This is a genomic window from Paraburkholderia sp. RL17-368-BIF-A, from assembly GCF_046054045.1.
In the GTDB taxonomy this organism is placed as follows: Bacteria; Pseudomonadota; Gammaproteobacteria; order Burkholderiales; family Burkholderiaceae; genus Paraburkholderia; species Paraburkholderia graminis.
Genome location: NZ_JARESN010000007.1, coordinates 1 through 56,261 on the forward strand (window position 1 = coordinate 1; position 56,261 = coordinate 56,261).

Annotated in this window: 53 protein-coding genes, 1 other RNA gene and 1 riboswitch (1 of these 55 running past the window's edge); of the genes, 29 read left to right on the plus strand and 25 right to left on the minus strand. The window is 63.8% G+C overall.

Annotated elements, in window-relative coordinates; translation table 11 throughout:
• Both P0D87_RS13805 and P0D87_RS13810 read left to right on the plus strand, forming a co-directional pair.
• Window positions 1–2,740: YadA family autotransporter adhesin (locus P0D87_RS13805; RefSeq protein ID WP_408636852.1), on the plus strand; the 2,740-nt coding region annotated here is incomplete at its 5' end.
• A 125-nt stretch (window positions 2,741–2,865) separates the two neighbouring features.
• Window positions 2,866–3,612 carry an OmpA family protein gene (locus P0D87_RS13810; protein ID WP_053858729.1) on the plus strand — a complete coding sequence of 249 codons (747 nt, stop codon included), beginning with the start codon at window positions 2,866–2,868 and terminating at the stop codon, window positions 3,610–3,612.
• Between the two features lie 79 nt (window positions 3,613–3,691).
• Here P0D87_RS13810 and P0D87_RS13815 read toward each other — a convergent pair whose 3' ends face one another.
• Entirely contained in the window at window positions 3,692–4,537 is an 846-nt protein-coding gene (locus P0D87_RS13815; RefSeq protein ID WP_006051911.1) for a MurR/RpiR family transcriptional regulator, read from the minus strand.
• Window positions 4,538–4,827: 290 nt separating this feature from the next.
• Between P0D87_RS13815 and edd the strand changes: the two genes are divergently transcribed.
• From edd to P0D87_RS13835, 4 genes are all read left to right on the plus strand, one after another.
• Complete coding sequence (gene edd / locus P0D87_RS13820) at window positions 4,828–6,756, plus strand: phosphogluconate dehydratase (RefSeq protein WP_053858728.1); 1,929 nt, start codon at window positions 4,828–4,830, stop codon at window positions 6,754–6,756.
• Between the two features lie 119 nt (window positions 6,757–6,875).
• Window positions 6,876–7,517 carry a bifunctional 4-hydroxy-2-oxoglutarate aldolase/2-dehydro-3-deoxy-phosphogluconate aldolase gene (eda, locus tag P0D87_RS13825; protein WP_006051913.1) on the plus strand — a complete coding sequence of 214 codons (642 nt, stop codon included), beginning with the start codon at window positions 6,876–6,878 and terminating at the stop codon, window positions 7,515–7,517.
• A 270-nt stretch (window positions 7,518–7,787) separates the two neighbouring features.
• Window positions 7,788–9,182 carry a GntT/GntP/DsdX family permease gene (locus tag P0D87_RS13830; protein ID WP_006051914.1) on the plus strand — a complete coding sequence of 465 codons (1,395 nt, stop codon included), beginning with the start codon at window positions 7,788–7,790 and terminating at the stop codon, window positions 9,180–9,182.
• 10 nt (window positions 9,183–9,192) lie between these two features.
• On the plus strand, window positions 9,193–9,687 hold the full coding sequence (locus P0D87_RS13835) for a gluconokinase (protein ID WP_053858727.1): 495 nt from the start codon (window positions 9,193–9,195) through the stop codon (window positions 9,685–9,687).
• A 96-nt stretch (window positions 9,688–9,783) separates the two neighbouring features.
• Here the strand turns inward: P0D87_RS13835 and purB are convergent, their stop codons facing one another.
• Window positions 9,784–11,172 carry an adenylosuccinate lyase gene (purB, locus tag P0D87_RS13840; RefSeq protein WP_006051916.1) on the minus strand — a complete coding sequence of 463 codons (1,389 nt, stop codon included), beginning with the start codon at window positions 11,170–11,172 and terminating at the stop codon, window positions 9,784–9,786.
• Between the two features lie 234 nt (window positions 11,173–11,406).
• Between purB and P0D87_RS13845 the strand changes: the two genes are divergently transcribed.
• The 6 genes from P0D87_RS13845 to P0D87_RS13870 all read left to right on the plus strand — a co-directional run bounded on the left by P0D87_RS13845 (window position 11,407) and on the right by P0D87_RS13870 (window position 17,235).
• Window positions 11,407–12,363 carry a LysR family transcriptional regulator gene (locus P0D87_RS13845; protein ID WP_053858726.1) on the plus strand — a complete coding sequence of 319 codons (957 nt, stop codon included), beginning with the start codon at window positions 11,407–11,409 and terminating at the stop codon, window positions 12,361–12,363.
• 150 nt (window positions 12,364–12,513) lie between these two features.
• The gene (locus tag P0D87_RS13850; protein ID WP_006051918.1) at window positions 12,514–13,836 is read left to right on the plus strand and encodes a Glu/Leu/Phe/Val family dehydrogenase; all 1,323 of its coding nucleotides are present in this window, start codon (window positions 12,514–12,516) and stop codon (window positions 13,834–13,836) included.
• Between the two features lie 283 nt (window positions 13,837–14,119).
• Entirely contained in the window at window positions 14,120–15,013 is an 894-nt protein-coding gene (locus tag P0D87_RS13855; protein ID WP_006051919.1) for a glutamate/aspartate ABC transporter substrate-binding protein, read from the plus strand.
• Between the two features lie 82 nt (window positions 15,014–15,095).
• On the plus strand, window positions 15,096–15,836 hold the full coding sequence (locus P0D87_RS13860) for an amino acid ABC transporter permease (protein WP_006051920.1): 741 nt from the start codon (window positions 15,096–15,098) through the stop codon (window positions 15,834–15,836).
• Complete coding sequence (gene gltK, locus P0D87_RS13865; RefSeq protein WP_029968252.1) at window positions 15,836–16,513, plus strand: glutamate/aspartate ABC transporter permease GltK; 678 nt, start codon at window positions 15,836–15,838, stop codon at window positions 16,511–16,513. The genes P0D87_RS13860 and gltK overlap by 1 nt, the downstream gene beginning before the upstream one ends.
• Entirely contained in the window at window positions 16,510–17,235 is a 726-nt protein-coding gene (locus P0D87_RS13870; protein ID WP_006051922.1) for an amino acid ABC transporter ATP-binding protein, read from the plus strand. Before gltK ends, P0D87_RS13870 begins: the two co-directional genes overlap by 4 nt.
• Before the next feature lie 102 nt (window positions 17,236–17,337).
• Here the strand turns inward: P0D87_RS13870 and P0D87_RS13875 are convergent, their stop codons facing one another.
• Window positions 17,338–18,276: a class II glutamine amidotransferase gene (locus tag P0D87_RS13875; RefSeq protein ID WP_029968250.1), complete on the minus strand. Its 939-nt coding sequence runs from the start codon at window positions 18,274–18,276 to the stop codon at window positions 17,338–17,340.
• A gap of 251 nt (window positions 18,277–18,527) precedes the next feature.
• Between P0D87_RS13875 and pyrC the strand changes: the two genes are divergently transcribed.
• From pyrC to rnpB, 3 genes are all read left to right on the plus strand, one after another.
• Complete coding sequence (pyrC, locus tag P0D87_RS13880) at window positions 18,528–19,598, plus strand: dihydroorotase (RefSeq protein WP_053858725.1); 1,071 nt, start codon at window positions 18,528–18,530, stop codon at window positions 19,596–19,598.
• 18 nt (window positions 19,599–19,616) lie between these two features.
• Window positions 19,617–20,582: a DUF3025 domain-containing protein gene (locus tag P0D87_RS13885; protein WP_408636854.1), complete on the plus strand. Its 966-nt coding sequence runs from the start codon at window positions 19,617–19,619 to the stop codon at window positions 20,580–20,582.
• Window positions 20,571–20,984, plus strand: an RNA gene (gene rnpB / locus P0D87_RS13890) — RNase P RNA component class A. Before P0D87_RS13885 ends, rnpB begins: the two co-directional genes overlap by 12 nt.
• Window positions 20,985–21,071: 87 nt before the next feature.
• Here the strand turns inward: rnpB and P0D87_RS13895 are convergent.
• On the minus strand, window positions 21,072–21,494 hold the full coding sequence (locus tag P0D87_RS13895; RefSeq protein WP_006053300.1) for an OsmC family protein: 423 nt from the start codon (window positions 21,492–21,494) through the stop codon (window positions 21,072–21,074).
• A gap of 643 nt (window positions 21,495–22,137) precedes the next feature.
• On the opposite strand from P0D87_RS13895, the gene rplM reads away from it, so the two are divergent.
• The 3 genes from rplM (at window position 22,138) to erpA (ending at window position 23,513) form a co-directional block, all read left to right on the plus strand.
• Window positions 22,138–22,566, plus strand: a complete 429-nt coding sequence (rplM, locus tag P0D87_RS13900; protein WP_020069304.1) for a 50S ribosomal protein L13 — start codon at window positions 22,138–22,140, stop codon at window positions 22,564–22,566.
• Window positions 22,567–22,577: 11 nt separating this feature from the next.
• A complete protein-coding gene (gene rpsI, locus P0D87_RS13905; protein WP_007180423.1) occupies window positions 22,578–22,970 on the plus strand; it encodes a 30S ribosomal protein S9 in 393 nt (130 codons plus the stop codon).
• Between the two features lie 177 nt (window positions 22,971–23,147).
• Complete coding sequence (gene erpA / locus P0D87_RS13910) at window positions 23,148–23,513, plus strand: iron-sulfur cluster insertion protein ErpA (protein ID WP_029968241.1); 366 nt, start codon at window positions 23,148–23,150, stop codon at window positions 23,511–23,513.
• Between the two features lie 100 nt (window positions 23,514–23,613).
• Here erpA and P0D87_RS13915 read toward each other — a convergent pair whose 3' ends face one another.
• Complete coding sequence (locus P0D87_RS13915) at window positions 23,614–24,744, minus strand: anhydro-N-acetylmuramic acid kinase (RefSeq protein WP_053859091.1); 1,131 nt, start codon at window positions 24,742–24,744, stop codon at window positions 23,614–23,616.
• A gap of 251 nt (window positions 24,745–24,995) precedes the next feature.
• Here P0D87_RS13915 and tyrS point away from each other — a divergent pair, with 251 nt between their 5' ends.
• The 3 genes from tyrS (at window position 24,996) to P0D87_RS13930 (ending at window position 27,507) form a co-directional block, all read left to right on the plus strand.
• Window positions 24,996–26,249: a tyrosine--tRNA ligase gene (gene tyrS / locus P0D87_RS13920; RefSeq protein WP_006049907.1), complete on the plus strand. Its 1,254-nt coding sequence runs from the start codon at window positions 24,996–24,998 to the stop codon at window positions 26,247–26,249.
• A gap of 49 nt (window positions 26,250–26,298) precedes the next feature.
• On the plus strand, window positions 26,299–26,769 hold the full coding sequence (gene dtd, locus P0D87_RS13925) for a D-aminoacyl-tRNA deacylase (RefSeq protein ID WP_053858724.1): 471 nt from the start codon (window positions 26,299–26,301) through the stop codon (window positions 26,767–26,769).
• 66 nt (window positions 26,770–26,835) lie between these two features.
• Window positions 26,836–27,507 carry a histidine phosphatase family protein gene (locus P0D87_RS13930; RefSeq protein ID WP_029968237.1) on the plus strand — a complete coding sequence of 224 codons (672 nt, stop codon included), beginning with the start codon at window positions 26,836–26,838 and terminating at the stop codon, window positions 27,505–27,507.
• A 130-nt stretch (window positions 27,508–27,637) separates the two neighbouring features.
• On the opposite strand, the gene ruvB is transcribed toward P0D87_RS13930, so the two are convergent.
• From ruvB to ruvC, 3 genes are all read right to left on the minus strand, one after another.
• Complete coding sequence (gene ruvB / locus P0D87_RS13935) at window positions 27,638–28,702, minus strand: Holliday junction branch migration DNA helicase RuvB (protein WP_053858723.1); 1,065 nt, start codon at window positions 28,700–28,702, stop codon at window positions 27,638–27,640.
• Window positions 28,703–28,823: 121 nt separating this feature from the next.
• Window positions 28,824–29,405, minus strand: coding sequence for a Holliday junction branch migration protein RuvA (gene ruvA, locus P0D87_RS13940; protein ID WP_029968236.1), 582 nt, complete (start codon window positions 29,403–29,405; stop codon window positions 28,824–28,826).
• 54 nt (window positions 29,406–29,459) lie between these two features.
• Window positions 29,460–30,002 (minus strand): crossover junction endodeoxyribonuclease RuvC, encoded by a 543-nt coding sequence (ruvC, locus tag P0D87_RS13945; protein ID WP_007180437.1) that lies wholly within the window; start codon window positions 30,000–30,002, stop codon window positions 29,460–29,462.
• 128 nt (window positions 30,003–30,130) lie between these two features.
• Here ruvC and P0D87_RS13950 point away from each other — a divergent pair, with 128 nt between their 5' ends.
• Window positions 30,131–30,370 carry a hypothetical protein gene (locus P0D87_RS13950; protein WP_006049913.1) on the plus strand — a complete coding sequence of 80 codons (240 nt, stop codon included), beginning with the start codon at window positions 30,131–30,133 and terminating at the stop codon, window positions 30,368–30,370.
• Between the two features lie 145 nt (window positions 30,371–30,515).
• Here P0D87_RS13950 and purH read toward each other — a convergent pair whose 3' ends face one another.
• From purH to P0D87_RS13975, 5 genes are all read right to left on the minus strand, one after another.
• Window positions 30,516–32,081: a bifunctional phosphoribosylaminoimidazolecarboxamide formyltransferase/IMP cyclohydrolase gene (purH, locus tag P0D87_RS13955; protein WP_053858722.1), complete on the minus strand. Its 1,566-nt coding sequence runs from the start codon at window positions 32,079–32,081 to the stop codon at window positions 30,516–30,518.
• Window positions 32,082–32,137: 56 nt separating this feature from the next.
• Entirely contained in the window at window positions 32,138–32,371 is a 234-nt protein-coding gene (locus tag P0D87_RS13960) for a Fis family transcriptional regulator (protein ID WP_006049915.1), read from the minus strand.
• The gene (dusB, locus tag P0D87_RS13965; protein ID WP_053858721.1) at window positions 32,368–33,444 is read right to left on the minus strand and encodes a tRNA dihydrouridine synthase DusB; all 1,077 of its coding nucleotides are present in this window, start codon (window positions 33,442–33,444) and stop codon (window positions 32,368–32,370) included. Before dusB ends, P0D87_RS13960 begins: the two co-directional genes overlap by 4 nt.
• A 218-nt stretch (window positions 33,445–33,662) precedes the next feature.
• Window positions 33,663–34,937, minus strand: a complete 1,275-nt coding sequence (locus P0D87_RS13970; RefSeq protein ID WP_053858720.1) for a UbiH/UbiF/VisC/COQ6 family ubiquinone biosynthesis hydroxylase — start codon at window positions 34,935–34,937, stop codon at window positions 33,663–33,665.
• 6 nt (window positions 34,938–34,943) lie between these two features.
• Window positions 34,944–36,350 (minus strand): aminopeptidase P N-terminal domain-containing protein, encoded by a 1,407-nt coding sequence (locus P0D87_RS13975; RefSeq protein WP_053858719.1) that lies wholly within the window; start codon window positions 36,348–36,350, stop codon window positions 34,944–34,946.
• A 256-nt stretch (window positions 36,351–36,606) separates the two neighbouring features.
• Between P0D87_RS13975 and P0D87_RS13980 the strand changes: the two genes are divergently transcribed.
• Both P0D87_RS13980 and loiP read left to right on the plus strand, forming a co-directional pair.
• A complete protein-coding gene (locus tag P0D87_RS13980; protein ID WP_006049919.1) occupies window positions 36,607–37,221 on the plus strand; it encodes a glutathione S-transferase C-terminal domain-containing protein in 615 nt (204 codons plus the stop codon).
• Window positions 37,222–37,478: 257 nt separating this feature from the next.
• Window positions 37,479–38,237, plus strand: a complete 759-nt coding sequence (gene loiP, locus P0D87_RS13985; protein ID WP_006049920.1) for a metalloprotease LoiP — start codon at window positions 37,479–37,481, stop codon at window positions 38,235–38,237.
• Between the two features lie 91 nt (window positions 38,238–38,328).
• Here loiP and lnt read toward each other — a convergent pair whose 3' ends face one another.
• From lnt to P0D87_RS14020, 7 genes are all read right to left on the minus strand, one after another.
• A complete protein-coding gene (lnt, locus tag P0D87_RS13990) occupies window positions 38,329–40,053 on the minus strand; it encodes an apolipoprotein N-acyltransferase (protein WP_053858718.1) in 1,725 nt (574 codons plus the stop codon).
• Between the two features lie 79 nt (window positions 40,054–40,132).
• Window positions 40,133–41,026: a CorC family transporter gene (locus P0D87_RS13995; protein WP_006049922.1), complete on the minus strand. Its 894-nt coding sequence runs from the start codon at window positions 41,024–41,026 to the stop codon at window positions 40,133–40,135.
• Between the two features lie 384 nt (window positions 41,027–41,410).
• The gene (locus P0D87_RS14000; protein ID WP_053858717.1) at window positions 41,411–42,154 is read right to left on the minus strand and encodes a gamma-glutamylcyclotransferase; all 744 of its coding nucleotides are present in this window, start codon (window positions 42,152–42,154) and stop codon (window positions 41,411–41,413) included.
• Between the two features lie 61 nt (window positions 42,155–42,215).
• A complete protein-coding gene (gene ybeY, locus P0D87_RS14005; protein WP_053858716.1) occupies window positions 42,216–42,677 on the minus strand; it encodes an rRNA maturation RNase YbeY in 462 nt (153 codons plus the stop codon).
• Between the two features lie 58 nt (window positions 42,678–42,735).
• Complete coding sequence (locus P0D87_RS14010) at window positions 42,736–43,809, minus strand: PhoH family protein (protein ID WP_006049925.1); 1,074 nt, start codon at window positions 43,807–43,809, stop codon at window positions 42,736–42,738.
• A 109-nt stretch (window positions 43,810–43,918) separates the two neighbouring features.
• Complete coding sequence (miaB, locus tag P0D87_RS14015; protein WP_029968214.1) at window positions 43,919–45,304, minus strand: tRNA (N6-isopentenyl adenosine(37)-C2)-methylthiotransferase MiaB; 1,386 nt, start codon at window positions 45,302–45,304, stop codon at window positions 43,919–43,921.
• A gap of 153 nt (window positions 45,305–45,457) precedes the next feature.
• Window positions 45,458–46,450, minus strand: coding sequence for a LysR family transcriptional regulator (locus P0D87_RS14020; protein WP_053858715.1), 993 nt, complete (start codon window positions 46,448–46,450; stop codon window positions 45,458–45,460).
• Window positions 46,451–46,569: 119 nt separating this feature from the next.
• On the opposite strand from P0D87_RS14020, the gene P0D87_RS14025 reads away from it, so the two are divergent.
• From P0D87_RS14025 to ribB, 4 genes are all read left to right on the plus strand, one after another.
• Window positions 46,570–46,968 (plus strand): VOC family protein, encoded by a 399-nt coding sequence (locus P0D87_RS14025; protein ID WP_053858714.1) that lies wholly within the window; start codon window positions 46,570–46,572, stop codon window positions 46,966–46,968.
• Window positions 46,969–47,010: 42 nt separating this feature from the next.
• Window positions 47,011–48,198 carry an MFS transporter gene (locus P0D87_RS14030; RefSeq protein ID WP_006049929.1) on the plus strand — a complete coding sequence of 396 codons (1,188 nt, stop codon included), beginning with the start codon at window positions 47,011–47,013 and terminating at the stop codon, window positions 48,196–48,198.
• A 256-nt stretch (window positions 48,199–48,454) separates the two neighbouring features.
• Window positions 48,455–49,144 (plus strand): helix-turn-helix domain-containing protein, encoded by a 690-nt coding sequence (locus P0D87_RS14035; protein WP_029968205.1) that lies wholly within the window; start codon window positions 48,455–48,457, stop codon window positions 49,142–49,144.
• Between the two features lie 115 nt (window positions 49,145–49,259).
• Window positions 49,260–49,444, plus strand: a riboswitch (FMN riboswitch).
• A gap of 154 nt (window positions 49,445–49,598) precedes the next feature.
• Window positions 49,599–50,315 carry a 3,4-dihydroxy-2-butanone-4-phosphate synthase gene (gene ribB / locus P0D87_RS14040; protein WP_053858713.1) on the plus strand — a complete coding sequence of 239 codons (717 nt, stop codon included), beginning with the start codon at window positions 49,599–49,601 and terminating at the stop codon, window positions 50,313–50,315.
• A gap of 62 nt (window positions 50,316–50,377) precedes the next feature.
• Here the strand turns inward: ribB and P0D87_RS14045 are convergent, their stop codons facing one another.
• The 4 genes from P0D87_RS14045 to glpD form a co-directional block, all read right to left on the minus strand.
• Entirely contained in the window at window positions 50,378–51,064 is a 687-nt protein-coding gene (locus P0D87_RS14045) for an HAD family hydrolase (RefSeq protein WP_053859090.1), read from the minus strand.
• Between the two features lie 152 nt (window positions 51,065–51,216).
• Window positions 51,217–51,930: an MIP/aquaporin family protein gene (locus tag P0D87_RS14050; protein ID WP_006049934.1), complete on the minus strand. Its 714-nt coding sequence runs from the start codon at window positions 51,928–51,930 to the stop codon at window positions 51,217–51,219.
• Window positions 51,931–52,052: 122 nt separating this feature from the next.
• Window positions 52,053–53,561: a glycerol kinase GlpK gene (glpK, locus tag P0D87_RS14055; protein WP_053858712.1), complete on the minus strand. Its 1,509-nt coding sequence runs from the start codon at window positions 53,559–53,561 to the stop codon at window positions 52,053–52,055.
• A gap of 202 nt (window positions 53,562–53,763) precedes the next feature.
• Complete coding sequence (glpD, locus tag P0D87_RS14060) at window positions 53,764–55,293, minus strand: glycerol-3-phosphate dehydrogenase (RefSeq protein ID WP_053858711.1); 1,530 nt, start codon at window positions 55,291–55,293, stop codon at window positions 53,764–53,766.
• Between the two features lie 200 nt (window positions 55,294–55,493).
• Between glpD and P0D87_RS14065 the strand changes: the two genes are divergently transcribed.
• Window positions 55,494–55,868 (plus strand): hypothetical protein, encoded by a 375-nt coding sequence (locus P0D87_RS14065; protein WP_029968199.1) that lies wholly within the window; start codon window positions 55,494–55,496, stop codon window positions 55,866–55,868.
• 244 nt (window positions 55,869–56,112) lie between these two features.
• Here the strand turns inward: P0D87_RS14065 and P0D87_RS14070 are convergent, their stop codons facing one another.
• On the minus strand, window positions 56,113–56,261 hold the 3' portion of the coding sequence (locus P0D87_RS14070; RefSeq protein ID WP_006049938.1) for a hypothetical protein. Its footprint extends 49 nt past the window's final position; the window shows 149 of its 198 coding nt (coding positions 50–198); the start codon falls outside the window, past its right edge — the gene reads right to left on this strand; its stop codon occupies window positions 56,113–56,115.

The following is a 56,261-nucleotide window of genomic DNA, read 5'->3' on the forward strand; positions in this document are numbered from 1 at the left end:
GAACACCGCGCTGGCGGATTCGTCGGCAGTGGGTACGAACGCAGTGGCGATCGGCGGCAACGCGCAAGCGACGACGGCGAACTCGGTGGCACTTGGCTCGAACTCGGTGGCCAACTCGAGCACGCTGGCGACGGCAGGCTTCAACCCGGGCGGCAGCGCGATCTCGGCAGCCACGGCAGCCGGTGAAGTGTCGGTGGGCGCAGCAGGTGCAGAGCGTCGTATCACGAACGTGGCAGCAGGTCTGAACGCCACGGACGCGGTGAACGTCAGCCAGCTGATGTCGGAAGACGCGAAGGTGAACCAGGTCGGCGCGAGCACGGCCTCGTCGCTGGGCGGTGGTTCGACCTACGATTCGACGACGGGCGCAATCACGGCTCCGACGTACTCGGTCGACGGCACGACGGTCCACACGGTGGGTGACGCGATCACCAACCTGGATGACCGCACAACGCAGAACACGACGAACATCGACAACCTGACGCAAAACATCGCCAACGGTTCGGTCGGTCTGGTGCAGCAAGACCCGACGTCGCGCAACATCACGGTGGCGAAGGATACCGACGGCACGGTGGTCGACTTCACGGGTACGGCAGGCACGCGTACGCTGACTGGTGTAACGGCTGGTGATCTGAGCGCATCGAGCACGGACGCAGTGAACGGCTCGCAGCTGTACGCGACGAACATGAACGTGTCGAACGTCGCGAACAACCTGTCGAACACCAATAACAACGTCGCAAACCTGGCAGGCAATGTCACCAACATCAACAACACGGTGAACAACATCGTGAATGGTGGCGGCATCAAGTACTTCCACGCCAACTCGACGCTGGCGGATTCGTCGGCAACGGGTACGGATGCGGTGGCGATCGGCGGCAACGCACAGGCTACGACGGCGAACTCGGTAGCACTGGGCTCGAACTCGGTGGCCAACTCGACCACGCTGACGACGGCAGGCTTCAACCCGGGCGGCAGCGCTATCTCTGCAGCCACGGCAGCCGGTGAAGTGTCGGTGGGTGCAGCAGGTGCTGAGCGTCGCATCACGAATGTGGCAGCAGGTCTGAACGCCACGGACGCGGTGAACGTGAGCCAGCTGATGTCGGAAGATGCGAAGGTGAGCCAGATCGGCACGAGCACGGCCTCGTCGCTGGGTGGCGGTTCGACCTACGACTCGACGACGGGCGCAATCACGGCTCCGACGTACTCGGTGGGCGGCACGACGGTGAACACGGTGGGTGACGCAATCACCAACATCGACGGTCGTACGACGCAGAACACGACGAACATCGACAACCTGACGCAAAACATCGCCAACGGTTCCGTCGGTCTGGTGCAGCAGGACCCGACGTCGCGCAACATCACGGTGGCGAAGGATACCGACGGCACGGTGGTTGACCTTACGGGTACGGCAGGTTCGCGTACGTTGACTGGTGTGGCCGCAGGCGCGGTCAACGCCACGAGCGTGGATGCAGTGAACGGTTCGCAGTTGTATGGCGTGAGCCAGTCGGCGGCAGATGCCCTCGGCGGCGGCTCGACGGTGAACAGCGATGGCACGATCTCGGCCCCGACGTACTCGGTGGGCGGTACGACCGTGAACAGCGTGGGTGACGCGATCACCAACATCGACGGCCGTGTGACGCAGAACACGTCGGACATCACCAACATCAACAACACGCTGAACAACATCACCAGCGGTGGCACCGGTATCAAGTACTTCCACGCCAACTCGACGTTGCCGGATTCACAGGCAACGGGCGCGGAATCGGTGGCGATCGGCGGTAATGCGCAGTCTCTGGCGACGAACTCGGTTGCACTGGGTTCGAACTCGGTGGCTGACCGTGCGAACACGGTGTCGGTGGGCTCGGCGGGCAACGAACGCCAGATCACCAACGTCGCAGCCGGTACGGCCGACACGGACGCAGTGAACGTCGCTCAGTTGAAGGCGTCGGGCATCATCAACCCGAACGGCACGACCAACGCGGCAGTCACGTACGACCACAACGCCGACGGTACGACCAACTACAGCAGCATTACGATGGGTAATGGTGCTGCGGGCGGCACGACGATCCACAACGTGGCAGCAGGCACGTCCGGTGACGACGCAGTCAACGTCGACCAGATGAACTCGGCGATCTCGACGGTGACGAACATTGCGCACGCGGCCAACAACCCGATGTTCGCAGCAGACGGCAACCGCGATACGGAAGCAGCAGTTGCAAGCGGTACGCATTCGACCGCAATGGGTGCGAACGCAAGCGCAACCGCGGCGAACTCGGTGGCACTGGGTGCGAACTCGGTGGCTGATCGTGCGAACTCGGTGTCGGTGGGCTCGGCAGGTAACGAACGCCAGGTCACCAACGTCGCGGCCGGTACGGCAACGACCGACGCGGTCAACGTGGGTCAGTTGAACGACGCCATCGGCTCGGCGGTCGGCAATCTGCCGGCTGGCATGACCTCGAAGGCCTACACCGATCAGCAGATCAACTCGGTGCAGAACAGCGTGAGCCAGGTCGCCAAGAACGCGTACGCCGGTGTCGCAGCCGCTACGGCGCTGACGATGATCCCGGACGTCGATCAAGGCAAGACGATCGCGGTCGGTATCGGTGGCGGTTCGTATAAGGGTTCGCAGGCTGTCGCGCTCGGCGTCTCGGCGCGTATCACCGAGAACCTGAAGATGAAGGCCGGCGCGGGCACCAGCTCGCAAGGCACGGCGATCGGCATCGGTGCTTCGTACCAGTGGTAAGCGCCGTGATGGATCGGACGCAAGTCCGGTCCATCAACCGGAGCTGTCTTGACTAGAACTGTAAGCGCGCTCTTGTCCGCAGGACACGGGGCAAGGGCGCCGCTTCAATCACTGCATTCGTGAAAATGAACACTTCTCTTTTTAAATATCTCCGCGCGTTGGTCTCAGGCGCGTCTTTGGCGATCTTTGCAGCGTGCAGTACGCAATCTGGACCGTCCTACACGCTGCGTACGATCAGTCCGCCGAACCAAACCGTACCGACTTATTGGGTTAGCTGCCTCGGACTTCTCGACAGCTCGCAAACCTGCGTGCGCGTGGCCGAAGAAACCTGCCAGGCCAAGCCGATTACGTGGCTCGGCGCGGTCGACGGCGTGAGCAACAACCAGCCGGTGAAAGATGCGCGTGAAATGACGTTCATGTGCGGCGCGCCCGTCGCACAGCAGCCGGTCGCACAACAGCCGGTGCCGCAACAGCCGGTTCAGCAGCAAGAGGCTGCGCAGCCGCAAGCAAAGCCGGCCGCGCCGCAGGCTCGGCTGCTGCTGCAAGGCAACGCCAACTTTGCAACGGACAGCGCGACGCTCAGCCCGATCGCGAAGGAAAACCTGGATCACTTCATGGCCGCCAACAAGGGCGCGAATCTGCGCCGCGTGACGGTGACGGGCTACACCGACAAGACGGGTTCCGAAGCACACAACCTGGCGCTGTCGAAGGCTCGTGCCGAAGCGGTCGTGCAATATCTGCGCGATGGCGGTCTCGAGGGTGAGCAGTTCGTCGCACAAGGCCTCGGCAGCGCCGATCCGGTTGCGTCGAATGCAACGGCCGAAGGTCGTTCGCAGAACCGCCGCGTCGATGTTCGCGTGGTCGCCGAGTAACTGGCCGCGTGCATCGTTTGACCTGAGTTTGACCTGAAAAAGGCCTGCCATCGAGCAGGCCTTTTTCATTTGCGCCTCTTCAGCTTTCGCCGTCGATTCTCAGCCGGCCGATCACTTCTTTCGCCTTACCCATCCGCTCGACAAGCTCAGGCCCGCGCTTGAGCGCGACGCCGACGGCGAGAATGTCGCCGATGGCGAGATGCGACATGCGCGACGTCATCGGCGAAAACACATCGCTTTCCTCGACGACATTTGAGAAGAGACAAATCGACGCGAGCTTCGCAAGCGGCGACGATCCATGTGTAATCGCAATCACTTTCGCGCCGCGATTGAGCGCGGAATGTGTCGCTTCGATGATGTCCCGGGTTCGACCGGTATTCGATACCGTCACGATCACATCGCCGGGGCCGAGCAGTGCGGCCGACATCGAGTAGGTGTGCGGATCGGAGTAGGCGACGCTCGGCATGCCGAGCCGGAAGAACTTGTGCTGGATGTCCTGCGCCGCAATACCTGAACCGCCCGCTCCATAGAACTCGATGCGCGCCGCGTTCGCCAGCAGGTCGACGGCTGCTTCGACACTATGCGGCGACAAGCTGTTGCGCACCTGGATCAGCGTGCCGATGGTCCGGTCGAAGACCTTGGCGATCAGACCCGGCGTACCCTCGTCCGGCCGCACATCCCGATAAACCGCCGGCACTTCAGTAGCGATGCCTTGGGCCAGCCGGATCTTGAACTCGCGAAACCCCGAAAAACCCAGCGCATGACAGAACCGCGCGATAGTCGGCTGACTCACACCCGCGCGCGCGGCGACTTCCGTCATGGAAAGGTCTAGCACCTCGCGCGGCGCCTCGATCACGTAGTCGGCGAGCTTGCGCTCCGACGGGCGCAACTGCTCGCGCATCTCTTCGACCTGGGACAGCATCATTGGAAAACTCGCACTATGCTGAAGAATGCGTGGACTATAGCTTGATTGGCCGAAAGGTACAAAAACTACATTATCGCCGTAGGTGTTATCCCTAGGTTCAGGTGTTATTCGTCCGATGCGCCGCCAGTAAAGGGCTTCGCGGAGTTTCGCCAAACTGCACTGCAGCAAGATTTCCAATTGCGGCCATGTAGTTTTTCTACTAAGATTCCTTTCGCCGGTCTCTCCGGCGACCCCGCGATACCCACCTGGCATAGCGCGCCCAATCTGCCGCCAGCGACGAAGGAGCTCCGATGGTTTCCCCGCATTCGCAATTGTTGAAAGTCACGCAGCGCGTGATCGAACGCAGCAAGCCCACTCGTGAGGCGTATCTCTCCCGCATTCATCAGGCGCAGGGCCGGTTCCCGGCGCGCGGCGCGCTTTCCTGCGCGAATCTGGCGCACGGGTTCGCGGGCCTCGAAGGCAACGACAAGCTCGTCATCAAGCAGATTCGCGAGCCGAACATCGGCATCGTTTCGTCGTACAACGAGATGTTGTCGGCGCACGCGCCGTACAAAAACTACCCGGACATCATCAAGCAGGCCGCGCGTGAGAACGGCGGCGTCGCGCAATTCGCGGGCGGCGTGCCGGCCATGTGCGACGGCATCACCCAGGGCAACGCGGGCATGGAGCTGTCGCTGTTCTCGCGCGAAGTGATCGCGATGAGCACGGCAGTCGCGCTCACGCACAACATGTTCGACGCGGCGTTGTGCCTCGGCATCTGCGACAAGATCGTGCCGGGCCTTCTGATCGGCGCGCTGCAGTTCGGCCATCTGCCGACCATCTTCGTGCCGGCCGGCCCGATGACGAGCGGCCTGTCGAACGACGACAAAGCCAAAACCCGCCAGCAGTTCGCAACCGGCCAATGCGGCCGCGACGCGCTGCTCGAAGCGGAAGCCGCTGCGTATCACGGCCACGGCACCTGCACGTTCTACGGGACGGCGAACAGCAATCAGATGCTGATGGAAATCATGGGCCTGCATCTGCCGGGCTCGGCTTTCGTGCATCCGCATACGCCGTTGCGCGACGCGCTGACCGCGCAGGCCGCGCGCCGCGTGCTGGATCTGACGGTCGAGCGCGGCAATTACACGCCGATCGGCCACGTGATCGACGAAAAGGCGATCGTCAACGGCATCGTCGCTTTGCTCGCGACGGGCGGCTCCACCAATCACACGCTGCACCTCGTCGCCATTGCGCGCGCGGCGGGCATCGTGATCGACTGGGACGATTTCGACACGCTGTCGCAAGCCGTGCCGCTGCTCGCCAAGATTTACCCGAACGGCAAGGCCGACGTGAACCATTTCCACGCGGCCGGCGGCGTCGCGTTCCTCGTGCGCAATCTGCTGGAAGGCGGTTTGCTGCACGAAGACGTCAACACGGTCGTCGGCGAGGGGCTGCATCGCTACACGGAAGAGCCGAAGCTGATCGACGGCAAGCTGCAATGGGTGCCGGGCGTGGAAACCAGCGCGGACACAGCGGTGCTGCGCGGCATCAAGGAGCCGTTCCAAGCGGACGGCGGCTTGCGTCTGATGCAGGGCAAGCTCGGCCGCGGCGTGATCAAGATTTCGGCGGTTGCGGCGCAGCATCGCAAGGTGAAGGCGCCGGCCATCGTGTTCGATTCGCAGGAAGCCGTGCAGGAGGCATTCGACAAAGGCGAGCTCAAGCGCGACTTTGTCGCCGTCGTGCGCTTCCAGGGCGCGCGGGCGAACGGCATGCCGGAACTGCATCGTTTGACGCCGCTGCTCGGCGTGTTGCAGGATCAGGGTTTCCATGTCGCACTCGTCACGGACGGCCGCATGTCGGGCGCGTCGGGTAAAGTGCCCGCGGTCATTCATCTGTCGCCGGAAGCGTTGCTGCAAGGGCCGATCGGCAAGGTGCACACGGGCGACATGCTGGTGATCGACGCCGAAGCCGGCGTGCTCGACGTCGAGATCGACGCCGCCGAATGGGCCGCGCGACCTAACGCCGCGCCGCTCAATCAGGCGGAAAACGAAGTGGGTTTCGGCCGCGAACTGTTCGGCGTATTCCGCGCGGCGGCGGCGCCGGCGGAGCAGGGCGCGTCGGTGTTCGGTCCGATGGTGGGCGAGCGTCCGGCAGCGCACGGCGAGCACGCGGCGTCTGCTGCGCAGCACGCCGCAGCACAGCACGGCGAAACGCGTACCAGCACCACTCAGGCAGGCTAGCAGTCTTCGCAAACAAGCCAACGGACAGTCGAACCAGGTCCAACGAAGTCCAACCGGGCAGCCCGCCAAAGCCCGCCCGGCGACGCAACAGACGGTTGGCAGAAACAAGGAGTTTCACTATGACGTCGAAAACAGTAAGCGAGATCGTCCGCCTGGGTCCGGTGATTCCGGTGCTCGCGTTCGATTCGGTCGAGCAGGGCGAACACGTGTCGCGCGCGCTGCATGCGGGCGGCGTGAAGGTGCTGGAAATCACGCTGCGCACGGCGGCGGGGATTGCCGCGATCGAGCGCGCGAGCCAGTTGGCCGAAGACATCGTGGTGGGCGTCGGCACGATCACGAAGCCCGAGCATTGCGCGCAGGCGAAGAAAGCGGGCGCGCAGTTCGGCGTGTCGCCGGGACTCACGAAAGACATGCACAAGGCCGCGCAGGATGCCGGCCTGCCGCTTTTGCCGGGCGTGATGACGCCGAGCGACATCATCACCGCGCTCGAACTCGGCTATGAAATCGTGAAGTTTTTCCCGGCGCAGCAAGCGGGCGGCGTGCCGATGCTGCAAGCTTTTCATGGTCCGTTTCCGACGCTGAAGTTCTGCCCGACCGGTGGCATTACGGCCGAAACCGCCACGCATTTCCTGTCGCTGCCGAACGTGGTCTGCGTGGGCGGCTCCTGGCTCACGCCGAAAGCCGCGGTCGCCGCGCAAAACTGGGACGAAGTCACGCGCCTCGCGCGCGCGGCGAGCCAATTGGCCGCGCCCGCTCACTAGTCGATAACCGCCGCGTTCTGGCGAACACAGACGCGGACGCAGACGCAGACACAGCAAGCTCTCAACCGGAGCCTCGCCGATACAGCCGCTTCAGGCTGTCGCAGCGAGGCTTCGTTGCAAAGATGCTGCGGGTTTCGCGGGCTTTTCAAGACAACAGACAGTAAAATTCAGCGACCGCGCGGTTTGCCGTCCTCGAGGCGCAGCGGTCGCCATGAGACGAGGTGGCTGCCGTCTTCGCACCCACAATCAATAACGCAAAGGAGGAGCTTCATGGAAGCTGTTCACGGCAGCATGCTGCTGGTTTACGGGGTGATCGCCATCGCCCTGCTGATCTTGTTGATCACGCGCTACAAGGTCTATCCGTTCCTCGTCCTGATCATCGTGTCGCTGCTGCTGGGGCTTGCCTCCGGCATGCCGATGGCGACCATCGTCAAGTCGTTCGAAACGGGCAACGGCAACACGCTCGGGCACATCGCGGTGGTGGTGGGTCTCGGCACGATGCTCGGCAAGATGATGGCCGAATCGGGCGGCGCGGAACGCATCGCCACGACGCTCATCGACTGGTTCGGCGAGAAGAATATTCACTGGGCGATGATGGTCGTCGCGATCATCGTCGGCTTGCCGGTGTTCTTCGAGGTCGGCTTTGTGCTGCTGATTCCGATCGCGTTCAACGTCGCCAAGCGCACCAACAAATCGCTGCTGCTCGTCGGCCTGCCGATGGTCGCGGGCCTGTCCGTCGTGCACGGGCTGATTCCGCCGCACCCGGCCGCGATGCTCGCCGTGCAGCAGTACCACGCGGACATCGGCAAGACGATTGCGTATGGTCTGATCGTCGGCGTGCCGACGGCTATCGTCGCCGGTCCGCTGTTTGCGCTGATGATCAACCGCTACATCAAGCTGCCGCAAGAGAACGCGCTCGCCGCGCAGTTTCTGAACAGGGACGACGTCGCCCTCTCCGGCACGCCGGGCGGCGCGAACGCAGCGCCGAAGCGCGAACTGCCGAGCTTCGGCATTACGCTCTTCACGGTGTTGCTGCCGGTGATCCTGATGCTGGTGGGCAGCTGGGCCGACCTCGTGTTCACGCCGAAGACCTTGCCGAACGACCTGCTGCACTTCGTCGGCAATTCGGACGTCGCGCTGCTGATCGCGGTGCTGGTGAGCTTCTGGACCTTTGGTGCGAGCCGCGGTTTCAATCGCGACCAGATCCAGAAATTCTGCGGCGAATGTCTGGCGCCGATCGCGGGCATTACGCTGATTGTCGGCGCGGGCGGCGGTTTCGGACGCGTGCTGATGGATAGCGGCATTTCGAAGGAAATCGTGGCTGCTGCGACCTCCGCGCATTTGTCGCCGCTGCTGTTCGGCTGGCTCGTCGCCGCGCTGATCCGTCTCGCGACGGGTTCGGCGACGGTCGCAATGACCACCGCCTGCGGCATCGTTGCACCGATCGCGGCGGCCAGCGCGATCCAGGTGAAGCCGGAACTGCTGGTGCTGGCAACCGGCTCGGGCTCGCTGATCTTCTCGCACGTGAACGACGGCGGTTTCTGGCTGATCAAGGAATACTTCGGTATGACGGTGGGGCAGACCTTCAAGACATGGTCGCTCCTCGAGACCATCATTTCGTTGATGGGTTTGCTGTTGACCTTCGCGCTCGCGGCGGTCCTGTAAGGAGTTTTTGATGATTTTGATCGCAATGGGCGTGTCGGGCGCCGGCAAAACGAGAATTGGCGAGATGCTGGCGGAGCGCCTGCACTGCGCGTTCACCGACGGCGACGCGTTTCATAGCGCCGCGAACAAGGAGAAGATGCACCACGGCATTCCGCTTACCGACGAAGACCGGTGGCCGTGGCTCAAGACTATCCGCGCCGCGATCGAAGAAAAGCAGAAGGCGGGCGAGACGGCCGTGTTCACCTGTTCGTCGCTGAAGCGTTCGTATCGCGACATTTTGCGCGACGGCGACAAGGACGTCTGCTTCGTGTACCTGAAGGGTTCGCGCGAGGTGCTGCAAGAGCGTTTGACCACGCGCACGGGCCATTTTTTCGACCCGTCGCTGCTGCAAAGCCAGCTCGACACGCTCGAGGAACCGGGCGCGGACGAGGCGGTCACGGTGAGCATCGAACTGTCGCCGGAACAGATCGTCGACGATGTGTTGAAGCAGGTCGAGAAGCGTTAATCCGCCATCCTGAACTAACCGTTCAGACGAAGAAAAGCCGCTCCGGGGAGCGGCTTTTCTTTTGCTCGACGAGCAGAGCAGCGGATGAATCGGGCTTTAGCCGATGCGCTTCGCCAACTCGACTGCCTTGCCGATGTATGAACCCGGCGTCATCGCGAGCAAACGGTCTTTCGCGTCCTGCGGAATCGCAAGCCCGCCGACGAACGCCTGCAGCGCCTCACGCGTGATGCCCTTGCCGCGCGTCAGTTCCTTCAACTGCTCGTACGGATTTTCGATGCCGTAGCGGCGCATCACGGTTTGCACCGGCTCGGCCAGCACTTCCCAGCAGTTGTCGAGGTCTTCGTTCAGACGCTGCGCATTCACTTCGAGCTTGTCCAGACCGCGGATCAGCGAGTCGTACGCGAGCAGCGAATAACCAAACGCGACGCCCATGTTGCGCAGCACCGTCGAATCGGTCAGGTCGCGCTGCCAGCGCGACACCGGCAGCTTGTCGGCGAGGTGGCGCAGCGTTGCGTTCGCGAGGCCGAGATTGCCTTCCGAGTTTTCGAAGTCGATCGGGTTGACCTTGTGCGGCATCGTCGACGAACCGATCTCGCCGGCCTTCGTGCGCTGCTTGAAATAGCCGACCGAGATGTAGCCCCACACGTCGCGGTCGAGATCCAGCAGGATCGTGTTGGCGCGCGCGACGGCGTCGAACAGCTCGGCCATGTAATCGTGCGGCTCGATCTGGATCGTGTACGGATTGAACGTGAGCTTCAGGCGCTGCTCGACCACTTCGCGCGAGAACGCTTCCCAGTCGAACTCCGGATACGCCGACAGATGCGCATTGAAGTTGCCGACCGCGCCGTTCATCTTGCCGAGCAGTTCGACCTTCGCGATGCGCTCGATCGCGCGTTCGAGACGCGCGGCGACATTGGCGATTTCCTTGCCGAGCGTTGTCGGGCTGGCCGGCTGGCCGTGCGTGCGCGAGAGCATCGGCTGTTCCGCGTGCGCGTGAGCGAGCGCGACGAGTTTCTGATGCACCGTGCGCAGCGCCGGCAAAATGACGTGCTCGCGCGCGCCCGCAAGCATCAGGCCGTGCGACGTGTTGTTGATGTCTTCCGACGTGCACGCGAAATGGATGAACTCGCTTGCGCGCTCCAGTTCTTCCTGACCCTTGACCGATTCCTTCAGCCAGTATTCGACCGCCTTCACGTCGTGATTCGTCACGCGCTCGATGTCCTTGATGCGCGCGGCGTCATGCGCGGTGAAGCGCTCGGCCAGTTGCAGCAGGAATTGTTCGGCGGCGTCCGAAAAGCGCGGCACTTCGGCGAAACCGGCGCGGGAGAGCGCGATCAGCCAATGAATTTCGACCGTCACGCGATTGCGCATGAACGCGGCTTCCGAGAGCCAGTCGCGCAGGGCTTCGGTTTTCGACGCATAGCGGCCGTCGAGCGGGGAGAGCGCATTCAGCGCGAACAGAGTGTCGGGGCGGGTGTCGGACATGATGGCGGCTGGTCTAGGCGTTGAGCGCTCGCTGCAGTCACAGCGAGCGGATCGGAACGGAGGGAACCGCGAATTTTACCACCAGAGGCGGATTCGGCCGGAATAGGCCGGACGCGCGTGAGCCGCAGCGGACGATGCGAAGGCAAAGTCGGCTGCCGGGTGGAGCGTGAGCATTCGCATCGGCAGAGCCACTAGAATGCTGACTTCCTCTCTCTCGCCGGCAGCAGGCTTCGCATGGAACTGAAATGGCTCGAAGACTTCGTTTCGCTCGCGGAAACGCGCAGTTTCAGCCGCTCGGCTGAACTGCGTCACGTCACGCAGCCGGCGTTCTCGCGGCGCATCCAGGCGCTCGAGGCGTGGCTCGGCACGGAGCTCATCGACCGCTCGGTGTATCCGACGCGTCTCACGCCGGCGGGCCAGGTGTTCAACGAGCAGGCGCTCGCGATGCTTTCGCAGTTCCACGAGGCCCGCGCGCTGTTGCGCGGCCACACGGCGACGCCGCAAGCGACGATCGAGTTCGCGGTGCCGCACACGCTGTCGCTCACGTACTTTCCGCGCTGGCTGCAACGCATCGAAGCGCAGATGGGCCCGATTCATACGCGGCTGCGCGCGCTTAACGTGCACGACGCGGCGCTCTCTCTGGTGGAAGGCGGCTGCGATCTGATGATGGGCTATCACCATCCGAGTCATCCGGTCGCGCTCGACCCGGCCCGCTACGACATGCTGACGCTCGGCAACGAGCCGATCAGTCCGTTCTCGGCGCCGGGGCGCGCCGGTCGGCCGCGTCATACGCTGCCGGGCACTGCTGAAGCGCCCACGCCCTATCTGTCGTACACGCCGAATGCGTATCTGGGCCGCATGACCGAGGTGATTCTCGCCAACGCCCCGGAGCGTCTCAATCTGGACCGGCTCTACGAAACCGACATGGCCGAAGGTCTGAAGGCGATGGCGCTCGCCGGCCACGGCATCGCTTTTCTGCCGCACAGCGCTGTGGAAGACGCGGTCGCGGACGGCAAGCTGATTCGTCTGGACCGGGCGACGCGCGGCACGCCCGAAGGCCAGCTTACGCTCACGATGGAGATACGCCTCTACCGTGACAAGCTGGCCGCCAAAAGCGACGACGCGCGGCAGATTCTCGTGCGGCAGTTGTGGGACGTGGTGTCGGAAGAACTGGCGCAGCGCGGCGCGTAAGAGAGCCTCGCCAAACCTGCGCGCCCGCGACGCGAATTTGCGGCTTCCGAAGGGTTATGCAAAAAAGACATAATCGGATAAGGAAACGGCATTGGATTTCAAAACGGCCTTTTTCGACAATGCTGCTACTCGATCAACGCCGGAGCGTTCATGTCTTCCCAGCAGCAAGCCGCCCAATCTGCCCAATCAGCATTAACGTCGCAGTCCGTCCCCTCCTACCTGAATAGCGAAGACCTCGGCCCGTGGGGCAACTACCTGCGCCAGGTCGATCGCGTCGCGCCGTACCTCGGCTCGCTGTCGCGCTGGCTCGAAACCCTGAAGCGCCCGAAGCGGATTCTGATCGTTGACGTGCCTATCGAACTCGATAACGGCACGGTCGCGCACTTCGAGGGCTACCGCGTGCAGCACAACGTGTCGCGCGGTCCGGGCAAGGGCGGCGTGCGTTATCACCAGGACGTGACGCTGTCGGAAGTGATGGCGCTGTCCGCGTGGATGTCGGTGAAAAACGCTGCGGTGAACGTTCCTTACGGCGGCGCGAAGGGCGGCATCCGCCTCGATCCGCGCAAGCTGTCGCGTGGTGAACTCGAGCGCGTCACGCGCCGCTACACCAGCGAAATCGGGATCATCATCGGACCGAACACCGACATTCCCGCGCCGGACGTGAACACGAACGAGCAGATCATGGCGTGGATGATGGACACGTACTCCATGAACCAGGGCCAAACGGCGACCGGCGTCGTGACCGGCAAGCCGATCACGCTCGGCGGTTCGCTCGGCCGCCGCGAAGCGACGGGCCGCGGCGTGTTTGTGGTGGGCTGCGAAGCGGCACGCCGCATCGGCTTCGATATCGAAGGCGCGCGCATTGCAGTGCAAGGTTTCGGCAACGTCGGCGGCATCGCGGCGCGTCTGTTCCAGGAAGCGGGTGCGAAGGTCGTCGCGGTGCAGGATCACACCGGCTCGCTGTACAAGTCGACCGGTATCGACGCCGTCGCGTTGCTGGAACATGTGGCGAAGACGGGCGGCGTGGGCGGTTTCGCCGAAGCCGACTCGGTGACGAACGAAGAGTTCTGGACCGTGGAATCGGACATCCTGATCCCGGCTGCGCTCGAAAACCAGATCACTGAAAAGAACGCCGGCAAGATCAAGACGAAGATCGTCGTGGAAGGCGCGAACGGCCCGACCACCACGGCCGCCGACGACATCCTGCACGACCGCGGCATCCTCGTGATTCCGGACGTGGTGGCTAACGCGGGCGGCGTGACGGTGTCGTACTTCGAATGGGTGCAGGATTTCTCGAGCTTCTTCTGGACCGAAGACGAGATCAACCAGCGCCTCGAGCGCGTGATGCGCGAAGCGTTTGCGGCCGTGTGGCAAGTGTCGAGCGAGCAGAACGTTTCGGTGCGGACGGCGGCGTTTATCGTCGCGTGCAAGCGGATTTTGCAAGCGCGCGAAATGCGCGGTCTGTATCCCTGATCGCGGGCTTGTAACGGGAACGGCGGATTCGCTACCTCGCGGATGCGCCGCGCATTTCAAGTAAATGCGCATGCCTGAACGCACTTCACAAGAGCGCGTGTTTTACCTGGCGGGCGGCATCGTGACGATGCTGCCCGCCTTTGCATATCCGGAAAGGTTGACCGGCTGCGCGAAGCCGCCGCCGACCGATAGCGGCGTGCACGCAACAACAATGGTTTATAGCCATACTTTCAGAATAATTACTTTGCTAAACTGGCGCCGGTTCTTGCCAAGGAGATCAAACATGAAGGTTAAAAAAGCTGCGCTGCTGCTCGCGACTCTCGGACTGTTTACGGTTGGCGCGCACGCGCAAGACGCCGGCACGCTGAAAAAGATCAAGGACACGGGCGTCATCGCGCTGGGTCATCGCGAGTCGTCGATTCCGTTTTCGTACTATGACGACAAGCAGGAAGTCATCGGCTATTCGCAGGAATTCGCGCTGAAGGTGGTCGAGGCGGTCAAGCAGAAGCTCAACGCGCCGAACCTGAAAGTGAAGCTGATTCCGGTCACGTCGCAAAACCGTATTCCGCTGGTGCAGAACGGCACCGTCGACATGGAATGCGGCTCCACCACGAATAACGCGGAACGCCAGCAACAAGTGGCGTTCTCGAACACGATCTTCGTGATCGGCACGCGTCTGATGACCAAGAAAGATTCGGGCATCAAGGACTGGGCCGACCTGAAGGGCAAGACGGTCGTCACGACTGCCGGCACCACGTCCGAGCGCCTGCTTCGCAAGATGAACCAGGACAAGAGCCTGGGCATGAACATCATCAGCGCGAAGGATCACGGCGAGTCGTTCCTGACGCTCTCCACCGGCCGCGCCGCTGCGTTCATGATGGACGACGCGCTGCTCGCCGGCGAGCGTGCAAAGTCCAATACGCCGAACGATTTCGTGATCGTCGGCGCGCCGCAATCGCATGAAGCATACGGCTGCATGCTGCGCAAGAACGATCCGGAATTCAAGAAGGTCGTCGACGACGCAATCGCGAAGGTCGAAACTTCAGGCGAAGCCGACAAGATCTACAAGAAGTGGTTCGAATCGCCGATTCCGCCGAAGGGCTTGAACCTGAACTTCCCGGAAAGCGACGACATGAAGGCGCTTTACAAGAATCCGAATGACAAGGCAATCGATTAAACCTTAGCTGTTTTTTTGAAATGCTGAATGAAACGGAAGGGGCCACGCGCTTCTTCCGTTTCTTTTTGCTGGAGTCTTGGTCATGTCATATCACTGGAACTGGGGCATTCTGCTGAGTCCCGTCTCCACCGGCGAGCCGACCACTTATCTGGGCTGGCTGCTGTCGGGTTTCTGGGTGACGATTACCGTGTCGCTGTCGGCATGGGTGATCGCGCTGATCGTCGGCTCGTTGTTCGGTGTGCTGCGCACGGTGCCGAACAAGTGGGCGTCCGGCATCGGCACGCTCTACGTCGCGATTTTCCGCAATATTCCGCTGATCGTGCAGTTCTTTATCTGGTATCTGGTGATACCGGAGTTGCTGCCGGCATCCATCGGAAACTGGTTCAAGCAACTGCCGCCAGGCGCGCAGTTCTTTTCTTCCTCGATCATCTGTCTCGGGCTCTTCACCGCCGCGCGCGTATGCGAGCAGGTGCGCTCGGGCATCAACGCGCTGCCGCGCGGCCAACGTGCCGCGGGGCTCGCGATGGGCTTCACGCAATGGCAGACGTATCGCTACGTGCTGCTGCCGGTCGCGTACCGGATCATCGTGCCGCCGCTCACGTCTGAGTTTCTGAATATCTTCAAGAACTCGGCGGTCGCGTCGACCATCGGTCTGCTCGATCTCTCCGCCCAGGCGCGACAGCTTGTCGACTACACGTCGCAGACGTATGAGTCGTTCATCGCTGTCACGCTCGCGTACGTGCTGATCAATCTGGTCGTCATGCAATTCATGCGCTGGGTCGAAGCCAAGACCCGGTTGCCCGGCTATATCGGAGGCAAGTGATGCACCATTTCGACTGGAGCGGTATTCCGGGCGCACTGCCTACGCTGTGGACGGGCGCGGTCGTCACCTTCAAGATCACGCTGATCGCGATCGTGATCGGCATTGTGTGGGGCACGGTTCTCGCCATGCTGCGGCTGTCGTCGTTCAAGCCTTTCGAGTGGTTCGCGAAGGGCTACGTGACGATTTTCCGTTCGATCCCGCTGGTCATGGTCCTGCTGTGGTTCTTCCTGATCGTGCCGCAACTGCTGCAGAACGTGCTCGGTCTGTCGGCGGATATCGACATTCGTCTCGCCTCGGCAATGGTCGCTTTCTCGCTGTTCGAGGCGGCGTATTACTCCGAGATCATTCGCGCGGGGATTCAGTCCGTGCCGCGCGGGCAGGTCAACGCGTCGTTCGCGCTCGGCATGAACTACGCGCAGTCCATGCGTCTCGTGGTGCTGCCGCAGGCGTTCCGCGCGATGGTGCCGCTGCTGCTCACGCAGGGCATCGTGCTCTTTCAGGATACGTCGCTCGTCTACGTGATCAGCCTCGCCGACTTCTTCCGCACTGCCACGAATATTGGCGATCGTGACGGCACGAATGTCGAGATGGTACTGTTCGCGGGCGCGTGTTATTTCGTGATCTGCGTGGTCGCGTCGAGCCTTGTCAAAGGTCTTCAGAAAAAGGTCGCAAGATGATCTCTATCAAGAATGTTTCGAAGTGGTACGGCCAGTTTCAGGTGCTGACGGACTGCACGACGGAAGTCAAAAAGGGTGAAGTGGTCGTGGTGTGCGGACCGTCGGGTTCGGGCAAGTCCACGCTGATCAAGACCGTCAACGGACTCGAGCCGTTTCAGAAGGGCGAGATTGTCATCAACGGACAGTCGCTGACGGACAAGAAAACCAATCTGTCGAAGCTGCGCTCGAAGGTCGGCATGGTGTTCCAGCACTTCGAGCTGTTCCCGCATCTGTCGATCGTGCAAAACCTCACGCTCGCGCAGATCAAGGTGCTCGGCCGCTCGAAAGACGAAGCCTCGGCGAAGGGTCTGAAGCTGCTCGATCGCGTCGGCTTGCGCGCGCATGCGGACAAGTTTCCGGGGCAATTGTCGGGCGGTCAGCAGCAGCGTGTGGCGATTGCGCGCGCGTTGTCGATGGACCCGATTGCAATGCTGTTCGACGAGCCGACATCGGCGCTCGATCCGGAAATGATCAACGAAGTGCTCGACGTGATGGTCGAACTCGCGCAGGAAGGCATGACCATGATGTGCGTCACGCACGAAATGGGCTTCGCGAAGAAGGTCGCGCATCGCGTGATCTTCATGGACAAGGGCTTGATCGTCGAGGACGACCGCAAGGACGACTTCTTCGACAATCCGAAGTCCGATCGCGCGAAGGATTTTCTGGCGAAGATCCTGCACTGAGATCGCCGCTGCCGCGTGGTTGACGCGGCGGGCGCTTCAACGAAAAAGCCGCTTGAACAAGCGGCTTTTTTTATCGATGCGTGGTCGCCGCGGCTACGACTTTTACGACTCGAAGGCGGCGGCGTCGTCGGCCGCTTCCAGATCGACTTCCAACTCAGCCGCGGCAGACTCGGCCGCCGCCGAAGCCGCAATCGTGCTCGCCGAAGCGGACGCGTCGAGCGCCGGATTGCGCAGCTTTTCCAGCACCGAGGCCGGCACCGGCACATTGACGCGGCCAATCACGTCGCCGTGCTGGAACATGAGCAGATCGCCCGGTTCGAACGCGGTCCACACTTCGTTGTCGGTCAGCGGCTGCGTCGCGATCACCGCGACGCGGTCTTCCGGCGTCGTGTACTTGGCGAAGTCGATGGACACGTCGGCGTCGACGAGATGCGCGGTGGAAAAGGGCCAGCGCCGCACGATGTAATGCAGATGCGTCGAGCAATGCGCAAACAGCGCCTGGCCGTTCGACATCAGAAAATTGAACACGCCGAATTGCGTGATTTCGCGCGTGAGCTTCTCGAGCGCGGCGAAGAGTTCGTTGAGCGGCGGTTGCTGCGCGCCGGGAAACGCCTTGCGCAAACCTTCGAGCAGCGCGCAGAAAGCGAGCTCGCTGTCGGTCGTGCCGACGGGCTGATACACGCCCGAGAGCACCGGCGAATAATCCTTCAGATCGCCGTTATGCGCGAAGATCCAGTGACGCCCCCACAGTTCGCGCATGAACGGGTGGCAGTTTTCCAGCAGAATGTGCCCTTGCGTCGCCTTGCGGATATGCGCGATCGTGTTCTTCGACTTGATCGGATAGCGCTTGACCATCTCGGCGATCGGCGAGGTAGCCGACGATTGATGGTCGATGAAAAGGCGACACGCTTTGTCTTCGAAGAAGGCGATACCCCAGCCGTCGGCATGGTGATCGGTGACGCCGCCGCGCGCCGCAAAGCCGGTGAACGAGAACGTGACGTCCGTCGGCGCGGCGCAGTTCATTCCTAGAAGTTGGCACATGTTGCGGGTAGGCCTGTGAACGGGGCGAGCCGTTACAATGATGATTTTCCAAGCATATCACCGAGCCACGAACGCCAAATTGCAAAATTGACGTGTGTTCAGGCCGCAACACGGCGGTTTGACCTCAGCGCCGGTGCATTGCTGGGGCGTTGTTCGCGCATCGCTCGCGCATCGTTCCGATTCGTCGTTGCGCCTTGTTCGGCTCTTATTCCGCTCCATTCGCTCCGTTCCGCTCTCGCTCTTCTCTCGCCATGACCGCTCCCAACGCTGCTTCCGCTTCCCTCGACTCCGTTACGCTCACCCGTCCTGACGACTGGCACCTGCACGTGCGCGACGGCGCCATGCTGGCGGCGGTGCTGCCGGATACCGCGCGCCAGTTCGGCCGCGCGATCATCATGCCGAACCTGAAGCCGCCGGTCACGACGACGGCGATGGCCCAGGCTTACCGCGAGCGGATCGTTGCCGCCATTCCGGCCGGCGCGCAGTTCGAGCCGCTGATGACGCTGTACCTGACCGACAACACGCCGCCCGATGAAATCCGCCGCGCGCGCGAAAGCGGCTTCGTGCACGGCGTGAAGCTCTATCCGGCGGGCGCGACGACGAACTCCGACGCGGGCGTGACCGACATCATGAAGTGCGCGAAAACGCTGGAAGTGATGCAGGAAACCGGCATGCCGCTGCTTGTGCACGGCGAAGTGACGGATTCGTCGATCGATCTGTTCGACCGCGAGAAGGTGTTCATCGACCGGGTCATGACGCCGCTGCGCCGCGAGTTTCCGGCGCTGAAGGTGGTGTTCGAGCACATCACCACGAAGGACGCCGTCGACTACATCCGCGAAGCCGGCGTCGCGCCGGAACTGCTGGGCGCGACGATTACCGCGCACCATCTGCTGTACAACCGCAACGCGATTTTCCAGGGCGGCATTCGCCCGCATTACTACTGCCTGCCGGTGCTCAAGCGTGAGACGCATCGGCTCGCGCTCGTCGAAGCGGCGACGTCGGGCAATCCGCGCTTTTTCCTCGGTACGGACAGCGCGCCGCATCCGAAGGGTTTGAAGGAACACGCGTGCGGCTGCGCGGGCTGCTACACGGCGCTGCACGCGCTCGAGTTGTACACCGAGGCTTTCGACAAAGCCGGCGCACTCGACAAGCTCGAAGGCTTTGCGAGCTTCTACGGCGCGGATTTCTACGGTTTGCCGCGCAACGCGGGCAAGGTCACGCTGCGTCGCGAGGAATGGACGTTGCCGGCGGAGTTGCCGGTCGGCGATACGCCGGTCGTGCCGCTGCGCGGCGGTGAATCGATTGGCTGGCGCCTGATCTGACGCGTGGGTGAGGCGGAGATGGCGGAGCCCGAGGCGAGGCGCGAAACGGCGCCCGCAACGACTGAAGCGATACAACTCGACGTGAGCGCACGCCACGACAAAGGCCACGGCGCCGGCAATGAAGCGCTCTGGCCAGGCGCGCCGTCGGGCTTCGCCGCAATCGACTGGTCGAAGCCGTGGTTCGCGCCGTTCGCTGAGCGCGGCCAACGCTGGCAGCGGGCCGCGCTCACGAGCCACGCCGCGTTGCTTGCCGAAATGAACGCCGACGCGTCGAAAGCGCGGCAGGTGACAGGCCGCGGCCAGCGGCTCGCATTTGTCGCGCAGGACAAGCTGCCGCCCGGCGCCGCCTACGAGGCGCACATTGCGTCCACCGGCTGCGTGCCGACGCGCCACAATCTGCACGACTTCTTCAACGCGTCGATGTGGTTTGCGTTTCCGCGCATCAAGGCGGCGCTGAACGCGCGGCAGTCGGCGGCCATCGACTTGCTGGGCGTCGGGCCGACGCGCGGCGGCGTGCGTGACGCACTGACGCTCTTCGACGAAAACGCGCTGCTGTTTGCTTGCGCCGATCCGCGCTTGAGCGCTGCGCTGCGTCAGTTCGACTGGCGCACGCTGTTGCTCCAGCGGCGCGACGCATGGGGCGCATCGGGCGCGAGTTGCGAGGTGCGCTGCTTCGGCCACGCGCTGCTCGAAAAGCTGATCGCGCCGTTCAAGGCGTGCACCGGGCACGCGTGGATTGTCGACGTGCCGCCAGCGTACTTCGAATGGGACGCCGCTTCGCGCGACGCGTGGCTCGACGAGGCGGTCAGCGCCGCGTTGCTGAATACGGAAGCGTTGACGAGCCGTATGTTTGCGCCGCTTCCGGTGCTGGGCATCCCCGGCTGGTGGCCGGAAAACGAGACGCCGGCCTTCTATGACGACACGTCTGTATTCCGCGCGGGCCGGCGTGCAGATGTTAAAATCGGCGCCAGCAAAGCAGGCTAGGCAGTCGCGGCCTCGGCGGCTTCGGCCAAAGAGGGCGAGGAAAGTCCGGACTCCACAGGGCAGGGTGATGGCTAACGGCCATCCGTGGCGACACGCGGAACAGGGCAACAGAAAGCAAACCGCCGATGGCCCGGCGCAAGCCGGGATCAGGTAAGGGTGAAACGGTGCGGTAAGAGCGCACCGCGGCTGCTGCAAGGCAGACCGGCACGGTAACCTCCACCCGGAGCAATTCCAAGTAGGCAGGCGCGCATCTTCGAGATGCAGGACGGGGCCCCCGTCTCGTCTGCGGGTAGGAAGCTTGAGCGCGTCAGCAATGGCGCGCCTAGAGGAATGGCTGCCACGCGCGTCGCGTCTTCGGACGTTGCGCGTGCACAGAATCCGGCTTATCGGCCTGCTTTGCCACCACACAAACAAATGCCGGCGTCTTTTAGGGACGCCGGCATTTTTCGTTGATGCGGCCCGCGGGCCGCGGCACTCAGTTCCGCTGGTTCAGCTCGGCACGATATCGAACGAGTGGGTCAGTTCAGCGGTCTTCGCGATCATGATCGACGCCGAGCAATATTTGTCGTGCGACAGGTTGATCGCGCGCTCCACGGTCGCCGGATTCAGGTTCTTGCCCGTCACGGTGAAATGAAAGTGAATCTTCGTGAACACCTTCGGATCTTCGCTGGCGCGCTCGGCCTTCAGCGTCACCGAGCAGCCGGCGATTTCCTGACGGCTTTTCTTCAGGATCATCACGACGTCGTAGGCCGTGCAGCCGCCCGTGCCGAGCAAGACCATTTCCATCGGACGCGGCGCGAGATTGCGGCCGCCGCCTTCGGGCGCGCCGTCCATCGCGACCAGGTGGCCGCTGCCCGTCTCGGCCGCGAACGCCATCCCGTCTTGCCCCATCCAGCTTACTTTGCATTCCATGCTGTGCTCCACCGCGCTTCGACTATCGAGACGGCATTGTAGCCCGGCGTTTCGGTGTCCGCCCGAGGCGACGTCGGCTGGAAATTATGCGCAATCGCCGCTTGTATGTTGCGGCGCGGCATGGCGGGCGGCAGGGTGGAATTCGAGGCGGGTTTAGGGGTTTTACTCTAGAGCGCGTCGTTCACTCGAGCGGAGCAGTGGGCCGATGCCTCTTTTTATAAGGGCCCACGGCAAACCAAGCTACGGCAGTCGAAAAACCACATTATGAAAATCGATTTCGCAATGCAAATGTTCTTGCGTCGCACAAGGATGCTTCATATAATTGCCTCAACGGTTGCAGCAGTGCGCAACCTCCGCTGTCTCCTCCACCTCCTCCTTTGGTGGATTAAACCCGAACCGCTAGTTCGGGTTTTTTTTCGCCCGCGCCGGCCTGCATGACGTGCGCTCGCGGAAGTCAATATCAGACGGCTCCCGCACCAAATCCCGCACGTTTTGACTTGAGGTCACAAATTCCTTTATAATTCAGGGCTTTTCCGCATCCGCGCCCGCGGAGGAAGAACCAGGGAGAGCCTGCACGCGCCTCGATGCGCACACTACAAGCAGGAAAAAATACATTGGGCGCAGCAATTTTTTTGGATCGATCATGAAGACGTTTTCCGCAAAAGCCCATGAGGTTACGCGTGAATGGTACGTGATTGACGCGACGGATAAGGTTCTCGGGCGTGTCGCCAGCGAAGTGGCACACCGTCTTCGCGGCAAGCACAAGCCTGAATTCACTCCGCACGTCGACACCGGTGATTTCATCATCGTTATCAACGCCGGCAAGCTGAAGGTCACGGGCAACAAGGCTACTGACAAGAAGTACTACCGTCACTCGGGCTACCCGGGCGGTATCTATGAAACGACGTTCGGCAAGATGCAGGAACGCTTCCCGGGCCGCGCGCTCGAGAAAGCGGTCAAGGGCATGCTGCCGAAGGGCCCGCTCGGCTACGCGATGATCAAGAAGCTGAAGGTCTACGCTGAAGCAACGCATCCGCATTCGGCACAACAGCCGAAAGCGCTCGAGATCTAAGGGGAGCCCACATGATCGGTAACTGGAATTACGGCACGGGCCGCCGCAAGAGCGCCGTCGCACGCGTCTTCATCAAGGCTGGCAAGGGCGAGATCATTGTCAACGGCAAGCCTATCGCCGATTACTTCTCGCGCGAAACGTCGCTGATGATCGTGCGTCAACCGCTGGAACTCACGAACCACGGCGTCACGTTCGACATCAAGGTCAACGTGAACGGTGGCGGTGAAACGGGTCAAGCCGGTGCGGTTCGCCACGGCATCACCCGCGCGCTGATGGACTACGACGCAACGCTGAAGCCGGAACTGTCGAAGGCTGGCTTCGTTACGCGTGACGCTCGTGAAGTCGAACGTAAGAAGGTCGGCTTCCACAAGGCACGTCGCCGGAAGCAATTCTCGAAGCGTTAATCGTTTCGGGTGCGAACCGGCTTATCGCTGGAACGCAGCAAAAGCCGCCAACGCTATCGCGAAGGCGGCTTTTTTTATGGTGGCGGCACCCTGTAAGAACCCATTGATTTTGTGGGCATCAGCACGATGTTGAGATCAGCCCTACAATAGCGGTTAGAAGCTTTCTGGAGAGTTCGAATGAACGCAGTCACCGACACACCCGTGACCGAGATGCCCGCCCCCTTCGTTTTTACCGACGCAGCGGCTGACAAGGTCAAGCAACTGATCGAAGAAGAAGGCAATGCGGACCTGAAACTGCGCGTTTTCGTGCAGGGCGGCGGCTGCTCGGGCTTTCAATACGGCTTTACGTTCGACGAAGCCGTCAACGAAGACGACACCGTCATGAACAAGAGCGGCGTGCAATTGTTGATCGACTCGATGAGCTACCAGTACCTGGTTGGCGCTGAGATCGACTACAAGGACGACATCAACGGCGCCCAGTTCGTGATCAAGAATCCGAACGCAAGCACCACTTGCGGTTGCGGATCGTCGTTCTCGGTTTAAAGCCGGGGAGGCAGCGTATTGCATAAGAAACGGGGCTTCGGCCCCGTTCTTTTATTGGCGGCGCGGCAAAGCGAGAGCCTCCCTCCGCGCGAATCAACCCTCAGCGCGGATAAATCGCCCCCAGTACCCGCTCGGCGCTCGCGCCCGTCACGGCCGGCAAACTGCCCGGCAGGCGCGCCACGCAGCGCATCGCGAGCCACGCAAACGCGAGCGGCTCGACCTGGCTCGGCGGCACGCCGAGCGCGTCGGTGGTCATTACCGGCACGCCACTCGCGCCGCTATCGTCCAGCGCCTGCTGCAACGCCTTCATGATCTCCGGATTCCGCGCGCCGCCGCCGCATACGTAGACCGCTTTCACATCCGATGCATGCCGTTCAATCTCTCGCGCCACCGACACCGCGGTCAGCGCGACGAGCGTCGCCTGCACATCGGCGGGCGCGAGTCCTGCGAACGGCTGCAGCCTGGCGTCGAGCCACTCGGCGTTGAACAGATCGCGCCCGGTGCTCTTGGGCGGCTGTTGCGCGAAGAACGGCTCGTCGAGCAAAGCGTTCAGCAGCGGGCGGTCCACCTGGCCGCTTGCCGCGAAATGACCGTTTTCATCGAACGGCTTGCCGAGATGGCGTTGCGCCCATTCGTCGAGCAGCGCGTTTGCCGGCCCGCAATCGAAGCCGCGCACGCTGCCGGTCGCATTCAGGATCGTGATATTGCTGATCCCGCCAAGATTGCAGACCACGCGCGTTTCGTCCTTCGAGCCGAACACGGTCGCGTGAAACGCGGGCACGAGCGGCGCGCCCTGGCCGCCTGCGGCGACGTCGCGGCTGCGGAAATCGGCGATCACGTCGATATGCATCATTTCCGCGAGCAGCGCCGGGTTATTGATCTGCCGCGTATAGCCCTTTTCCGGCCGATGCCGCACCGTCTGCCCATGCACGCCGATCGCGCGTACCTCGGCGGCGGACACGTGGCAGCCGCGCAGCAGCTCGTGACAGCACACGGTATATCGCGTGGCGAGCGCGTTGGCGGCGAGCGCCTCGCGTTCGATCTCGTTTTCGCCCGGCTGTTGCAGCGCGAACAGCGCCTCGCGCAGGCCCGCCGCGAAACCGACGAACGCCTCGGCCAGCACCACGGGCGGCTTCCCCTCGGCGAACCGGACGGCCACGCCGTCCACGCCGTCCATGCTCGTGCCTGACATCAATCCAAAGTAGACGCCGTCTGCGGGCTCTTGCGCCACGTTGCTGCTCCTGTCGATGATGAGTTGCGGGTTCATTGCCGCCAGTCGGCCGCTGTTTTCTGCCGCCTGTTGGCGAAGGTTGTAGCAGATTATCGACGCAAGCGCGGTCGAAGATGAAGCGCGTCGCCATGCTTCGCTGGTCGTCCGGCTGCGAATGCCACGCGTATACAGGCGCTCGAGCCCGCTTCAGTGGGCGCGGCGGCGCGCATCTATGGGACAATCTGTTTTTTTCGCGACTTCAAGTTTCCAGCATGAGCACCGAGTCCAACAAGCCGAACCCCGCCGCCCCCGCTTTCCCGATCACCGACGAAGTCCGTCACGCGCTCGCCATTACCAAGCGCGGCGTCGACGAATTGCTGATCGAGGAAGAATTCGCGCAAAAACTCGCGAAGAGCGCGGCTACCGGCACGCCGCTGCGCATCAAGCTCGGGCTCGATCCGACCGCGCCGGACATCCACATCGGCCATACGGTCGTGCTGAACAAGATGCGCCAGTTGCAGGACCTCGGTCACACGGTGATTTTTCTGATCGGCGACTTCACGTCGCTGATCGGCGATCCGTCGGGCCGCAACGCCACGCGCCCGCCGCTCACGCGCGAGCAGATCGAATCGAACGCGAAGACGTATTTCGAACAGGCTGCGCTCGTGCTCGATCGCGAGAAGACCGAGATCCGCTACAACAGCGAATGGTCGATGCCGCTCGGCGCCGACGGCATGATCAAGCTCGCGTCGCGCTACACGGTGGCGCGCATTCTCGAGCGCGAAGATTTCACCAAGCGTTTCCAGAGCGGCGTGCCGATTTCGATCCACGAATTCCTGTACCCGTTGATGCAGGGCTACGACTCGGTCGCGCTCAACGCCGACCTCGAACTCGGCGGCACCGATCAGAAGTTCAACCTGCTCGTCGGCCGCGAACTGCAGAAGCAGTACGGCCAGGAGCAGCAATGCATTCTGACGATGCCGCTGCTGGAAGGCCTCGACGGCGTCGAGAAAATGTCGAAGTCGAAGAACAACTACATCGGCATCAGCGAAAAACCGACAGATATGTTCGGCAAGCTGATGAGCATTTCCGACACGCTGATGTGGCGTTACTTCGAACTGCTGTCGTTCCGTCCGATGGACGAGATCGCTGCGTTCAAGCGTGAAGCCGAGGCAGGCCGCAATCCGCGCGATTTCAAGGTCATGCTGGGCCAGGAAATCGTCGCGCGTTTTCATTCGCCGGCCGACGCCGAGCGCGCGCTCGAAGACTTCAACCACCGCGCGAAGGGCGGTGTGCCGGACGATATTCCGGCGGTCGCGCTCGCCGGCGCGCCGCTCGCGATCGGCCAGTTGCTCAAGCAGGCGAACCTCGTGCCGTCGACGAGCGAAGCGCTGCGCAATATCGAGCAGGGCGGCGTGAAAATCGACGGCGCGACCGTCTCGGACAAGGGCTTGAAAGTCGAGGCGGGCGAGTACGTCGTGCAGGTCGGCAAGCGCCGCTTTGCGCGCGTCACGCTGACCGCCTGACTATGACCGTGCGTGCGATGAACCGTAGCGCACAGCCGGAGCCCGCTCGATGATCGCGTTGATCCAACGCGTGCGGCGCGCCGAGGTGCGTGTCGTGGACGGTGACACCGAGCGCGTGACGGGTGCAATCGACGCGGGCCTGCTCGCGCTCGTCTGCGCGGAACGCGGCGACACCCAAGCCGCGGCCGACCGGCTGCTGGCGAAGGTGCTCGGCTACCGCGTGTTCAGCGACGCCGCCGGCAAGATGAATCTGTCAGTGCAAAACGTGGACGGCGCGGGGCGCGCGGGCGGCCTGCTGCTGGTGTCGCAGTTCACGCTGGCCGCGGACACGAACAGCGGGCTGCGTCCGAGCTTCACGCCCGCCGCGCCGCCGGACGAAGGCAAGCGTCTGTTCGACTATTTCGTGTCGGCGGCGCGCGCGAAACATCCTGTCGTCGAGACCGGCGAATTCGGCGCGGACATGCAGGTGTCGCTCGTCAACGACGGCCCCGTCACCTTCTGGCTGCAAACCAACGCCTGAATGTCGCGCGGTTCTTGCGACAATAGCGGCCTGGCACAACCGGCGAACAGCGCCCACTTCGATCCCATGACCACGCAGATCCTGTTTATCCGGCACGGCGAGACCGACTGGAATCGCATCAAGCGCATTCAAGGGCATATCGACATTCCGCTCGCCGAAGCGGGTCTCGCCCAGGCGCAGAAACTGGCTCGCCGTATCGCCGATGACGTGAAGCACGGCGCGCGGCTCGACGCGATTTATTCGAGCGATCTGCAACGCGCGCGGCAAACCGCGCAGCCCATCGCCGACGCGCTCGGCTTGCCCGTGCAGTTGCGCGAAGGTTTGCGTGAGCGTTCGTACGGCGCATTCCAGGGCCACGACAGCGACGAAATCGCCGCGCGTTTTCCCGACGAATACGCGCATTGGCAGACTCGCGATCCTGGCTTTGCGCCGCCCGAAGGCGAATCGCTGCGCGTGTTCTACCATCGCGTGCTGCATGCAATTGAGCCGCTTGTGGCCGCACATCCGGGCGGCCGGATCGCCTGCGTCGCGCATGGCGGCGTGCTCGATTGCGTGCGCCGCTTCGCGTGCGGCTTGCCGCTCGATGCGCCGCGCGACTACCCGCTGTTGAACACGAGCGTGAACGTCGTCGATTACGACGACGGGCGCGCGACGGTGGTGTCGTGGGGCGATGTATCGCATCTCGACGCACCGAGCGCCGACGACAGTTTCAAGAAGGTGCCGGAACCGGGGCGGTAATCAGGCGTTGGATGCGTCGGGCGGTGCGCGTTGCGCCGCCTGCGCGCAGGGCCATGCCGCACGCTGAACTGAACTCAGCCCTCACGCGGCTAAGCCGCACATCAACTGAACTCCCACACCCAATCCGCACTCAACTCGCAGCCGAATCCCACAACCCAGGCAGCCCGCTCGACGCTTCCGGCGCCGCAAGCCCGAAGTGCCGGTAAGTGAGCAGTGTGGCCACGCGGCCGCGCGGCGTGCGTTGCAGGAAGCCTTGCTGAATCAGATACGGCTCGAGCACGTCTTCGATCGTGTCACGTTCCTCGCCGATCGCCGCCGCGAGGTTGTCGACGCCGACCGGTCCGCCGTCGAACTTGTGCAGGATCGCTTCGAGCAGCTTGCGGTCCATCAGATCGAAGCCGACCGCGTCGACGTCGAGCATGCGCAGCGCCGCGTCGGCCACTTGCGCGGTGATGTTGCCGTCGGCCTTGACCTCAGCGAAATCGCGCACGCGCCGCAGCAGCCGGTTGGCGATACGCGGCGTGCCGCGCGCGCGCTTCGCAATTTCAAATGCGCCGTCCGGATGAATCTGCGCATTCAGCAGCGAAGCCGAACGCGTGACGATGCGCGCGAGTTCTTCGGCGTTATAAAACTCGAGCCGCGCAACAATGCCGAAGCGATCGCGCAGCGGATTGGTCAGCATGCCCGCGCGCGTGGTCGCGCCGACCAGCGTGAACGGCTGCAAATCGAGCTTCACGCTGCGCGCGGCTGGCCCTTCGCCGATCATGATGTCTATCTGATAATCCTCGAGCGCGGGGTACAGGATTTCCTCGACGACCGGCGAGAGCCGGTGAATTTCGTCGATGAACAGTACGTCGTTGGCTTCGAGATTGGTGAGCAGCGCGGCGAGGTCGCCCGCGCGTTCGAGCACGGGTCCGGACGTCTGCCGCAGATTCACGCCCATTTCGCGCGCGATGATATGCGCGAGCGTGGTTTTGCCAAGACCCGGCGGCCCGAACAGCAATACGTGATCGAGCGATTCCGAGCGGCGCTTCGCGGCCTCGATAAAGATTTCGAGCTGGCCGCGCACCTTTTCCTGCCCGACATATTCTTCGAGCTGACGAGGGCGCAACGCGCGTTCGAACGCTTCCTCGTTCGGCGAGACGGGCGTGGCCGCGATGATGCGCTCGGCGGCGAGTTTGTCGGTTTCGATCATCCGGTCATTGTACCGCGCGAGGCGCGCGGCGAAACCCGGCCGAATGGCCAGGGTGCGCGGCTTCGCGAACTGTGGGACGCTTGCTGCATCGGTCGTGCGGCCCGCGCACTGTGAAAAAGCCTCAGGCCTTCGACAAGGCCTTCAACGCGAGCTTGATGCCTTCGGACACGCCCGTGCCGGCCGGCACGTTTTTGACTGCGGCGAGGGCTTCCTTCTCCGAGTAGCCCAACGCGAGCAGCGCATTGAGAATGTCCGACGCGTGATCGGATGCGGACACCGTGCCGGCCATCGCGCCCAGGTCGGCGCCGAGCTTGCCCTTCAACTCGAGCAGCAAGCGCTCGGCCGTCTTCTTGCCGATGCCCGGCACGCGCGTGAGGCGCGCGGCGTCCTGCAGCGTGACCGTCTGCGAGAGCTCGTGCACGCTCATGCCGGAGAGCACGGCGAGCGCCATGCGCGCGCCGATACCGGAGATCTTCAGCAGCTCGCGGAAGGTCGAACGTTCCTCGGCGGTGCCGAAGCCGTACAACAGGTGCGCATCTTCGCGCACGATCATTTGCGTGAGCAGCACGACGCGCTCGCCAGTGGACGGCAGGTTGTAGAACGTGCTCATCGGCACGTCCACTTCATAACCGACGCCGTTGCAATCGACGAGCAGATGCGGCGGGTTTTTTTCCAGCAGAACGCCGGCAATGCGACCGATCATGGCGAGTTCGAACTTGTGAGAAAGGGCGAGTGTAGCGCAGCGCGTGCCGCGCACCTATCCCACGAGACGCCCGCGTCTGACCCGCAGCCCTTTCTTTGCCAGCGATGGCGCGATGCCGCCGAGCGTGCTCAACGTCGTGCCGCCGTGCGCGTGACAGATCGCCATGCCGAGCGCGTCGGCGGCGTCGGTGCCCGGCACGCCGGAAAGATTCAGCAGGCGCACGACCATCTGCTGCATCTGCTCCTTGGTCGCGCGGCCGTAGCCGACCACCGCCTGCTTCAACTGCAGCGCGGTGTATTCGGCAACCGGCACGCCGCCCGCGACGAGGCCGCAAATGGCCGCGCCGCGCGCCTGACCGAGCAACAAGGTGGACTGCGGATTGACGTTGACGAACACTTTTTCGATCGCCGATTGATCCGGCGAGTGCTGGCGAATCAGCGTCGAAATGCCTTCGAAAATAGTGCCGAGGCGCGACGGCAGATCGGCGTCGGCGGTCTTGATAACGCCGCTCGCGACGTAGCTGAGCGTGTGTCCGCTTTGGTCGATCACGCCGAAGCCCGTCACGCGCAAGCCGGGGTCGATGCCAAGAATTCTCATGAAGTGCCGCACATGCGGTTAAAGCCAGGTGCCTGCGATACTACAACAGACGCGCCGCACGGCGGCCCGCAAAAGGCGGCGCGGGCGGAATAAAAACTGCTGCGTCTGTCGGAAGGAGGTGATCGGATATGCAGCGCTATGGAAACAGAAGCGGGACATCCGGCGTCGTGGCCTACGAAATCGGCGATAACTTTGTCGCTGCCCGCTTCAACTCGGGCACGACGTATTGGTACTCGAAAAAAAGCGTCGGCGTCAAACACGTCGCGGCGCTCAAGCGGCTCGCGAAACAGGGCGAGGGTCTCGGCACCTACATCAGTCAGCATCCGGAAGTCAGGGACGGCTACGAGCGCAAGGACCCACCGGACTGACGACTGACGACGCGTGACGAACGTCGGCCACTGACCGCCGCAGCAAGCGGCAAAACAAAACGGCCCGGCGGAAAATTCCACCGGGCCGTTCTATCGTCTCTTACCCTGGACACGGCAAAACAACACGCCGCCGCTCAAGCCAATATCAATGCCGGAAGTGACGCACGCCGGTCAGCACCATCGCGATGTTGTGCTCGTCCGCGGCGCTGACCACTTCGTCGTCGCGCATCGAGCCGCCCGGCTGGATCACGCACGTCGCGCCCGCTGCCACGACCACGTCGAGGCCGTCGCGGAACGGGAAGAACGCATCCGACGCCACCGCCGAACCGGTCAGCGCCAAGCCCGCGTTCTGCGCCTTGATGCTGGCGATGCGCGCCGAATCCACGCGGCTCATCTGACCCGCGCCGACGCCGAGCGTCATGCCGTTGCCGCAGAACACGATCGCGTTCGACTTCACGTACTTCGCGACGCGCCAGGCGAACAGCAGATCGTCCATCTCCTTCGGCGTGGGATGGCGCTTCGTCACCACGCGCAATTCGCGCGGCTGCACGTTCTTCGAATCGAGCGATTGAACCAGCAGGCCGCCGCCCACACGCTTCAGATCGAACGCGTTATGGCCTTCGCCCAGCGCGATTTCCAGCAGACGCACGTTCTGCTTCGCTGCGAAAACCTGGCGCGCTTCGGCGCTGAACGACGGCGCGATCAGCACTTCGACAAACTGCTTGGCCACCGCTTGCGCGGCGGCTTCGTCCACTTCGCGATTGAACGCGATGATGCCGCCGAACGCCGAAGTCGGATCGGTCTGGAACGCCTTCGAATACGCTTCGTTCGCGTCCGCGCCCACCGCCACGCCGCACGGATTCGCGTGCTTGACGATCACGCAGGCCGGCACGTCGAAGGTCTTCACGCATTCCCACGCCGCGTCCGAATCCGCGATGTTGTTGTACGACAGTTCCTTACCCTGCAACTGGTTGTAGTTCGCCAGCGCGCCGGCCGGCACCGACAGATCGCGATAGAACGCAGCGCTCTGATGCGGATTTTCGCCGTAGCGCAAGTCCTGCACCTTGTCGAAGGCGAGGTTGAACGTAGCCGGATAAGCGTTGCGCGACGAGTGCTGCAGTTCGTCGGTGAGGCTCGTCAGATAGTTGGTGATCGCGCCGTCGTATTGCGCGGTGTGCGCGAACACCTTGGTCGCGAGACGGAAGTTCGTCTTGTACGAGACCGCGTTGCTGTTCGCGCGCATTTCGTCGAGCACGACCGCGTAATCAGCGGGATCGACCACCACGGTCACGTCGCGATGATTCTTCGCGGCCGAGCGCAGCATGGTCGGGCCGCCGATGTCGATGTTCTCGATCGCGTCTTCCAGCGAGCACTCTTCCTTCGACACCGTCTGCACGAACGGGTACAGGTTCACGACCAGCAGGTCGATGGTCGGAATGTCGTGCTGCTCGAGCGCCGCCATGTGTTCCGGCAGATCGCGGCGCGCGAGAATGCCGCCGTGCACCTTCGGATGCAGCGTTTTCACGCGCCCGTCCAGCATTTCCGGGAAGCCCGTGTAGTCGGCGACTTCGGTGACGGACAGACCCGCGTCCGCGAGCAGTTTCGCGGTGCCGCCGGTCGACAGGATCTTGACGCCGAGGTCCGACAGCGACTTGGCGAAGTCGACAATGCCGGACTTGTCGGAAACGGAGATGAGCGCTTGCTTGATCATGATGAAGACGAAAAGCCGAAGGGAAACGTGGCAGGGCGCGAGAAAACTACAACCCGCTACAACAGACCATGCTGTTGCAGCTTCTTGCGCAGCGTATTGCGGTTGATGCCGAGATACTCGGCGGCCAGCGACTGATTGCCGCCGGCCTGCTCGAGCACCACTTCGAGCAGGGGTTTTTCAACGCACGAAATCACCATGTCATAGACGTCGTGCGGATTCGAGCCGTCGAGATCCTGGAAGTAGATGCCCAGGCTGTCGCGGACAGATTGTTCGATATTGTTCTTGCTCATGCAGCTAGTCGGTCGGTGTGGTTCTCGCCCTGGTTGTCGAGCCCGGCATCGCCAGGTGATTCGTCGACGTAGACGAGGCGGTCGGAGATCGCCTTCTGCGCGTCGAAAAATTCGTTGACGGCGAGGAGTTGTTCGCGCGTGCTGTCCAGCGTATTCATGCGATGCCGGAACAGGTTGGCGCCGGAAAGGCCGCGAGTGTACCAGCCGATGTGCTTGCGCGCAGTGCGAACGCCCGTAAATTCGCCGTAGAAACCGTAGTGATCTTCCAGGTGCTCGTTCATGACCTGCTGGATTTCGTCGATGCGCGGCGGCGGCAGCAACTCGCCCGTTTGCAGGAAATGCTCGATCTCGCGGAACAGCCACGGACGCCCCTGCGCCGCGCGGCCGATCATGATCGCGTCGGCGCCCGTCACGGCGAGCACATAGCGCGCTTTTTCCGGCGACGAAATGTCGCCGTTGGCCACGACCGGAATGCGCACCGCCGCCTTGACCGCGGCGATGGTCTCGTACTCGGCGTCGCCGTGATACAGGTCGGCGCGCGTGCGGCCGTGCACGGTCAGCATGGAGATGCCGGCGGCCTCGGCGAGACGCGCGACGTTCAGCGCGTTTTTGTTCTCGCGATTCCAGCCCGTGCGGATTTTCAGCGTGACCGGCACCGCGTCGGGACCGACGCCCACTGCCGCGACCACCGCCTCGACGATGCGCTGCACGAGCGGCTCGTTTTGCAGCAGCGCAGAACCGGCCGCGACGTTGCAGACTTTCTTGGCCGGACAGCCCATGTTGATGTCGATGATCTGCGCGCCGTTCGCGACGTTGTAGCGGGCGGCTTCGGCCATCATGTCGGGATCGGCGCCGGCGATCTGCACGGCAATCGGCTCGACTTCGCCCGCGTGGTTCGCGCGGCGCATGGTTTTCTCGCTCTTCCACAGTTGCGCGTTCGACGCGACCATTTCCGACACCGCATAGCCCGCGCCGAGCCGTTTGCAAAGCTGGCGGAACGGACGATCGGTGACGCCGGCCATGGGCGCGACGAACAGGTTGTTACGCAGATTGTGCGAGCCGATGGTGGGCATGACGTGGACGCGCGCGCCGCCGATTGTTCGATTTCGTCAATCGGAGCATTCGCGAAATGCGAGGGAAAACCGCCATTTTAGCGTTAACAGATAGCCCGCACTTCAATTGCGGGCGTCGTAACCCATTAAATCTTCTATGAAAGTCGCCGGCGTCATAGAGTCGGCGCCGCTCGCGCGAGGGTTCGTGCGAGGGTTCCTGGTGAAGTGGCCCGCGCTCGTCAGCGACGCTGTCCGAACATCATTTGACGCGCGAGCGCGGTCTTCACCGGCGGCACGAATTCGAGCGCGGTGAGCGCAAGCCCGCGCATGATCGCGAGCGGCGCGAAGTCGACGGTGAAAAGGCGCGCGAGCGTGTCGGTGGCGCCGATCGTCAAGCGCCGGTCGAGCGCGCGACGCTGCGCGAAAGTGGCGAGCGCAAGCGTCGTCGGGCCTTCCGCCGACAATGCGTCGGCGAGCGCGTGCGCGTCGCGCAAACCCAGATTGAGCCCTTGGCCCGCAACCGGATGCAGCGTCTGCGCGGCATTGCCGATGGCGACGACCCGGCCGCTCACCTGCGTATCGACGGCGTTCAACCCGAGCGGGAACGACGCCCGTCCCTTGATGTGCGTGAAGCGTCCCATGCGTCCGCCGAATGCGGCGCCGAGTTCGCGCAGGAAGGCGTCGTCGGGGAGTTGCGCGCGGCGCGCGGCTTCTTCGGGCGCGCAGCACCAGACGAGCGCGTAGTCGGCGCCGCGCACGCCGCCCATCGGCAGCAAGGCAATCGGGCCTTCCGGCGTGAAGCGTTCCCACGCGACGTGCGGTTGCGGCGTCGACACGCTCACCGTGCCGACCAGCGCCGTTTGCCCGTAGTCGCGTGTGCCGGGTTTATCGGCGCCTTTGTCCGCGCCATTTGTGGCGCTTTCTCCCTCGCGCTTTCCAGCCTTCTGCGCACCCCGCTGATCACCGAACAAACCGCCTTCCGCGCTCACCAGAATGCGCGTGCGCAGCCGGCGCGTGACGCCCGCAGTTTCGATCGGGAGCGTGACGCCGTCGTGTTCCTGAACCGGCGCCGCGGCGGACGTCGAACGGAACCAGTGGACTCGCGTTGCATGCACCGCTTCGGCCAGGCCGTGCACGATCGAGCCGTAGCGCAGCACGTAGCCGAGCGCCGGCAGCCCGTGCTCGCCGTGGTCGATCAGCGTGCGGCCGAAGTGTCCGCGCTGCGAGACGTGGATGCGCTGGATCGCGGTTGCGTCGGCGGGCCAGCGCAGCGGTTCGAGAATCATGCGGCTGCCGTGCGAGACGGCGATCGCGCGCGGGTCCGCGATCGAATCTTCGGGCTCGCGCGCGTCGATCAGCGCGATCTTCAGCTCGCGCGTCGCGCTGCGGCGCGCGAGCCAACCGGCAAGCGCGAGTCCGACCGGCCCCGCGCCGACGATCGTCACGTCGAAATCGAAATGCTGATTGAGCGCCGCGGGCTTCAGGATGACCGTGGACGGAGAAGCAGCGTTCATGGCCGGTTACGTCCTTGTCTGCTGAGCCGCGCGGGCTTCCTGCATCAGCGCCTCGATTTCGTCGGCGGCCACCGGCACGTCGCGGGTAATCAGTTCGCAGCCCGTTGGCGTGACGATCGCGTCGTCCTCGATGCGGATGCCGATGTTCCAGTAACGCTCGGGCACGCCTTCGGCCGGCCGGATGTACAGGCCGGGCTCGATAGTCAGCGTCATCGACGCCTGCAGTGTGCGCCACGGCAGCACGCCTGCCTCGTCGCGCGGCGCGCCGCGCTCGCGGTAGTCGCCGACATCGTGCACGTCCATGCCGAGCCAGTGGCCGGTGCGGTGCATGTAGAAGGGCGCGTAGGCGCGCTCGGCGATCACGTCGTCGACGGAAGCGAACTTCGTGCGGTCGACGATGCCCGTGTCCAGCAAGCCTTGCGACAGCACGCGCACGGCCGCCTGATGCGGGTCGTCGAAGGTCGCGCCGGCGCGGGTCGCGTCGACGGCGGCCTGCTGCGCGGCCAGCACGATGTCGTACAGCTCGCGCTGCGCCGGCGTGAAGCGGCCGCTCGCCGGGAAAGTGCGCGTGATGTCGGACGCGTAGCCGTCGAGTTCGCAGGCCGCGTCGATCAGAATCAGGTCGCCGTCCTGCGCAATCGCGTTGCCGGCCGGGTAGTGCAGCACGCACGCATTCGCGCCCGCGGCGACGATCGACGTGTAAGCGGGCGCCTGCGCGCCGAACTTGCGGAACGTGTAGAGCAACTCCGCTTCGAGTTCGTACTCGCGCACGCCGGGGCGGCACGCGGCCATCGCCCGGCGGTGCGCCTGCGCCGAAATTTGCCCGGCGCGGCGCATGATGGCGAGCTCGTGGTCGTCCTTGATGAGCCGCATGTCGTCGAGCAGCGGCAGCAGATCGCGCGCGGCCGTGGGCGCCGCGACGCCGCTGCGGCCCTGCGTCCGCACGGCTTCGAGCCAGCCGCGCACCTGGCCGTCGAGTTCGTCCGACGTGCCCAGCGCGTAGTGCAGCGACGGCTTGTCCGCGAGGAGCCGCGGCAGGTGTGCGTCGATTTCGTCGAAGGGAAACGCGGCGTCGAATCCGAACGCGACGCGTGCGCCCTCGGGCCCGAAACGGAAACCTTCCCAGATCTCGCGCTCGACGTTTTTCTCGCGGCAGAACAGGATCGACGCGGGCTCGCCGGGAGCGGCGCTTGCGTCGAGCACGAGCAGCGCCTCCGGTTCGGTGAAGCCGGTCAGGTAGTAGAAGTAGCTGTCGTGCCGGTAGGGGTAGTCGGCGTCCCGGTTGCGCAGCGCTTCGGGCGCGGTCGGCACGATGGCGACGCCGCCGCCCGCTGCGCGCAGCGCGGCGAGTACGCGCTCGCGGCGCGTGCGGTAGACGTCGATGGCGATGGTGGGTTCGGTCGGCTGGTTCATCGTGCGATTGTAGCGCCCAATGCGCGGACGAATTTGCGCCGGCGCGTTGGGGCGGCGCGTTGCGCGGGCGCGCGGGATTGGTCGGGGCCAAACCGCCCCTTGGCCATTCAGCCAGCTAGACGGCGCGCGCGCGGCGCGGCAATGTTGCAATCCATCCACAGCGACTGAGCGTGCGGCTCGCGAAGCGCGCGCGGGGCGCTCGCGCATGCCGCTCAGCACTTATACTTTCGCCGGATTCAGAAAAAGGCAGATGGCAATGATGAAACTCATCGGTTCGCTCGCCAGCCCGTTCGTGCGCAAAGCGCGCATCGTGCTGGCCGACAAGAAGATCGACTACGAGCTGGTGCCCGAGAACGTCTGGGCGCCGGACACCCGCATTCATACCTTCAATCCGCTCGGCAAGGTGCCGTGCCTCGTGATGGAAGACGGCGAAGCGGTGTTCGACTCGCGCGTGATCTGCGAGTACGTGGACACGCTGTCGCCGGTCGGCAAGCTGATTCCGCAATCGGGACGCGAGCGCATCGAGGTGCGCTGCTGGGAAGCGCTCGCCGACGGTCTCCTCGACGCCGCCGTGCTGATCCGCCTCGAAAGCACGCAGCGCACGCCGGAGCAGCGCGTCGACGCCTGGGTGGCGCGCCAGCAGCGCAAGATCGACGAAGCGCTCGTCGCGATGTCGCAAGGGCTCGCGGCCAAGCCGTGGTGCGCGGGCAATCACTACACGCTCGCCGATATTGCGGTGGGCTGCGCGTTGGGCTATCTGGATTTCCGCATGCCGGAGCTGAACTGGCGCGATGCGCATCCGAATCTCGACAAGCATTTTCAGAAGCTTTCGCTGCGCCAATCGTTTATCGATACTGCGCCGGCCAACTGAGCAGCTAAATAAAAGCGAAGTTGCTAACGGTTAAGGCAAGTTTGCAAAATTGCGTTAATCGTACTTTCAAAGTCATGAATTAAAGCTTTCAGTTGTGGTAAAAAAGCGCCTGCCCTCAGGCGCTTTTTTTCGTCTGTCGCGTGGGCAATGGTCATGCAGTCAACATATCCGGCGTTTTCGCGCCGATATGCGCCGTTGCAAATGGCGGCGAATCCATCGCGCCGTCGAACGAATAACACCACAAAGAGACTTTCATAATGAAACCGTATCGCCTTGTTATTGCCGCTTCCGTCTGCTCGCTGTTTGCCGCGTGTTCCAGCGTCAGCAACCTGGACCCGTCGTCGCTGATTCAGTCCGGCCAGTTGGCCACACAGGCCGCCACGCTGTCGGACGCCGACGTGCGCGCGCTCACCGACAAATCGTGCGCGCAACTCGACAGCGAAAACACAATTGCGCCGGCCAACAGCAAATACCAGAAGCGCCTGAACAAGATCGCCGCGCAACTGGGCGACAACATCAACGGCACGCCGGTGAATTACAAGGTGTATGTGACGAAGGACGTCAATGCGTGGGCGATGGCGAACGGCTGCGTGCGCGTCTACAGCGGCCTGATGGACATGATGAACGACAACGAAGTGCGCGGCGTGGTCGGCCATGAAATGGGCCACGTGGCGCTTGGCCACACGAAGAAGGCGATGCAGGTCGCGTATGCGACGTCGGCGGTGCGTTCGGTGGCGTCGTCGGCGGGCGGCGTTGCGGGCGCGCTGTCCGGCTCGCAATTGGGCGAGTTTTCGGAGAAGCTGATTAACGCGCAATTCTCGCAAACGCAGGAAAGCGCCGCCGACGATTATTCGTTCGATTTGCAGAAAAAGAAGAATCTCGATCCGTCGGGTCTCGTCACGGCGTTCAACAAACTCGCGCAAATGGACGGCGGAAAATCGAGCATGCTGAGTTCGCATCCGGCATCGCCGGCGCGTGCGCAGCATATTCAGCAGCGCATTGCGTCGAATCAGTAAGCCTGGTTTGAGCGGATGAAAAAACGCGCGCTGGCGGTTATGCCGCAGCGCGCGTTTTTTATTGCTGTGCTTTTTATGGCTCTTTTATCGCTTACTGCCCGCCATTTCCCGCGTCACCGTTTTTGCGACGCCTGATGCCCGGCCCGAACGCAAAGCCGAATGCCAGCAGCAATAACGAAACCGCGAGCACCGTGTTATTGCCGCTCGTCACATACGGGGTGCGGCCGGCTGTGCCTTGCACGGTGACGTCGAGCGACCCGATCGTGTAGGGCGCGAGCTTGCCAAGCACCTTGCCGTTGGCGTCGATGGCGGCCGTCGTGCCGGTGTTGGTCGCGCGCAGCATCGGCCGGCCGGTTTCCAGCGAACGCATGCGCGCAATCTGCAGATGCTGCTCGAGCGCGATCGTGTCGCCGAACCACGCGAGATTCGTCGAGTTGATCAGCACGCCCGGCGGCGTATCGCTTTCGCGGATCGTCCGCGCAATCTCTTCGCCGAAAATGTCTTCGTAACAGATGTCGACGGCGACCGGCTGGTTATGCACGACGAACGGCTTCTGCACGGGGCCGCCGCGCGCGAAATCGCCGAGCGGAATATTCATCAGATTGACGAACCAGCGAAAGCCCCACGGCACGAATTCGCCGAACGGGACGAGGTGATGCTTGTCGTAGCGGTAAATATCGCGCGTGCCGGGCGTGACGCCGAACAGGCTGTTCGTGTAGTCGACCACGCGGCCCTCGGGCGTGACCGAGCCGCCGACCGCGCCGAACAGGATCGCGCTGCCCGTCGAATCGGCGAAGCTGCGCACCGCCGACGCAAACGGCACCGGCAGTTGCTGCGCGAGCACCGGAATGGCGGTTTCCGGCGTGACGATCAGATCGGCCGGCTTCGAGGTGATCATCTGCTGATACTGGTCGATGGCGGCGCGCACGCCCGCTTCCTCGAACTTCATGTCCTGCTTGACGTCGCCTTGCAGCAGACGCACGGTCAGCGGCGCGTTGGCCGGCACCGTCCACTTCGCGAGCGGCAGCAGCAGGCCGGCCGCGATCAACGCGACTGCGATGCCGGCCGGCACCGCGATACTCGCTGCGTTTGCGCTGCCGCGCGTGTCGCCGCTGCTTGCCGACGTTTCGCGAGACGCCCGCGAACGGTGCAGCAACGCGAGCAGCGCCTGCACGATCAGCGCGGCCACGAGTGCGAGCATCCAGCCGACGCCGTACACACCCGCGAGCGGCGCGAATCCGGCGAACGGGCCGTCGACTTGCGCATAGCCGCTCGCGAGCCACGGAAAGCCGGTGAACACCGTGCCGCGCAACCATTCGCCGATAGCCCATGCACTCGCGAAGGCGAGCGCGCCATGCCACGTCGGCGAAAACGGCATGTCGACCGCGGACTTGCCGTTGCGCGCGTGACCCGCGCAAAACGACCAGACGCCCGCGGCAAGAGCGGGATACAGCGCGAGGTAGAGCGAAAACAGCACGAGCGCAGCGCCCGCGAGCGGCGCGGGCATGCCGCCGAAATCATGCATGCTGACGTAGAGCCACCACACGCCGCTCACGAAGTTGCCGAAGCCGAACGCGCCGCCCGTCAACGCGGCGCTTTTCCAGCCGGTCGTGCGCGTCAGCCAGCCGAAGAGGAACACGAAGATTGCGAGTTCGAGCCAGCCGCCGTGCGGCGTGGGCGCGAACGACAACGTGTTGGCCGCGCCGGCCGCGAGCGCGACGAGGTAATGCCAGCGAGGCAGCGCACGCACGCCCGTCGGTCGCGCGGCGGTCGTGTTCACGCCGCGGCGCGAGGAGGAAGTGATCGGGTCGGCCATTGTTGCGCGGTCGGCGAGAGGAGTGACAAGTTGGAAAGGCTCGGGCGAAGGCCGAAGGTCGGCAGGCGGGAAGGACCGCTCAGGTCTGCACGTGCTGCGCTTCGCGCTCGCGCTGACCGGCAAGCGGGTCGCGCCGCACGAGCAGCATGTGAATCTGGCGTGCGTCGCCGCGCAGAATCTCGAAGATCAGATCGTCGATGCGAACCTTCTCGCCCCGGTGCGGCACGCGCCCGAAATAATGCGTGACGAGCCCGCCGATCGTATCCACTTCTTCGTCTGAATAATGCGTGCCGAAGGCCTCGTTGAACTGCTCGATCTCGGTCAGCGCGCGCACGCGAAAGCGTCCGTCCGGCGACGCGATGATGTTGCCGCTTTCCTCGTCGAAATCGTATTCGTCTTCGATGTCGCCGACGATCTGCTCCAGCACGTCTTCAATCGTAATCAGGCCGGCCACGCCGCCGTATTCGTCGACGACCACCGCGAGGTGATTGCGATTCACGCGAAAGTCGTGCAGCAGCACATTCAACCGCTTCGATTCGGGGATGAACACCGCGGGCCGCAGCATGCCGCGCACGTCGAATTCTTCTTCGGCGTAGTAACGCAGCAGGTCTTTCGCGAGCAGCACGCCGATCACGTTGTCGCGATTGCCCTCGTACACCGGATAGCGCGAGTGCGCTTTTTCCAGCACGTAAGGGATGAATTCGGCCGGGTTGTCCGCGATGTTGATCGCGTCCATCTGCGCGCGCGGCACCATGATGTCGCGTGCGCTCAGTTCGGAGACCTGGAATACGCCTTCGATCATCGACAGCGAGTCGGCGTCGATCAGGTTGCGCTCGTGCGCGTCCTGCAGGATTTCCAGAAGTTCTGCGCGCGAGTCGGGCTCGGGCGAGATGAAGTCGGTCAGACGCTCGAGCAGCGAGCGCTTTTCGTGCGGTTTGTCGGTTTGGCGTCGACTGGGATACGTGTCGTTCATGGTAGTGCGCCCGGCAAGACTGGGCGCGCTGTTGCAGAGCATTAAGGATACACCAGGCACATGGCAGGACCGTGTCCCACCCGGCCGGGCGATGAATGAAACCGGGCTGACAGGGTCCGACGCAAGCGGCGGGCCGTGGGTCAATCCTAACTGATTACGCGGTGAAAAGCGTCCTGGAGAAAAAACCCGGGCGCTTCATGGAACAATCGCGGAACATTCGCGAAACGAACGGCGGAGCGAAGGGCGCTTTCTTTCATGCGATTTCGCGCGTGCTCGTTTGCTCGTGATTGCGGCGAAAAGAGTGCATCGCAGGTTCGATGGCGCGGCTATTCGCCAGTTGCGGTCTGCGCGTTGCGTCCGCATGTGGCGCTTCGGCGTACGCGCTCACAGCTTCGTCTGCGGCTGTGTGCGAAGCTCGCCGCCGCTTGAGTCGCCGCTTGAGTCGCCGTTCGCCTCCGTCCCATCACTCGCAGCCTGGCAGCGCGCGAGCAGTGCTTCCAGCGCGCGATCAGGCATGCCGCTTTCGCGCAGCGCGTGAACCGTGCGGCTCACGTACTCGAGCGTCGTGCCGTAACGGCCGCGCGCGCAGCCGAGCACCGTTTTGACGACCTCGTCGCCGAGCTTGCCGGTGTACGTCGGCACGTCGCGGCGCATCACGAACGCAAGTGCGTCGACGCGCCGGCCGTCGGCGAGCACACAGGGCAGCCACGCGGGCCGGTAGGAACCCATCGGCATTTCGCGGCGCCACAGCGCCTCGAGATGCGGCATCGCGCCTTCTGCCGCGAGACGAAACGCGATGCCCGTACACGAGCCGCCGCGATCGAGCGCGAGCACAAGCCCCGGCTGCTCCGGCGTGCCGCGATTCACGCGCGACCACAAATACAGCCCGCGGTGATAGCCGTGCACCTTCGAGCGCGTGGCTTCGACAGTGGGCAGTCCAGGGTTCCAGATCAGCGAGCCATAGCCGAAGAGCCACAAGTCGCTTTGCCGGTCCCAGTCACGCAGCGTGCATTCCAGCGACGCGCGCAGTTCTTCGTCGGTCAGCAGCCGCGACTCGCCGAGCGCGGGCGGATAGTCCGGGCAGGGCGGCCGGGCGTCAGTGTCGGCGTCGGAAGGAAAGGAACTCACGGTTCGGTTCGGGCAGCGTGCAGTGGTTAAAGGTTAGCGGCTAACAGTCAAGGGTCAACGGTCAACGGTAGGGGTCGGGAAAGCCGAGCTTGCCGAGAATCTCGGTTTCGAGCGCTTCCATTTCCTCGGCTTCTTCTTCGACTTCGTGGTCGTAGCCTTGCGCATGCAGCGTACCGTGCACGAGCAGATGCGCGTAATGGGCGACGAGCGGCTTGCCCTGCTCGGCGGCTTCCTTTTCGACAACCGGACAGCAGAGGATCAGATCGCCAGTGACGGGATCGTCCTCCGACTCCGCGTATGCAAACGTCAGCACGTTGGTCGAATAGTCCTTGCCGCGATAGGTGCGATTCAGCGTGCGGCCTTCCTCGGCGTCGACGAAACGCACGGTCAGCTCGCCGTCGGCGAAAAGCGCGGCCTTGATCCAGCCGGCCACCGCCGCACGCGGCAGCACGGCCTTGTGTTCGGGCCACGCCTTCGCGGCCGGGAATTGCAGATTCAGCGTCAGTTTCGGGGCGCGGCTCATGCTTGTTCGATGTCTTATCGGGCGAGGTGTTGCGCACTGCGCTGTGCGTCGGGCCGCATCAACGCGAATCCGCGGGGCTCGCGGTCTTCTGCGAATGCGCGTCGTAGGCCTCGACGATTCGCGCGACGAGCGGATGGCGCACCACGTCCGCGCTGGTAAAGCGCGTGAGCGCAATGCCGCGCACGTCCGACAGCACCTGCTGCGCCTCGATGAGCCCGCTCTTGTGGCCGCGCGGCAAGTCGACCTGCGTCGTGTCGCCGGTCACCACGGCCTTCGAGCCGAAGCCGATCCGCGTCAGAAACATCTTCATCTGCTCGGGCGTGGTGTTCTGCGCCTCATCGAGAATGATGAACGCGTGATTCAGCGTGCGCCCGCGCATGTACGCGAGTGGCGCGATCTCGATCATCTGCCGCTCGAACATCTTCGCGGTCTTGTCGAAGCCGAGCAGATCGTACAGCGCGTCGTACAGCGGACGCAGGTACGGATCGACCTTCTGCGCGAGATCGCCCGGCAGAAAGCCGAGCCGCTCGCCGGCTTCGACGGCCGGCCGCGTCAGCACGATGCGCTTGACCTGATCGCGCTCGAGCGCGTCCACCGCGCAGGCCACCGCCAGATACGTCTTGCCGGTGCCCGCCGGGCCGATGCCGAAGGTGACGTCGTGCGAGACGATCTGCTTCAGGTAGTCGCGCTGCGCCGGCGTGCGGCCGCGCAGATCGGCGCGCCGGGTGTAGAGCTTCGGACCGAGTTCCTCGGCGTCGTCTTCGAGAAGATCGGCGGGCTGGTCGAACGGATGGTCGGGGTTGCCCGGAAAGCCAGGCTCGCCGGCTTCGTCGCCATTGCCGTTGCCGTTCGTGCGATGCCGCGCCGGATGGCGCACTTCGACGAGCGCGAGCTGGATGTCGTCGACAGACAGCGGATCGCGCGCGTTGTTGTAGAAGTTTTCGAGCGCGGTGAGCGCGAGTTTCGCGCCGCGCCCGCGGATCGTGATGCGGTGTCCGCGGCGTTGCAGCGTCACGTCGAGCGCCTGCTCGATCTGCCGCAGGTTTTCGTCGAGCGGTCCGCAGAGGTTGGCGAGCCGCGCGTTGTCGTCGCGCGGAGCGGTGAATTCCAGATGCGGCTGAGTGGTTTTCAAGGCGATGAGTCGATCCTGTCGGTTTCAGTACGCGGGCGGCGGCGGCCGGCTTGCGGTTTTACGTTCGCGTGGCGCCGCGCGTTTGCGTCAATGGTCAGTCATTGGTCGGTCAATGGGTGGTGGCGCTCGCACCGTTTTCTGCATTGTCGTGCACCAGCACAAGTTCGCCACGCAGCGAATGTGGGTACGCTTTGACGATTTTCACGTCGACCATCTGACCGGTCAGCCGTGCATGCGAAGCCAGCGGCGCCGGGAAATTCACCACGCGGTTGTTCTCCGTGCGGCCCGCGAGCTCGTTCGGGTCCTTGCGCGCCGGACGCTCGACCAGAATACGCTCGACCTTGCCGACCATCGAATCGCTGATGCGCTGGACGTTTTCCTCGATCGTGGCTTGCAGGTGTTGCAGGCGCTTGAGTTTCACTTCGCGCGGCGTGTCGTCGTGCAGGTTCGCAGCCGGCGTGCCCGGACGCGGACTGTAGATGAACGAGAAGCTCGTGTCGTACTTCATCTCGTGCACGAGCGCCATCATCTTGTCGAAATCTTCTTCGGTCTCGCCGGGAAATCCGACGATCATGTCAGTGGACAGCGACAGGTCCGGGCGAATCGCCCGCAGCTTGCGGATCACCGACTTGTATTCGAGCACCGTGTAGCCGCGCTTCATCGCCATCAGGATGCGGTCCGAACCGTGTTGCACCGGCAGATGCAGGTGGCTCACGAGCTTCGGCACCTTCGCGTAGGTGTCGATCAGACGCTGCGTGAATTCCTTCGGATGCGACGTGGTATAGCGAATCCGTTCGATGCCCGGAATATCGGCGACGTATTCGATCAGCGTCGCAAAGTCGGCGATTTCCGACGAGCCGACGGTCAGCGCGCCACGATAGGCGTTCACGTTCTGACCCAGCAAGGTGACTTCGCGCACGCCCTGATCGGCGAGACCGGCAATTTCCGTCAGAACGTCGTCAAGCGGACGGGAGACTTCTTCGCCGCGCGTGTAGGGCACGACGCAATAGCTGCAGTACTTGCTGCAACCTTCCATGATCGACACGAAAGCGCTCGGGCCTTCCACGCGCGCGGGCGGCAGATGGTCGAACTTTTCGATTTCGGGAAACGAGATGTCGACCTGCGCGCGGCCGCTTTCCCGGCGCTTGTCGATCATTTGCGGCAGACGGTGCAGCGTTTGCGGGCCGAACACCAGATCGACATAAGGCGCGCGCGCGACGATGGACGCGCCTTCCTGGCTCGCCACGCAGCCGCCCACGCCGATGATCAGGTTGGGATTCGCTTCCTTCAGCTCGCGCACGCGGCCGAGGTCGGAGAACACTTTTTCCTGGGCTTTTTCGCGCACCGAGCAGGTGTTGAACAGGATCACGTCCGCGTCTTCGGGCGTGTCGGTCTTGACGAGGCCCTCAGCCGCGCCGAGTACGTCGACCATCTTGTCGGAGTCGTACTCGTTCATCTGGCAGCCAAAGGTCTTTACATAAACTTTTTTGGTCATCGAATTTCGCCGGTCGCAGTGGTTAACCTGGGGGCGCTGTGTAAAGGGTCGAGGAGAGGCGAAAACGTGCGCGAGGTCCGTGGGACGGGGCTTCTGGTCGCCGTCGGCTGGGCTCTAGCCGCAGCCCGCGCGCGCTTGCCGCGTAACGCAATATTATAGCCCTTCGCCGGATAGGGCCTCGCGGCGCACATCGGCCTCCGGCGCCTCCAGCGCCTCGGGCGGCAAGCCGAGCAGGCCTTCCAGTTCGTCCGATACCTGCGCGAAGCGCTCGCTCAGAAAATCCAGCAGCACGCGCACGCGCGGCGCCATGAAGCGGTTGCGGTGGTATAGCGCGTGCAGCGGCGCGTCCGGATAGCGCCATTCGGGTAGCAGGATTTTCAGGCCGTCCGCGCGCAAATCCGCTTCCACGTCCCACATCGACTTGATCACGATGCCGTAGCCGCGCAGCGCCCATTCGCGGGCGACGGCGCCGTCGTTGGTCTCGCGCGCGGTTTCGAGCGGCACCGTGTAGTTCTGCACTTCGTCACCGCGCGTGAACCGCCATTCGTTGGCCGGCCCCGAGCCGGTGTTGAGCACGATGCAGTCGAAATTGGCGAGATCGTGCGGATCTTCGGGCTCGCCTTTGCGCGCGATGTAGTCCGGCGACGCGCACAGCACACGCCGGTTCGGCGCGAGCTTGCGGGCGACGAGCGAGCTGTCCTGCGGCACGCCGAAGCGGATCGCGAGGTCGATGTCCTCCTGCACGAGATTCGACAGCGAGTCCGACAGCGTGAGCGCGAACGTCACTTCAGGGTAGAGCGCGTTGAATTCGTCGAGCCAATGCATCAGCAGATTGCGGCCGAAGTCCGAAGTCGCCGACACGCGCACCTTGCCGCGCACCACGCCTTGCCCGGCCTGGAGCGCGGCCTTCGCGTCGTCCAGCGATTGCAGCGCCTGGCGGCAACAGTTCAGATAGAGACGGCCTTCGTCGGTGAGCCGCAACTGGCGGGTCGTGCGCTCGAAAAGCCGCGCCTTCAGGCCGGCTTCGAGTTTGGCGAGGCGCGCGCTCGCGGCGGCGGGCGTGAGCCCCATTTTGCGGCCCGCCGCGGACAAACTGCCTTGCTGCGCGGCCTCGACAAAGAGGCGAATGTCGCCGAGATTATCCATCGCTCGCTTCAAATGGCATTTGAAAATGCTTCAAATGCTACGCCAATTATCAAATGGCCGCCGCGCGCCGACAATTCGTTTCTCGAAAACTCATGCGGCGCTGAGCGCCGCCGGAAATCATGCAACTGGATCACGCGACCATCGTCACGGCCGATCTCGACGCGGCCCGCCGTTTCTTCGTCGATATTGCCGGCTTGACGCAAGGCGCGCGTCCGCCGTTTTCCGTCGACGGCTACTGGCTCTACGCGGACGGCCGGCCGGTCGTGCATCTGGTCGAGGCGAGCGCACCGGACCCGTCGCTACGCGCGGCGCCGCGCATCGACCATATCGCCTTCCGTCTGGAAAGCGCCGCCGAATGGCAGGCGCTGCTCGCGCGCCTGCGCGCATCCGGCGTCGTCTATCGAACGGCGCAAGTCCCGCCGATGGCCCCGCAAGAAGCCGCCATGCAGATTTTCGTGGCGCTCGCGCCGGGCGTCGTCATCGAGTTCCTGACGGCGCTGCATCACGCTCAACCGTAAAACCAACCGTAAAACTTCGAACCTGCAAGCTGGAGAACAACAATGCCGATTCCACTACTCGCGCTCGCGATCAGCGCCTTCGCGATCGGGACCACCGAGTTCGTCATCATGGGCCTGCTGCCCGAAGTCGCGCGCGATCTTGCCGTGTCGATTCCATCGGCGGGACTGCTCGTGAGCGGCTATGCGCTCGGCGTCGCGGTCGGCGCGCCGCTGCTTGCGGTCGTCACCAGCAGAATGCCGCGCAAGCTCGCGCTGCAGTTGCTGATGGGCGTGTTTATCGTCGGCAATACGCTGTGCGCGATTGCGTCGAGCTATTCGGTGCTGATGATCGCGCGCGTCGTGACCTCGTTCGCGCACGGCTCGTTCTTCGGCATCGGCGCGGTGGTGGCGGCGTCGCTCGTGCCGTCGGAAAAGCGCGCGAGCGCGATTGCGCTGATGTTCACCGGCCTCACGCTCGCGAACGTGCTCGGCGTGCCGTTCGGCACGTTCGTCGGCCAGGAGTTCGGCTGGCGCGTCGCCTTCTGGATTGTCAGCGCGTTCGGCGTGCTGTCGCTGGCGGGCGTGACGGCGCTCGTGCCGAATCGCCACGATTCCGCCCCGGCCGGTCTCGGCCATGAAGTGCGCGTGCTGAAGGACCCGCAAGTCTGGACCGCGCTCGCGATGACCGTGCTCGGCTTCGGCGGCGTGTTCGTCGTGTTCACGTATATCGCGCCGATTCTCGAGCAGGTGAGCGGCTTCTCGCCGCGCGCCGTCACGCTGATTCTCGTGCTGTTCGGCGTGGGACTGACGATCGGCAACACCGTGGGCGGCAAGCTCGCGGACCGCGCGCTGATGCCTTCGCTGATGGCGATTCTCGCGGCGCTTGCCGTCGTGATGGCGCTGTTCGCCCGCACCAGCCATTCGCAGGTGGCCGCGGCGGTCACCGTGTTCGTGTGGGGCATCGCCGCGTTCGCGACCGTGCCGCCGTTGCAGATGCGCGTGGTCGAGAAGGCGGCCAAGGCGCCGAATCTCGCGTCGACGCTGAACATCGGCGCGTTCAATGTCGGCAATGCGGGCGGCGCGTGGCTCGGCGGTCTCGTGATCGATCACGGCCATTCGCTCGATACGTTGCCGTGGGTCGCGGCGGCGGTGAGCTTGAGCGCGTTGCTGCTGACGTGGTTCGCGTCGCGTATGGATACGCCGGCGTCCGATGAAGCGCGAAGCGGCGTGCAGGTGCGCGAGCGGGCGTGAGTCCTGGCGAGGCGCGCACGCGCGGATGCCGCCGCATGCGATCAGAAGCGCCATCACAGCCGCAATCGCAATCGCGACCACAACGAAACGCGCACTGCGCTCCGCATATGAAAAATGCGCACAAGCTTTGCGAAAAGCGTCCTCCGCAATACTGATAACAGTGTGAAGATAACTTCGTTGGGCGCTGCGGGGCGCGATGCTATCTTGCTTCCACTAACTGTTTGCCCGCCGCCCGGCGGCGCTTCTGGAGGCAATCATGCATTCCCCGCTTGCTCTGGTCCGCGATCCCACGGCCGATACCGATGCGCCGCCGCGTGCCGCTGAACCTTTCGACGCGCTCGAACATCTGGTCGGCGTGAATCTCGCGCGTTTGCGCGCGGAACGTCAGTTGTCGCTCGACGCATTGGCCCGCGCGTCCGGCGTATCGCGCGCGATGCTCGCGCAAATCGAATCGGCGCGCAGCGTGCCGTCCATCAAGGTGCTGTGCAAGGTGGCCGCCGCGTTGAAGGTGTCGGTCGCGGCCTTCCTGCGACGTCACGCGACGAACGGTTTCGAGCACTTGCCGGCGGAGCGTTCGTCGCGCGTCGTCAGTTCCAACGGACGCTATTCGGCTCGCCCGCTCTATCCCGACAACGAGCCGACCGCCGCCGAATTTCACGAGCTGCGCATCGCGCCGTTGCACACGGAAGCGGGCGTGCGCCGCGCGCCTGGCACGACGGTCAATCTCGTCGTCAGCGAGGGCACGCTCGAGGTCAGCGTGCACGACCAGCGCCAGTTGCTCGCAACGGGCGACGCGATCGTATTCGACGCCGATCAGCCGCACAGCCTGCGCAATCCCGGCGACACCGAAGCGCGCGCGTTTCGCGTGACGCTGAAGGCCGAGACGCCGCCGCGCTGGGACGTGCCCGCGCAGCACGACACGTCGCGCGAGGCTGCGCCCGTTTGATCGAATGCGCCGCATGTGTGCCGGCCGGACGTGAAACCCGTCCGGGCAGTAGGGGTTGCGCTGCGGTTCGCGCGCGACTGTTGTATGCTTGGCCCGCCGGTTCGTCCGGCAATCAGTGCGTCTTCAGGGCGGGGCGAAATTCCCCACCGGCGGTATGCCGGCAGCGCGAAAGCGCAGGCCGGCGAGCCCGCGAGCGCCCGCAATAGCGCGGTTTTCAATCGACCGAAAGCCGCCGCGGGGTCAGCAGATCTGGTGAGAAGCCAGAGCCGACGGTCACAGTCCGGATGGAAGAAGATGTGCAGATAGTCATGTTCGTTTCCGTGGCGCCGCTCGCATGTCGGAGTGGTGCGCGAACGCCGCCTGCATCGCGAGGCGGCGCTGCACGGCGCGTCTTTGTCTGTTTGCAATGCCCTGAAACGTTTCTCGCCCAACTTTTGCGATGAGCGTTTCAACCATGTCCTTTGCTACTTTTCCCGCTCCTTCGACGCTTGCGCACGACGCATTCGCCGATCTCCCGCTGCTCTCCACCGAAGCCGTTCCGCCGCGTATCGCCGCCGCCTTGCAAGCCATGCGCGAAGGCCGCGCCGTCGTGCTGCAAGACGATGACGACCGCGAGAACGAGGCCGATCTGATCGTCTCCGCCGAGCGTCTTTCCGTCGAAACCATGGCGCTGCTGATTCGCGAATGCAGCGGCATCGTGTGCCTGTGTCTGACCGACGACAAGGTCCGCGCGCTCGAACTTCCGCCGATGGCCGTCCATAACGAAAGCCGTCACGGCACCGCGTTCACGGTGTCGATCGAAGCGCGCGAGGGCGTGACGACCGGCGTGTCGGCACTCGACCGGCTGACGACGATCCGCGCGGCGATTGCCGATAACGCGAAGCCTGCCGACATCGTGAGCCCCGGCCATGTGTTCCCGTTGCGCGCGATGCCGGGCGGCGTCCTGGCGCGTCGCGGACATACGGAAGGCACCGTGGACCTCGCGATTCTGGCGGGGCTCAAGCCCGCTGGCGTGCTCTGTGAATTGATGAACGCCGACGGCACGATGACGCGCGGCGCCGACGTCGAACGCTTTGCCGCAAAACACAATCTGCCGATGCTGACGATTGCGGAGCTGGCCGAGTTTCGCCTGGCGCTGACGCAGGCGCGGGAATGCGTCGAAGAGGCTTGAATTCGAGGTGAATTCAAGGCGGTGAGCGGCGTGGCGCGTGAAGTGGGCGGTTCTCTGAACCGCTACGACTGCACGTCGCCAAACTCGCCGCGCACACCTGCGTCGATTAACGCCGGCAATTCGTCCATGTGCTGCATGATCCGCGTGATGCCCATGTTGCGCAGCGCGTCCGCGTAGCCGTCGGGAATATGGCTCGCGCCGACAAACGCGATCGTCTTCATTCCCGCCGCGCGCGCCGCGTTCAAGCCCGCCACGCTGTCTTCCACGACGATGCATCGCGATGGATCGACGCCGAGCGTCTGCGCGGCGAACAGGTACACGTCGGGGAACGGCTTCGGCCGCGCGACCTGTTCCGCGCTGAACACGCGCTCGCCGAAAATCTGCTGCAATCCGGCGCGCCGCAGCGATGCGGCGACGCGCGACATGCGGCTGTTCGACACCACGGCGGCCGGCAGCGTCACACGCTGCAGCGCGTCGCGCACACCGTTGATCGGACTAAGCGACGCAGCGAGCGCGAGCTCGACGTTGTGCTCGATCGTGTTCAGAAAATCGGCCGGCAGCGTGATGCCGAAGGTGGTCTCGATGCCTTCGAGAAAGCGCGAGGTTTGCTGGCCAAACGCCGTCTTGACGATAGGTTCGAAGTCGAGGCCCGGAAACGTAGCCGAGAGCGTCTCGTGCATGACGCGGTCGGCGATGACTTCACTGTCGACGAGTACGCCGTCGCAGTCGCAGATAAGGTGGTCGATCATGCGTGGAGGAGCCGGAAAGCGGTGGCGCGCGCAGACGCCATAGCCACGAATAGCCGGCTCATGCGCGCGGTGTGAAAGCGCCATGATACGTGCTTCGGCGGCGCTTTCGCTCCATCGCATTGCGTTGCTCGCGATTCGCGAGCGCGCCGCGCTCAACGCGCGTGCAGATACAGATAAAGCCCCGCCGCTACCGCGCCGCCGACGAGCGGACCGCACACGGGAATCCACGCGTAGCGCCAGTCGCTGTCGCGCTTGCCGGGGATCGGCAGTAGCGCATGCATCAAACGCGGCGACAGATCGCGCGCGGGACTCATCGCGTAACCAGTCGGTCCGCCGAGAGAAATGCCGATGCCGAGCACGAGCAGTCCGACCGGCAGCGCGTCCAGCGCGCCGAGCCCGACTTGCGGCGAAGCGAGATACAGCACGCCGAGAATCAGCACGAACGTGGCGATCATCTCTGTCAGCAGGTTGTGCGGCACGCTGCGAATCGCGGGCGCGGTGCAGAACACGCCGAGCTTGACGTCGGCGTCGCCTTCCTTCGCGAAGTGCTGCCGATACGCGACCCACACGAGCAGTGCACCCGCCATGCCGCCGAGCATTTGCGCGGCCACATAACCGGGCACCTTGGCCCACGCGAACTTGCCCGCGAGCGCGAGGCTGATGGTCACCACCGGATTCAGGTGCGCGCCGCTGTACGAGGCCGTCACGTAGACCGCGATGAACACGGCCATCGCCCAGCCCATGACGATCACGATCAGGTCCGCGCCTTTGCCCTTGGTGCGTGCAAGCAGCACGTTGGCGACAGCGCCGTCGCCGAGCAGCACGACCAGTGCCGTGCCGATGAATTCCGCAATGTAAGGAGACATCGTTGGTTATCCGAAATATTGTTGTTAGGGAAGCCGCGAGGCGGGCGGCTTCGTTGCGGCTTTATCTCAGGTTGGCGTTAGCCCTGCAGAACGTTCACGCGTGACTAGCGCCGCGCGCAAGCTCAGGAGCTGGAGGGCGCATCGGCCCAGGCTTTGGCGGCGCGAATCGCGCGCTGCCAGCCGTCGAGGCATTCCTTCGCGTCCTCTTTGCCGAGCGCGGGCGTAAAGCGTCGATCGAGCTTCCACTGGCTTTGCAGTTCGCCGACATCTTTCCAGTAGCCGACGGCGAGCCCCGCGAGATACGCGGCGCCGAGCGCCGTGGTTTCCGACACCTTGGGACGCACCGCGTCGACGCCGAGAATGTCGGCCTGGAATTGCATCAGCAGATTGTTCGCGCATGCGCCGCCGTCTACGCGCAATTCGCCGATGCGAATGCCGGAGTCGGCCTCCATCGCCTTCAGCACGTCGAGCGATTGATACGCAATCGAATCGAGCGCCGCGCGCGCGATATGCGCGGACGTCGTGCCGCGCGTCACGCCGAACAGCGTGCCGCGAGCCCGCGCATTCCAGTGCGGCGCACCCAGGCCGGCGAACGCGGGCACCAGATACACGCCGTCGCAATGCGGCACGCCGCGTGCGAGCGTTTCGATTTCAGCCGCGTTCTTGATGATGCCGAGACCGTCGCGCAGCCATTGCACGACCGCGCCGCCGATGAAGATGCTGCCTTCGAGCGCGTAGTTGATCTGATCGCCGATTTGCCACGCAATCGTCGTGACGAGATTGTTCTTCGATTCAATTGGCTTGTCGCCGGTGTTCATCACGAGAAAGCAGCCGGTGCCGTAGGTGTTTTTCACCATGCCCGACTCCGTGCACATCTGGCCGAACAGCGCCGCATGCTGGTCGCCGGCGATGCCCGCGAGCGGAATCTTCGACGCGAACACCGTGGTCTTGGTCGGCCCATACACTTCCGACGAAGGACGCACTTCCGGCAACATGCTGCGCGGAATGTCGAGCGCGTCGAGCAGTTCATCGTCCCATTTCAGCGTGTGGATATTGAAGAGCATGGTGCGCGATGCATTCGTCACGTCGGTGACGTGCAGGCCGCCCTTGGTGAAATTCCACACGAGCCAGCTATCCACCGTGCCGAATGCGAGGCGGCCTTGCTTCGCCTTGTCGCGCGCGCCTTCCACGTTGTCGAGAATCCAGCGAATCTTGGTCGCCGAGAAATACGAGTCGATCGGCAAGCCGGTCTTCGCACGCACTCGGGCTTCGAGTCCCTGCTCCTTGAGCTGGTCGCAGAAGTCGGCGGTGCGGCGGTCCTGCCAGACGATCGCGTTGTAGATCGGATGCCCGGTTTCGCGGTCCCACACGATCGTCGTTTCGCGCTGATTCGTGATGCCGATGGCGGCAATCGACGTGCCGTTCATGCCGGCGCGCGTGACGGCTTCGGCGGCGACGCCCGCCTGCGTCGACCAGATTTCCTGCGGATCGTGCTCGACCCAGCCCGGCCGCGGATATATCTGCTCGAACTCCTTTTGCGCCGTCGACACGACATTGCCGAAGCGGTCGAACAGCATCGCACGCGAACTGGTGGTGCCCTGGTCAAGCGCGAGGATGTACTGATCCTGCATTGTCTCTTCTCCATGCATTTTATGAGTCGCCGTGACAGCTCGAATAGCTTAAGCGGTTCAGGCAGCTCGAGCAGTTCAGGCTGCGTGCCGGCGACGGGAACGGCTTGTCGTTTCCAGCGCGCCGCAACGGAGTCCGCGCGTGCGCGTGGCCGAACGAGCCGAAGGGTAAAGCGGTTGTGTTCGGTCTTGTTCGGTTTTCTTGTTACGCGCGCTGTCGCTCGGGTTCGTGTGCGAACCATGCGTCGATGTCGCGCGTGATCGCGTCGAGCGTGCCCGGCTCGACGTGAAGGCCGAGTTTCGAGCGGCGCCAGAGGACGTCCTGCGCGCTGCGCGCCCATTCGACGTCGCGCAGATAAGTCAGCTCGGCCTCGTAAAGACCAGGCGCGAACGCGTGGCCGAGATCGGCGAGCGAATGCGCATGGCCGATCACCTTCGTCACACGCGTGCCGTAAGCGCGCGCGAGGCGATGCGCGAGATCGTCGGGCAACCATGCGTAATGCTGCTTCAGCTCGGCGAGGAAGCGCTCGAAGTTCGCATGCGCAATATCGCCGCCGGGTAACGACGCGCCGGCCGTCCACGACGGCGCACCTTTGCCGAGCGCGGCCGCGAGTTTGTCGACGGCTTCTTCCGCAAGCTTGCGGAACGTCGTGATCTTGCCGCCGAACACCGATAGCAGCGGCGCTTCGCCCGCGGGCGCGTCGAGTTCGAGCGAGTAGTCGCGCGTGACGGCCGACGGGTTGTCGGCGCCTTCTTCTTCGAGCAGCGGCCGCACGCCCGAGTAGGTCCAGCGCACGTCGGCCGGCGAAATTTTCTGCCTGAAATAGCGGTTGATGGAGTCGCACAGGTACTGCGTCTCGTCGGCGGTGATCGCGACCTGCGCGGGGTCGCCGCGATATTCGATGTCGGTCGTGCCGATCAGCGTGTAGTCGTGCTCGTACGGAATCGCGAAGATGATCCGCTTGTCCGGGTTCTGGAAAATGTACGCGTGGTCGTGCTCGAACAGCCGCCGCGTGACGATGTGGCTGCCTTTGACGAGCCGCACGCTGTGCGACGCCGCGCGGCCCAGCGCGCCTTGCAGCAGTTCGCCGACCCACGGGCCGGCGGCGTTGGCGATCGACGCGGCACGCACGTCGAGGGTCGTGCCGTCCGCGCGCCTGAGTTGCGCGCGCCATTCGCCGCCGGCGCGCACCGCGCTCAGCAGCTTCGTGCGCGTGAGAATCTTCGCGCCGTGCTCGGCGGCGTCTAGCGCGTTCAGCACGACGAGGCGCGCGTCGTTGACCCAGCCGTCCGAGTACACGAAGCCGCGCTTGATCGATTCGACGAGCGGCGCGCCGGCCGGATGATCGCGCATCACGATGCCGCGCGAGCCCGGAAGCAGCTCGCGCCGTGCGAGGTGATCGTAAAGAAAGAGGCCCGCGCGGATCAGCCAGGCCGGGCGCAGATCGGGCATGTGCGGCATCACGAAGCGCAGCGGCCACATGATGTGCGGCGCGGCGCGCAGCAAGGTCTCGCGTTCCTGCAGGGCTTTGCGCACGAGCCCGAACTCGCGGTACTCGAGATAGCGCAAGCCGCCGTGAATCAGCTTGGTGCTCGCGGACGATGTATGCGCCGCGAGGTCGTCCTGTTCGCAAAGCAGCACGGACAGTCCGCGGCCGGCCGCGTCGCGCGCGATGCCCGCGCCGTTGATCCCGCCGCCCACGACGAGCAAATCGTATTTCGTGCCTTGCGTCACCTGCTGCGTCTCCTGCGTCGTATGGGAAGCGGTCTGAAAATCGACCGAACGGCTCCTGTTCGTTTTCGAACTTTAATGAACATATTCGAAAAAGTAAAGTTCGTGGCGCCTGAGCGCGACTCTATCGAATGGCCAGGGTAGTGGCGCGACGCGCGGCCACGGACGATACTCTTGGCACTGGCCATTTCTGGGTGAATTTCATGCGTGGACTTTTCATGGCGGGCGCCGCTGCGTTGCTCGCAGGGTGCGTCGCTTCGCCGAGCCTCACTGGAACGATGGGCGCACCGTCGTTCGTTTCATTGCAACAGATGTGCAGGGCGCAGACTGTCGATTACGGCAACGACGCGCAGGGCGTGTATGCGACGCTGTTCGATGCGTATGTGGCGAACCGGCGTGGGCGCTTGTCGAAGGACGATTACTGCGCGTTCCAGGCGTCGATTGCGCAGCGCTACACGAGCCAGGGCGCAAGTGCGGACCCGCAGCTTCGTAATCAGTGGGTCGCGTTCTTTACCGAGCAGCGCGCGCGAGCGATCAGTTGGCGCGCGGCGGTGGACCCGACTTTGCGGAGTGGTTGAAGGCGCGGTGGGTCGCGTTGGGTTGTGTCGCGTTAGCGAACCAGGGCCGCAGGGCGCGAGCGTTTTGAAGCGTGCCAAATCGAAGCGGGCGCCGTTAAAGGCGCCCGCGTGGACACAAGCATAAAAGACGAAAGCGCTCAGCGGTCAGCCGCCGCGGCATTGCGTTGCCGCGAGCCGCGTGCGGCGATCGCCGTTCACCGTTCGACCACAACCGGCGTCGAGCCCGACGATGCGCGGGTCGTTTTCAGGAAAGTCGTTTAATCGCTCGAAGTGCGCTATCGCCGGATTCCGTTACACGCCATTGTTCATTGCCCGAGGCGAGCCGCTCCAGTTGCACGAGCTGGCGTTCGAGGAGGGCGTCGAGTTCTTCTCGCTCCATGTCGACTTGATTGG

Bases quoted from the DNA above. Each gene is read 5' to 3' on its own strand.
- P0D87_RS13875 (WP_029968250.1), bottom strand. From the start codon at position 18,276: ATGTGCCAACTTCTAGGAATGAACTGCGCCGCGCCGACGGACGTCACG.
- ruvB (WP_053858723.1), bottom strand. From the start codon at position 28,702: ATGATCGAAACCGACAAACTCGCCGCCGAGCGCATCATCGCGGCCACG.
- lnt (WP_053858718.1), bottom strand. From the start codon at position 40,053: ATGGCCGACCCGATCACTTCCTCCTCGCGCCGCGGCGTGAACACGACC.
- P0D87_RS13815 (WP_006051911.1), bottom strand. From the start codon at position 4,537: ATGATGCTGTCCCAGGTCGAAGAGATGCGCGAGCAGTTGCGCCCGTCG.
- rplM (WP_020069304.1), top strand. From the start codon at position 22,138: ATGAAGACGTTTTCCGCAAAAGCCCATGAGGTTACGCGTGAATGGTAC.
- rpsI (WP_007180423.1), top strand. From the start codon at position 22,578: ATGATCGGTAACTGGAATTACGGCACGGGCCGCCGCAAGAGCGCCGTC.
- glpK (WP_053858712.1), bottom strand. From the start codon at position 53,561: ATGCAGGATCAGTACATCCTCGCGCTTGACCAGGGCACCACCAGTTCG.
- P0D87_RS13980 (WP_006049919.1), top strand. From the start codon at position 36,607: ATGATGAAACTCATCGGTTCGCTCGCCAGCCCGTTCGTGCGCAAAGCG.
- edd (WP_053858728.1), top strand. From the start codon at position 4,828: ATGGTTTCCCCGCATTCGCAATTGTTGAAAGTCACGCAGCGCGTGATC.
- loiP (WP_006049920.1), top strand. From the start codon at position 37,479: ATGAAACCGTATCGCCTTGTTATTGCCGCTTCCGTCTGCTCGCTGTTT.
- ybeY (WP_053858716.1), bottom strand. From the start codon at position 42,677: ATGAGCCGCGCCCCGAAACTGACGCTGAATCTGCAATTCCCGGCCGCG.
- P0D87_RS13870 (WP_006051922.1), top strand. From the start codon at position 16,510: ATGATCTCTATCAAGAATGTTTCGAAGTGGTACGGCCAGTTTCAGGTG.
- P0D87_RS13895 (WP_006053300.1), bottom strand. From the start codon at position 21,494: ATGGAATGCAAAGTAAGCTGGATGGGGCAAGACGGGATGGCGTTCGCG.
- P0D87_RS13850 (WP_006051918.1), top strand. From the start codon at position 12,514: ATGTCTTCCCAGCAGCAAGCCGCCCAATCTGCCCAATCAGCATTAACG.
- erpA (WP_029968241.1), top strand. From the start codon at position 23,148: ATGAACGCAGTCACCGACACACCCGTGACCGAGATGCCCGCCCCCTTC.
- purB (WP_006051916.1), bottom strand. From the start codon at position 11,172: ATGTCCGACACCCGCCCCGACACTCTGTTCGCGCTGAATGCGCTCTCC.
- P0D87_RS13860 (WP_006051920.1), top strand. From the start codon at position 15,096: ATGTCATATCACTGGAACTGGGGCATTCTGCTGAGTCCCGTCTCCACC.
- ribB (WP_053858713.1), top strand. From the start codon at position 49,599: ATGTCCTTTGCTACTTTTCCCGCTCCTTCGACGCTTGCGCACGACGCA.
- P0D87_RS13970 (WP_053858720.1), bottom strand. From the start codon at position 34,937: ATGAACGCTGCTTCTCCGTCCACGGTCATCCTGAAGCCCGCGGCGCTC.
- P0D87_RS14045 (WP_053859090.1), bottom strand. From the start codon at position 51,064: ATGATCGACCACCTTATCTGCGACTGCGACGGCGTACTCGTCGACAGT.
- P0D87_RS13830 (WP_006051914.1), top strand. From the start codon at position 7,788: ATGGAAGCTGTTCACGGCAGCATGCTGCTGGTTTACGGGGTGATCGCC.
- ruvC (WP_007180437.1), bottom strand. From the start codon at position 30,002: ATGAGAATTCTTGGCATCGACCCCGGCTTGCGCGTGACGGGCTTCGGC.
- ruvA (WP_029968236.1), bottom strand. From the start codon at position 29,405: ATGATCGGTCGCATTGCCGGCGTTCTGCTGGAAAAAAACCCGCCGCAT.
- dusB (WP_053858721.1), bottom strand. From the start codon at position 33,444: ATGCCCACCATCGGCTCGCACAATCTGCGTAACAACCTGTTCGTCGCG.
- miaB (WP_029968214.1), bottom strand. From the start codon at position 45,304: ATGACCAAAAAAGTTTATGTAAAGACCTTTGGCTGCCAGATGAACGAG.
- P0D87_RS13975 (WP_053858719.1), bottom strand. From the start codon at position 36,350: ATGAACCAGCCGACCGAACCCACCATCGCCATCGACGTCTACCGCACG.
- eda (WP_006051913.1), top strand. From the start codon at position 6,876: ATGACGTCGAAAACAGTAAGCGAGATCGTCCGCCTGGGTCCGGTGATT.
- P0D87_RS14020 (WP_053858715.1), bottom strand. From the start codon at position 46,450: ATGGATAATCTCGGCGACATTCGCCTCTTTGTCGAGGCCGCGCAGCAA.
- P0D87_RS14030 (WP_006049929.1), top strand. From the start codon at position 47,011: ATGCCGATTCCACTACTCGCGCTCGCGATCAGCGCCTTCGCGATCGGG.
- P0D87_RS13810 (WP_053858729.1), top strand. From the start codon at position 2,866: ATGAACACTTCTCTTTTTAAATATCTCCGCGCGTTGGTCTCAGGCGCG.
- gltK (WP_029968252.1), top strand. From the start codon at position 15,836: ATGCACCATTTCGACTGGAGCGGTATTCCGGGCGCACTGCCTACGCTG.
- P0D87_RS14050 (WP_006049934.1), bottom strand. From the start codon at position 51,930: ATGTCTCCTTACATTGCGGAATTCATCGGCACGGCACTGGTCGTGCTG.
- P0D87_RS14065 (WP_029968199.1), top strand. From the start codon at position 55,494: ATGCGTGGACTTTTCATGGCGGGCGCCGCTGCGTTGCTCGCAGGGTGC.
- pyrC (WP_053858725.1), top strand. From the start codon at position 18,528: ATGACCGCTCCCAACGCTGCTTCCGCTTCCCTCGACTCCGTTACGCTC.
- P0D87_RS14025 (WP_053858714.1), top strand. From the start codon at position 46,570: ATGCAACTGGATCACGCGACCATCGTCACGGCCGATCTCGACGCGGCC.
- P0D87_RS13930 (WP_029968237.1), top strand. From the start codon at position 26,836: ATGACCACGCAGATCCTGTTTATCCGGCACGGCGAGACCGACTGGAAT.
- P0D87_RS13855 (WP_006051919.1), top strand. From the start codon at position 14,120: ATGAAGGTTAAAAAAGCTGCGCTGCTGCTCGCGACTCTCGGACTGTTT.
- tyrS (WP_006049907.1), top strand. From the start codon at position 24,996: ATGAGCACCGAGTCCAACAAGCCGAACCCCGCCGCCCCCGCTTTCCCG.
- P0D87_RS13960 (WP_006049915.1), bottom strand. From the start codon at position 32,371: ATGAGCAAGAACAATATCGAACAATCTGTCCGCGACAGCCTGGGCATC.
- dtd (WP_053858724.1), top strand. From the start codon at position 26,299: ATGATCGCGTTGATCCAACGCGTGCGGCGCGCCGAGGTGCGTGTCGTG.
- P0D87_RS13995 (WP_006049922.1), bottom strand. From the start codon at position 41,026: ATGAACGACACGTATCCCAGTCGACGCCAAACCGACAAACCGCACGAA.
- P0D87_RS13835 (WP_053858727.1), top strand. From the start codon at position 9,193: ATGATTTTGATCGCAATGGGCGTGTCGGGCGCCGGCAAAACGAGAATT.
- P0D87_RS14035 (WP_029968205.1), top strand. From the start codon at position 48,455: ATGCATTCCCCGCTTGCTCTGGTCCGCGATCCCACGGCCGATACCGAT.
- P0D87_RS13885 (WP_408636854.1), top strand. From the start codon at position 19,617: ATGGCGGAGCCCGAGGCGAGGCGCGAAACGGCGCCCGCAACGACTGAA.
- P0D87_RS13950 (WP_006049913.1), top strand. From the start codon at position 30,131: ATGCAGCGCTATGGAAACAGAAGCGGGACATCCGGCGTCGTGGCCTAC.
- P0D87_RS13845 (WP_053858726.1), top strand. From the start codon at position 11,407: ATGGAACTGAAATGGCTCGAAGACTTCGTTTCGCTCGCGGAAACGCGC.
- purH (WP_053858722.1), bottom strand. From the start codon at position 32,081: ATGATCAAGCAAGCGCTCATCTCCGTTTCCGACAAGTCCGGCATTGTC.